47 protein-coding genes, 1 tRNA gene and 1 pseudogene (1 of these 49 running past the window's edge) are annotated in these 57,671 nt (G+C 71.5%); 18 read left to right on the top strand and 31 right to left on the bottom strand.

Annotation, left to right across the window (positions count from 1 at the left end):
• The 5 genes in view from ACR68M_RS18645 to ACR68M_RS18625 are tightly spaced (at most 19 nt apart) and all read right to left on the bottom strand, a layout consistent with a single transcriptional unit that may run on beyond the window.
• A protein-coding gene (locus tag ACR68M_RS18645) for a hypothetical protein (protein ID WP_441245226.1) crosses the window boundary here: on the bottom strand, nucleotides 1–191 show its start. The gene continues 625 nt to the left of window position 1, outside the view; 191 of the gene's 816 nt are visible here — the first part of the coding sequence; its start codon is at nucleotides 189–191; its stop codon lies beyond the left edge, outside the window.
• A 19-nt stretch (nucleotides 192–210) separates the two neighbouring features.
• Nucleotides 211–1,026, bottom strand: coding sequence for a hypothetical protein (locus tag ACR68M_RS18640; protein WP_441245225.1), 816 nt, complete (start codon nucleotides 1,024–1,026; stop codon nucleotides 211–213).
• Between the two features lie 19 nt (nucleotides 1,027–1,045).
• Nucleotides 1,046–1,942 carry an aldo/keto reductase gene (locus tag ACR68M_RS18635; protein WP_441245224.1) on the bottom strand — a complete coding sequence of 299 codons (897 nt, stop codon included), beginning with the start codon at nucleotides 1,940–1,942 and terminating at the stop codon, nucleotides 1,046–1,048.
• Entirely contained in the window at nucleotides 1,939–3,126 is a 1,188-nt protein-coding gene (locus tag ACR68M_RS18630; protein ID WP_441245223.1) for a cupin domain-containing protein, read from the bottom strand. Before ACR68M_RS18630 ends, ACR68M_RS18635 begins: the two co-directional genes overlap by 4 nt.
• A 9-nt stretch (nucleotides 3,127–3,135) precedes the next feature.
• Nucleotides 3,136–3,267 carry a hypothetical protein gene (locus tag ACR68M_RS18625; RefSeq protein WP_441245222.1) on the bottom strand — a complete coding sequence of 44 codons (132 nt, stop codon included), beginning with the start codon at nucleotides 3,265–3,267 and terminating at the stop codon, nucleotides 3,136–3,138.
• Between the two features lie 142 nt (nucleotides 3,268–3,409).
• On the opposite strand from ACR68M_RS18625, the gene ACR68M_RS18620 reads away from it, so the two are divergent.
• Nucleotides 3,410–4,831 carry a helix-turn-helix transcriptional regulator gene (locus tag ACR68M_RS18620; RefSeq protein WP_441245221.1) on the top strand — a complete coding sequence of 474 codons (1,422 nt, stop codon included), beginning with the start codon at nucleotides 3,410–3,412 and terminating at the stop codon, nucleotides 4,829–4,831.
• A 40-nt stretch (nucleotides 4,832–4,871) separates the two neighbouring features.
• Nucleotides 4,872–5,555, top strand: coding sequence for a RibD family protein (locus tag ACR68M_RS18615; protein ID WP_441245220.1), 684 nt, complete (start codon nucleotides 4,872–4,874; stop codon nucleotides 5,553–5,555).
• Between the two features lie 92 nt (nucleotides 5,556–5,647).
• Here the strand turns inward: ACR68M_RS18615 and ACR68M_RS18610 are convergent, their stop codons facing one another.
• Nucleotides 5,648–6,373, bottom strand: a complete 726-nt coding sequence (locus tag ACR68M_RS18610) for a 5-formyltetrahydrofolate cyclo-ligase (RefSeq protein WP_441245219.1) — start codon at nucleotides 6,371–6,373, stop codon at nucleotides 5,648–5,650.
• Between the two features lie 20 nt (nucleotides 6,374–6,393).
• A complete protein-coding gene (locus ACR68M_RS18605; protein ID WP_441245218.1) occupies nucleotides 6,394–7,530 on the bottom strand; it encodes a helix-turn-helix transcriptional regulator in 1,137 nt (378 codons plus the stop codon).
• Nucleotides 7,531–7,916: 386 nt separating this feature from the next.
• Between ACR68M_RS18605 and ACR68M_RS18600 the strand changes: the two genes are divergently transcribed.
• The 12 genes from ACR68M_RS18600 (at nucleotide 7,917) to ACR68M_RS18545 (ending at nucleotide 23,486) form a co-directional block, all read left to right on the top strand.
• Nucleotides 7,917–8,900 (top strand): hypothetical protein, encoded by a 984-nt coding sequence (locus ACR68M_RS18600; RefSeq protein WP_441245217.1) that lies wholly within the window; start codon nucleotides 7,917–7,919, stop codon nucleotides 8,898–8,900.
• A 70-nt stretch (nucleotides 8,901–8,970) separates the two neighbouring features.
• On the top strand, nucleotides 8,971–10,464 hold the full coding sequence (locus ACR68M_RS18595; RefSeq protein WP_441245216.1) for an amino acid permease: 1,494 nt from the start codon (nucleotides 8,971–8,973) through the stop codon (nucleotides 10,462–10,464).
• A complete protein-coding gene (locus tag ACR68M_RS18590) occupies nucleotides 10,461–11,873 on the top strand; it encodes a glutamine synthetase family protein (protein WP_441245215.1) in 1,413 nt (470 codons plus the stop codon). The genes ACR68M_RS18595 and ACR68M_RS18590 overlap by 4 nt, the downstream gene beginning before the upstream one ends.
• Before the next feature lie 87 nt (nucleotides 11,874–11,960).
• The gene (locus ACR68M_RS18585) at nucleotides 11,961–13,493 is read left to right on the top strand and encodes a Mur ligase domain-containing protein (RefSeq protein WP_441245214.1); all 1,533 of its coding nucleotides are present in this window, start codon (nucleotides 11,961–11,963) and stop codon (nucleotides 13,491–13,493) included.
• Nucleotides 13,494–13,525: 32 nt separating this feature from the next.
• Nucleotides 13,526–14,044: a hypothetical protein gene (locus ACR68M_RS18580; protein WP_441245213.1), complete on the top strand. Its 519-nt coding sequence runs from the start codon at nucleotides 13,526–13,528 to the stop codon at nucleotides 14,042–14,044.
• Nucleotides 14,041–14,283, top strand: coding sequence for a hypothetical protein (locus tag ACR68M_RS18575; protein WP_441245212.1), 243 nt, complete (start codon nucleotides 14,041–14,043; stop codon nucleotides 14,281–14,283). The genes ACR68M_RS18580 and ACR68M_RS18575 overlap by 4 nt, the downstream gene beginning before the upstream one ends.
• A gap of 70 nt (nucleotides 14,284–14,353) precedes the next feature.
• Complete coding sequence (locus ACR68M_RS18570; protein ID WP_441245211.1) at nucleotides 14,354–14,902, top strand: hypothetical protein; 549 nt, start codon at nucleotides 14,354–14,356, stop codon at nucleotides 14,900–14,902.
• 32 nt (nucleotides 14,903–14,934) lie between these two features.
• Nucleotides 14,935–16,827 carry a glycoside hydrolase family 15 protein gene (locus tag ACR68M_RS18565; protein ID WP_441245210.1) on the top strand — a complete coding sequence of 631 codons (1,893 nt, stop codon included), beginning with the start codon at nucleotides 14,935–14,937 and terminating at the stop codon, nucleotides 16,825–16,827.
• Between the two features lie 14 nt (nucleotides 16,828–16,841).
• The gene (locus tag ACR68M_RS18560) at nucleotides 16,842–18,953 is read left to right on the top strand and encodes a hypothetical protein (RefSeq protein WP_441245209.1); all 2,112 of its coding nucleotides are present in this window, start codon (nucleotides 16,842–16,844) and stop codon (nucleotides 18,951–18,953) included.
• 173 nt (nucleotides 18,954–19,126) lie between these two features.
• Nucleotides 19,127–20,743: an NUDIX hydrolase gene (locus ACR68M_RS18555; protein ID WP_441245208.1), complete on the top strand. Its 1,617-nt coding sequence runs from the start codon at nucleotides 19,127–19,129 to the stop codon at nucleotides 20,741–20,743.
• 17 nt (nucleotides 20,744–20,760) lie between these two features.
• A complete protein-coding gene (locus ACR68M_RS18550; protein WP_441245207.1) occupies nucleotides 20,761–21,312 on the top strand; it encodes an NUDIX domain-containing protein in 552 nt (183 codons plus the stop codon).
• On the top strand, nucleotides 21,309–23,486 hold the full coding sequence (locus ACR68M_RS18545; RefSeq protein ID WP_441245206.1) for an ABC transporter ATP-binding protein: 2,178 nt from the start codon (nucleotides 21,309–21,311) through the stop codon (nucleotides 23,484–23,486). The genes ACR68M_RS18550 and ACR68M_RS18545 overlap by 4 nt, the downstream gene beginning before the upstream one ends.
• Nucleotides 23,487–23,555: 69 nt before the next feature.
• Here the strand turns inward: ACR68M_RS18545 and ACR68M_RS18540 are convergent, their stop codons facing one another.
• A complete protein-coding gene (locus ACR68M_RS18540; RefSeq protein ID WP_441245205.1) occupies nucleotides 23,556–23,831 on the bottom strand; it encodes a hypothetical protein in 276 nt (91 codons plus the stop codon).
• Nucleotides 23,832–23,923: 92 nt separating this feature from the next.
• Here ACR68M_RS18540 and ACR68M_RS18535 point away from each other — a divergent pair, with 92 nt between their 5' ends.
• Complete coding sequence (locus ACR68M_RS18535) at nucleotides 23,924–24,568, top strand: helix-turn-helix domain-containing protein (protein WP_441245204.1); 645 nt, start codon at nucleotides 23,924–23,926, stop codon at nucleotides 24,566–24,568.
• 9 nt (nucleotides 24,569–24,577) lie between these two features.
• On the top strand, nucleotides 24,578–26,188 hold the full coding sequence (locus ACR68M_RS18530; protein WP_441245203.1) for a tyrosine-type recombinase/integrase: 1,611 nt from the start codon (nucleotides 24,578–24,580) through the stop codon (nucleotides 26,186–26,188).
• Between the two features lie 198 nt (nucleotides 26,189–26,386).
• On the opposite strand, the gene ACR68M_RS18525 is transcribed toward ACR68M_RS18530, so the two are convergent.
• The 16 genes from ACR68M_RS18525 to ACR68M_RS18450 form a co-directional block, all read right to left on the bottom strand.
• The gene (locus ACR68M_RS18525) at nucleotides 26,387–27,922 is read right to left on the bottom strand and encodes a hypothetical protein (RefSeq protein ID WP_441245202.1); all 1,536 of its coding nucleotides are present in this window, start codon (nucleotides 27,920–27,922) and stop codon (nucleotides 26,387–26,389) included.
• Nucleotides 27,919–28,320 carry an RNA polymerase sigma factor gene (locus ACR68M_RS18520; protein ID WP_441245201.1) on the bottom strand — a complete coding sequence of 134 codons (402 nt, stop codon included), beginning with the start codon at nucleotides 28,318–28,320 and terminating at the stop codon, nucleotides 27,919–27,921. Before ACR68M_RS18520 ends, ACR68M_RS18525 begins: the two co-directional genes overlap by 4 nt.
• A 752-nt stretch (nucleotides 28,321–29,072) precedes the next feature.
• Nucleotides 29,073–29,146, bottom strand: a tRNA-Thr gene (locus ACR68M_RS18515).
• A 95-nt stretch (nucleotides 29,147–29,241) separates the two neighbouring features.
• Nucleotides 29,242–29,892 carry a leucine efflux protein LeuE gene (leuE, locus tag ACR68M_RS18510; RefSeq protein WP_441245200.1) on the bottom strand — a complete coding sequence of 217 codons (651 nt, stop codon included), beginning with the start codon at nucleotides 29,890–29,892 and terminating at the stop codon, nucleotides 29,242–29,244.
• Between the two features lie 93 nt (nucleotides 29,893–29,985).
• The gene (locus ACR68M_RS18505) at nucleotides 29,986–31,572 is read right to left on the bottom strand and encodes an alpha/beta hydrolase (protein WP_441245199.1); all 1,587 of its coding nucleotides are present in this window, start codon (nucleotides 31,570–31,572) and stop codon (nucleotides 29,986–29,988) included.
• A 112-nt stretch (nucleotides 31,573–31,684) separates the two neighbouring features.
• A complete protein-coding gene (locus tag ACR68M_RS18500) occupies nucleotides 31,685–32,785 on the bottom strand; it encodes a hypothetical protein (RefSeq protein WP_441245198.1) in 1,101 nt (366 codons plus the stop codon).
• 109 nt (nucleotides 32,786–32,894) lie between these two features.
• Nucleotides 32,895–34,094 (bottom strand): DNA polymerase III subunit delta', encoded by a 1,200-nt coding sequence (locus ACR68M_RS18495; RefSeq protein WP_441245197.1) that lies wholly within the window; start codon nucleotides 34,092–34,094, stop codon nucleotides 32,895–32,897.
• Nucleotides 34,095–34,133: 39 nt separating this feature from the next.
• Nucleotides 34,134–35,297, bottom strand: a complete 1,164-nt coding sequence (locus ACR68M_RS18490) for an acyltransferase family protein (protein ID WP_441245196.1) — start codon at nucleotides 35,295–35,297, stop codon at nucleotides 34,134–34,136.
• 55 nt (nucleotides 35,298–35,352) lie between these two features.
• Nucleotides 35,353–38,622, bottom strand: a complete 3,270-nt coding sequence (tmk, locus tag ACR68M_RS18485) for a dTMP kinase (RefSeq protein ID WP_441245195.1) — start codon at nucleotides 38,620–38,622, stop codon at nucleotides 35,353–35,355.
• 134 nt (nucleotides 38,623–38,756) lie between these two features.
• On the bottom strand, nucleotides 38,757–41,636 hold the full coding sequence (gene topA / locus ACR68M_RS18480; protein ID WP_441245194.1) for a type I DNA topoisomerase: 2,880 nt from the start codon (nucleotides 41,634–41,636) through the stop codon (nucleotides 38,757–38,759).
• A 487-nt stretch (nucleotides 41,637–42,123) separates the two neighbouring features.
• Nucleotides 42,124–42,603, bottom strand: coding sequence for a hypothetical protein (locus tag ACR68M_RS18475; RefSeq protein WP_441245193.1), 480 nt, complete (start codon nucleotides 42,601–42,603; stop codon nucleotides 42,124–42,126).
• A gap of 435 nt (nucleotides 42,604–43,038) precedes the next feature.
• Nucleotides 43,039–44,586, bottom strand: a complete 1,548-nt coding sequence (locus ACR68M_RS18470; RefSeq protein WP_441245192.1) for a DUF7059 domain-containing protein — start codon at nucleotides 44,584–44,586, stop codon at nucleotides 43,039–43,041.
• A gap of 128 nt (nucleotides 44,587–44,714) precedes the next feature.
• Nucleotides 44,715–45,443, bottom strand: a complete 729-nt coding sequence (locus tag ACR68M_RS18465) for a small secreted protein (RefSeq protein WP_441245191.1) — start codon at nucleotides 45,441–45,443, stop codon at nucleotides 44,715–44,717.
• Between the two features lie 174 nt (nucleotides 45,444–45,617).
• Entirely contained in the window at nucleotides 45,618–45,986 is a 369-nt protein-coding gene (locus ACR68M_RS18460) for a cyclophilin-like fold protein (protein WP_441245190.1), read from the bottom strand.
• 196 nt (nucleotides 45,987–46,182) lie between these two features.
• Nucleotides 46,183–46,602 (bottom strand): ATP-binding protein, encoded by a 420-nt coding sequence (locus tag ACR68M_RS18455; protein ID WP_441245189.1) that lies wholly within the window; start codon nucleotides 46,600–46,602, stop codon nucleotides 46,183–46,185.
• Nucleotides 46,603–46,933: 331 nt separating this feature from the next.
• Nucleotides 46,934–47,275 carry an STAS domain-containing protein gene (locus tag ACR68M_RS18450; protein WP_441245188.1) on the bottom strand — a complete coding sequence of 114 codons (342 nt, stop codon included), beginning with the start codon at nucleotides 47,273–47,275 and terminating at the stop codon, nucleotides 46,934–46,936.
• Nucleotides 47,276–47,494: 219 nt separating this feature from the next.
• Between ACR68M_RS18450 and ACR68M_RS18445 the strand changes: the two genes are divergently transcribed.
• Entirely contained in the window at nucleotides 47,495–49,921 is a 2,427-nt protein-coding gene (locus ACR68M_RS18445) for a DEAD/DEAH box helicase (protein WP_441245187.1), read from the top strand.
• 111 nt (nucleotides 49,922–50,032) lie between these two features.
• On the opposite strand, the pseudogene ACR68M_RS18440 reads toward ACR68M_RS18445, so the two are convergent.
• From ACR68M_RS18440 to ssd, 7 genes and pseudogenes are all read right to left on the bottom strand, one after another.
• Nucleotides 50,033–50,266 (bottom strand): annotated as a pseudogene (locus ACR68M_RS18440) (Rv3654c family TadE-like protein); the annotation flags it as partial.
• 65 nt (nucleotides 50,267–50,331) lie between these two features.
• A complete protein-coding gene (locus tag ACR68M_RS18435) occupies nucleotides 50,332–50,757 on the bottom strand; it encodes a TadE family type IV pilus minor pilin (protein ID WP_441245186.1) in 426 nt (141 codons plus the stop codon).
• Nucleotides 50,747–51,070, bottom strand: coding sequence for a DUF4244 domain-containing protein (locus tag ACR68M_RS18430; RefSeq protein ID WP_441245185.1), 324 nt, complete (start codon nucleotides 51,068–51,070; stop codon nucleotides 50,747–50,749). The genes ACR68M_RS18435 and ACR68M_RS18430 overlap by 11 nt, the downstream gene beginning before the upstream one ends.
• Nucleotides 51,071–51,195: 125 nt before the next feature.
• On the bottom strand, nucleotides 51,196–51,789 hold the full coding sequence (locus ACR68M_RS18425; protein WP_441245184.1) for a type II secretion system F family protein: 594 nt from the start codon (nucleotides 51,787–51,789) through the stop codon (nucleotides 51,196–51,198).
• A gap of 302 nt (nucleotides 51,790–52,091) precedes the next feature.
• Nucleotides 52,092–53,081, bottom strand: a complete 990-nt coding sequence (locus ACR68M_RS18420) for a type II secretion system F family protein (protein WP_441245183.1) — start codon at nucleotides 53,079–53,081, stop codon at nucleotides 52,092–52,094.
• A 139-nt stretch (nucleotides 53,082–53,220) separates the two neighbouring features.
• On the bottom strand, nucleotides 53,221–54,390 hold the full coding sequence (locus ACR68M_RS18415; RefSeq protein ID WP_441251647.1) for a TadA family conjugal transfer-associated ATPase: 1,170 nt from the start codon (nucleotides 54,388–54,390) through the stop codon (nucleotides 53,221–53,223).
• A 221-nt stretch (nucleotides 54,391–54,611) separates the two neighbouring features.
• The gene (gene ssd / locus ACR68M_RS18410) at nucleotides 54,612–55,730 is read right to left on the bottom strand and encodes a septum site-determining protein Ssd (RefSeq protein ID WP_441245182.1); all 1,119 of its coding nucleotides are present in this window, start codon (nucleotides 55,728–55,730) and stop codon (nucleotides 54,612–54,614) included.
• A gap of 789 nt (nucleotides 55,731–56,519) precedes the next feature.
• On the opposite strand from ssd, the gene ACR68M_RS18405 reads away from it, so the two are divergent.
• Complete coding sequence (locus ACR68M_RS18405; protein WP_441251646.1) at nucleotides 56,520–57,362, top strand: HAD family hydrolase; 843 nt, start codon at nucleotides 56,520–56,522, stop codon at nucleotides 57,360–57,362.
• Nucleotides 57,363–57,671: the final 309 nt, after the last annotated feature.

Below are 57,671 nucleotides of genomic sequence, written 5' to 3'. Positions count from 1 at the left end.
TTGGGAACGAGGCCGTCGGCGCCAGTAATACCGTGGCCTCGCGTGCGAGTGCTGCTCGGGGAGGTGGAGGCGACACGCAGCCAGAACGCGCCGGCGCGGCGGCCGATGGTCTTTCCGCCGAAGCCCCAGGTGGAGCGTCCGGTGCAGGTCACTCCCAGGTGCGCGGCTGCGGTGGCGTGCGCGTCTTCCATGCGGATACGCGTGGGTTCGTCAGGCAACTGCATGGGTTGTGCTCCTGAGCTTTGCCAGATGCTCGCGGAGGGGCTTCTCCAGGTCGAGGTGGTCTCCGCGGGTGGTGGACTGTAGCAATTCGGTGATCACCACGAGCTGAGCGAAGCGGCCACTTTCCGAGTCCAGCGTGCGGCTGAAGCGGTGGCGGATCTCGGCGGCCGTTCCGGGTACCAGCAGGCTGTATGCGTGGAGGAGAGCGACGTCGTAGCCGGCGGGCGCGATACCCCAGCCTTCCCAATCGAGGATGGCGAGCGTAGGGGAGGTGAGATTGGCCCAGTGCAGATCGCCGTGGGCGGTGCTCCAGGCCGGGACTCTGGTGTCGACCGGGAATCCGAGGAACTGCGGCATCGCCCGGTCCAGGTACTGCTGGCGAACCGCGACGCGATCGGTCGAGACCTCGGAGATGGAGTCGAGCGCTGCACCGAGTTCCTCCCACCACTCGCCGCCAAGGTCGGGTTCCCTCCGCAGCACCGGCTCAGACGGCGCGATGACAGGAGCGTCGACACGTTCGTACAGCTCGGCGAGGTAGCCGTGGCCGCCGTCCGTCCAGGTTCGTCGCTCGCGCAGCCGCGGGCGAGGAACCGCCGAGGGCATGCTCCGCTCTGCCTCCAGCGGGCCCTCCCAGAGCTTGCCGCCGGCCTTGCCCTCCGGGGCCGCCGCCAGACGCAGCCACGCGTCGCCAGCGGCAGAGATCACCGGACGGCTGAGGGTGCGGCCTTGCCAACCCCACGCCTCGCGGCACTCGGCCATTGCCACGTTCAGCATCGTGGCAGCAGCCGAGTGCATCTCGCGCATCCGGTCAGCGACGGCGGGCTCAGGTTCCGAGTACATCGACGACCTTTCGCAGAACATCCGGCGACAGCGGCGGCCTGCCGACGGCGGCGGCGGCCTGTGCCCAGTGTTCCGTGTTGTTGGTCGACAGCAGTACTCGGTTCACTCCTGGGGCGGACGCGGCGACTGCCAGCGCGGCCTGGGCCGGGCCGCCGCCGGGCCTGATCAGGGCGGCCAGTTCCGGGTGGATCATGTCTAGGACCTCACCGCCGTGGAGCGGAGCGGAGGCGAACACCTGGATTCCCGCGTCCTGGGCGTCAACCAGGGCCCCGTACCCGTCGAGTGCTTGCGCGATCGGTGCGAGGTGGACCACTGACACGGGCAGTTGCACCGCTCGAAAGCGGTGCTGCAGGCCGCCGGCCCTGGTAGCGGTTTCGAGCAACAGGGGCAGGTCGAAGGTCTTCCTGGTGAACCCCGTCCACGTGGCGAGCCCGTAGCCGGGGATGCCGTGTTGATCGCATGCCGCTTCGAGGGCGGCGAACGCCTGGTAGAGCCGATCGCCGGTGTCTGCATCCGCGAGGCCGTGCTCGGGATTGTGGAGGAAGACCAGGTCGGGGGCGCGCCCGAGCGCGTGCTGGCTACGGGCGACCTGCCAAGCGATGTAGGCCGAGGAGAGGGAGTGCCCGCGTTCGGCTTCGGCGGCGGACAGGGCTCCCGCGCGGACGCCGTCGTGCTTGGCGCCCGCCGGGATGTAGCCGACCTTCGTGGAGACCTTGAGGGCAGGCCACTCAGAGAGGGCGGTGGAGAGCAGCGCCTCCGCACGGCCAGCCGCGTAGTTCGGGGCGGTGTCCACCCAGGCTGCACCCTGTGCCGCAGCCATTCGTACGGCAGCGGCAACATCGGGGCACCGATAGGTTCCGAGCGCCAGTTCGACAGTCATGCCGTGCTCCCGATCGCTGCGGCCTGGCCGTCGACGAGCTCGGCCACGACGCTGGCAGCCTGCTCGATGCTGATCTCGGCGGCGTGGGCGAGATCGCCGAGCCTATGCCGAGAACGGTCGGCGAGCAGCGCGAGCATCGGCTGGGCTCGCGACGAGAAGGTCCAGTCCTCGCCGCCTGCGGTCAGCCGCGTTCCTCCGTCGGGTGCGGTGGACAGTACGTGGCGCGTGGTCACCAGGTGCACGTGGAGATCGGGGTCCGCAGGCACAGCGGTGACATGCGGCAGTGACGGTGCGAGCCTCGCGCGCTCGTTGGCGTCCCGCGCCTCGGTGAATCGTGCGAGCAGATCGTCGCTCTCGAGCTCCGTCGCGATGAGCTTGCCGATGCTGCCGAGGAACGCACGCTGCTCGTCGGGCGTGCCGAAGCGCGGCACGTCTGCCCGGACCGCTTCGTCGGCCCGAAGGATCTCTGACAGCCAGGAGATCAGGTCAGCGCCCGTGGTGCTCTGAAGTCCGCATGTGACGTGGAGTGAATGCTGGCCCTCTGAAGCTGCGACGGCGTGCCACCAGCCGCGGGGCAGGTACAGCAGGTCGCCGGCGGTGAGCACCAGGTCCGCAATCGGCTCTTCTGCCGGCGGTTGCGGGACGTCGACATCCCGGTGCATCGGTGCGGCCCTGGTCGGTCCATAGATGCGCCAGCGCTTCGCGCCATCGAGCTGGACGACCACGACGTCGTGGTCGTCCCAGTGGACTCCAAACCCCTCGGTGCCGGTCCAGGACGCGTACAGGTTGGTCTGAACGCCCGTGCGCAACCATTCTTCGAGCTGGCCAGCCAGGCTGCCTACACCCGGGTGCAACTCATCGACGGCGTCGAGAACGAGAGTGGCACCCTCGGCGAGTCGCTTGTGCAGTTCGGTCGGCTGTAGCTGATGCCAGACGGTGCTGCGGCGGGTGACGATGGGGCGGGAGTAGGTGTGGGCGGGCAGCTGCTCGCCGTTGGCTGCGAGGCGGAAGCGCGGGGCTTCCAGGCGGTGGTGGGTCAGGATGCCGTTGAGGTCGTCCCAGCTCATCAGTCCTGCGAATGACGCGGCGTCGCCGCGTACGACCTTGAAGCTGCGGCCGAGCGTCTGGGCGAGGAAGTGCTCCCCGCCCAGACGCTCCGCCACCGAGAGGATGTCGGTGGCCATGGTCAGCCGTCAGTCGTTGGTGTCGGTACGGCCGGTGGAGCCGCCGTCGGACGGCTGCTCGTCGCGCGAGCGCGCCGCAGCGACCTTCGTCCGGGAGACGAGCAGGCCGTCTTCCTCGACGGCCATCATGGTCTTCTCCATGTGTTGGGCCTTTCATCCTCGTACACCGGGCTTTCCGGCAAGCACCAGAGAACCGCTGCGCGCCGCGCACGAACAGAGCAGAATTGGTGCACTGATGGGGCATCTGTGCGGCAAACCCGCCGCTGACAAGGCAACTTGACGGATGAGATTTCGGCGCATCGAGGGGTGGGTGATGGTGGTGCGGCGTGAGCGGTTCATCGCGCTTCGCGTGAAGTCGGGCTTCACCCAGGAGTCCTTGGCTGAGGCCATGGGCGTCGATCGCTCGACTATTGGCCGATGGGAGCGGGGTGGAACCTCGCCGCAGCCGTGGCAAATGGCGAAACTGGGCCGGCTGCTGGGCGTCGGGCGGGACGAACTCTCCACTGCCCTGGGGACCTCGTCGGCCACTCCGTTAACTGGCGCGGCTCCGACCGAAGGCAGCCGAGCCGACCGGAATCAGCGCCCCAAAGGCGACACGCTGCACCCAGGATCCGCAGGCGCGACGGTCGGGGACGCCGCGATGCCGCGTATGGACGGAGGGGTTCGGGTCGGCTGCCGGACAGCCGACGGGAGGATCATCTTCGTGACTATGCCGCGCCAGGCCCTGGCGCAGGGCGTATCCGCCATCTCCGGAGTGACCCGCCTGTCAGGGCTCGCAGTACCCGAGGTCCAGGCGCAGCCGCCGACGCCCACGCTGGAGCTTCACCCCGTCGAAAGTCTGCGCTCGCTCCGTAGGTCTCTAGTCGAGTGCGACAACGTCCTCGGGCCGCGTGAGGTCGTCGCCACGGCGCAGGAGCACATCCAGCTCATTCAGCAGCTCCGGCGGGGCGCCGCCGGCCACGATAGGCAGGCTCTGCTGCAGGTCCTCGCGGAGTACGCGGAGTTCTGCAGTTGGCTGCATCAGGATGGGGGCGATCACCGTGCCGCCCAGTACTGGGCCGGCCGCGCAACGGACTGGGCGAGCGCCTGCGGCGACCACGACCTGACCGCCTACATCACCGCTAGGAAGGCTCAACTGGCGGGCGACATGAAGGAGTCGGTCGATGCCGTCGACCTCGCCGACTACGCACAGCGCCTGGCCCGCCCCGGCAGCCGCCTGAGCGCCATGGGCGCGGTCTACGGCGCACACGGGCACGCGCTCCTCGGTGATGAGCTGACCGCCCAGCACACCTTCGACCGTGCTCTCGCGCTGATCGCCGAGCCTTCCGCGGCACCGGTCGGTCGCGGCAGATGGCTCGATGCCGCGTACGTGGAAGCCCAGCGCGCCCGATCGCTGTCGCTGCTCGGGCGCCATCACGAGGCAGTTGCAGGCTTCGAGCAAGCGATCCGCTCCCTGCCACCCAACTTCCGCCGCGACCGCGGCGTCTACCTCGCCCGCTCTGCCATCTCCCAGGTCGTCGCCAGCGGCCCCGAACAGGCAGCCGCGACGGGCGAGGCGGCGCTCGCCGTCGCTGTCACAACCGGCTCCGCCAGGATCTTCACCGAACTGGTCACCCTCGACGGCCTGCTGCAGCGATGCCGGGGCGTCACCGAGGTCGACCGGTTCCGCGATGCCCTCGACAGCCGTCTCCTCCATGAAGTCTGATCACCAAATGCGCCCAGCACCACCGAGAGAACGGACCACGATGGCCACCCGCCCCTTCGTCCTGCTTAGCGTCGCCACCTCCGTCGACGGCCACATCGACGACGCCACGCCTGACCGTCTCCTGCTGTCGAACCCGGCCGACTTCGACCGCGTCGACCAGGTTCGGGCCGACTCCGACGCCATCCTCATCGGAGGCAACACCCTGCGCAGCGACAATCCCCGGCTGCTCGTGAACAGCGAGGAGCGCCGCGTCGCCCGCGTCGCCGCCGGAAAGCCCGAGTACCCGCTCAAGGTGACGATCAGCGCCAGCGGTGACCTGAGCCGCGACCTCAAGTTCTGGCACTTCGGCGGCGAGAAGGTTGTGTACACCACCGACTCCGCCGCTGCCAAGCTCCGCAAGGAACTCGACGGCCTGGCCGATGTCGTCAGCACCGGCAGCAGCGTCGACTTCGGAGCGCTGCTCGACGACCTCGCTACCCGCGGCGTCGAACGCCTCATGGTTGAGGGTGGCGGCCAGATTCACACCCAGTTCCTCTCTCAGGGCCTGGCTGACGAGATCCAACTTGCCATCGCGCCGCTCGTCGTCGGCGACGCTGCCGCACCCCGTTTCCTCCACCCCGCGAGCTACCCCGGTGGAAGCACCCGCCGGATGCGCCTGCTCGGCACGGAGGCGGTCGGCGATGTGGTTCTCCTGCGCTACGCCCCCAAGGAGGAGTCGGCCTGAGTAGGCCGGGCCGGTGGTCAGCAGTTGCCGCTGCTGCCCACCGGCCCGAGGGCTCCGATCACCTTGGCGCTCGCTCAGCCACGGCGCGCAGTTCAGCTGCGTTCCGCTCGGCGCTTGGCGAGGGCCGGAATCGCAGCGATCTTCTCCTCCGGGAGGTCCTCCCACCGGATCCGGGCGGGAGTGCGCGGCCCGGGGCATGTGATGACCTCTTCGGGTGTCACGATCATGTCGACTCTGACGTCGTGAGCCTGCGTAGGCACCGCGTCCACCACTTGGAGGCGGTGCACGGTGGTGACGATCACCGTCTTCTCACTGATCAGCCCGGCCTCGGTCAGGAGGGCGGCCTCGATGTCCGAGTATCCGGCGCCTTTGCCGATCCGGGCTCCGGTCGGGTCGACAGCCACGCTCCCCAGAACCACGATGTCGACCGGTGCCAGCTCGTCGACGTCCACGGCGCTGGTGAGGGTCGGCACCTTCTTGCGGTTCGCGGCCACTGCGGGGGGAACAGTGAGGCGTGCGGGGTCCAGGACGTAGAACGGCGCCTCTGCCGCCAGTCGGGGGACGGCCATGTAGACCACCTTCCCCTGCTCCAGGGCGAGGGCACGGACGGGCTCCTGCGCGGTGTCCGGCACTACCTTGACGATCTTGGCTGAGCGCCAGGCCGGCAGGTCGGCGAGGCGGCGGGCCGCTGCCTCGGCACCGTGAAAGGCCGGGATCTTGCCGTGCGCCGTGTCGTCCTCGACCGCCGACTCGGCGTCCAGTGCTGCCCAGACGCGCTCGCGCAGTTCGGCCTTGTCTTGCTCCCGGCTCAACGTCACGGGTGCATCGTCTCCTTCGGTCAGGGCGCCGCCATCAAGGACAGCAGCCGGTCCTGGAGGTCCAGGACCTGGACCTCCCGTCGCCAGGGTTTCAGCTCCCGGGCAGCGGCGAACACCAGGTTCATTCCTCCGCCGCCCCGAGTCTGTTCGAGTTCGTCGACGGCTTGGTCTAGAACCTCGAGAGCGCCGTCGACCTGCCGCTGTCGGATAAGGGAGAGGGCCAGATTTCCCAGCACGATCGTCCGTGACTTCTGGCGGCTACCCAGGCTCCTGGCGACGGCCTCCAGCTCGTCCTGTGCGCGGCGGAGCTGGCCGAGTTCGAGGTAGCACGAGCCGGCGAGGCGACCGACCTGGTCCGGCGAGACGAGATCGGTGGGGGGACCAGCATCGAGGTGCGCTAGTTGGTCTTGGGCGAGGCCGATGCTCCGCTCGCATTCAGCTCGGTCGCCCAGCATGGCGTGCGCCTCGCCGGCATGCAGGAGCGCCAGGCTCGCCAGTGCTGGGCTGACCGGTGCTGCTCGCCTCGCTGCCGCCTCGGCGAGCGCGAGACCGGTCGATGCGTCCTTGGTGCCGTACAGGTCGACATAGCTCGACCGTAGGAGAGCATGGCTCTCCAAGGCTGGGTCCTGCAAGCGTCGGGCAATGGCGGCGGCCTGGGAGTAGTACTTCCGGGCGCCGCCGTGGTCGCGTCGCTGCGAGGCGTCCCACACCAGTTTCCCCATCAGGGTGCTCGTCTCGGCCTGGAGCGTCAGTACGTCCCGCTGCTGGGGGCCGGCGCGGAACTGGCGGGCCAACTGATCAAGACGGGCGAAGTGCTGACCGGCTTCGGCAAGCAGGGTGGTTGAGGGGACTCGGTCGTACCGCCGTTCAAGGTCCAGGTAGACGATGCGCAGTTCATCGGACGATGACCCAGCTGGGCTGCTGCCCTGGATCACCGGCCGGTGGTCGTTTAGTCGCCCGTCGAACAGGTCTTCGAGCTCCGAAGCAGTGCGTCCGACCGTCCTGGCAAGCAGCGGCATCTGCCACGGTTGCGGGGTCGTCTTGCCCGCCTCCCACCGATGCACGGTCGAGCGGTCGACGCCGAGCCGCTCGGCCAGTTTGTCCTGGGTGTAGCCCGCCGCCCTGCGCCACTGAGCAAGCAGCCCGACCCGTTTCATCGTGCTCTCCCGAACTTTGAGTTGCAGAAAGGCCGCAGCTCACGGCCGGAGTTTCCGCATGGATGCCACCCAGTGCAACAAATCTGCCCTGTTGCACCGCTGTTGTCTGCTGTTCCGTATGACCTGCACGCAACATTGCCATCCCGGCTCGCCCCCGGGCGACGTGCAGGGGGCGATCGAACACGCCCGCAGCCTCCCTCTCCCCCGACAGCACTGACAACCGCACAGTGTCCGGGCTAGGGGGCAACCACGCCCACCAACCTGAGTTCCGTACACCTCTGAGGCGTCCGGGCCTGGAAACGCGGACGCGGCGCTGGCCATCGTCAGCTGCCATCGTCCGCAGCGGGGAAAACGGCACTCGACAAACCACGAAGGGGGAAGCGGTCATGGCATCAGCACCTACTGCTGGTTCGGATCAGCTCGTGCAGCACCCCGCCGGGCACGACGGTGAACTTCGTTCGGCGGTCGAGGAGTTGCGGCAAGGGCAGTGGTGGTCGACACGCACACTTCTCACCCGCTCCTGGGGCGACCCCAGTTTGTGGGCGTCGCGCACCCAGGTCCTCGGCGCGGTGGCCGGCCACAACGACGTCCTGCGCCACTGGGGCACCGAGGAACCCACCGCGTTCGGCCTGACGACGCTGCACACCCGGGTTGCCGTCGACCGGGCGCTGCTGGCCGGCCAACGGCAGCCGGGCTCTCGGGACGCCGTGGCGCTCGAAGTCGTTGCCCGGCAGTGGTGCTGGCTGGCAGCTTCGGTGCTCGGGGGCGATCCCGTGCCGTGGCTCGGACTGCTCACCCTCGCTCAGCTCGACCTCGAACAAGCGCGGCCCGAACACAAGGTTCCGCCTCCGGACGAGATGCTCCCGCCCGGTCCGTGGGCGCTGTTCGACCAGGCCCGCCGGACCGACCCGTGGGGCCGGGAAGCGTTCCACCGGATGCTCCGCTTCTGGCTGGCCCGTGGCGAGAGCGGCCCGGCCGCCAACTTCCTGGCCACCTACGTGCCCAGCGCGCCGGAGGGCTCTGCTCTCCATGCGCTGCCGCTGTACCTGTACGTCGACCGCTACCGCCGCGCCGAACGCAAGGACGCGGTCCAGCTGCAGTGGACGGACGACGAGAGGGTCCGCGACACGGTGCTGCGTGCCTTCGGGCACTGGCGGGCAGCGCTCGGACAGGGCACCCGGTGGCCGGTGACGGACGAGAGCCACCTCGCCCACGCCCTCTGGGCGAGCCGCCAACGCCGGGAGGCCGCCGAGGTCTTCGCCGCGATGGCCCCGTTCATCTCCTTGCAGCCCTGGCAGAGCCTGGCGGACCAGCCGGGTGACCTGCTGCGGCAGGCGATGGCCCAGTCCTACGCCGTCGCCGCCGGCTGACCGCCACCCACCAGTCTTCCGCCCGGTGCCGCGCCGGGCCCGATACCCGACTTCCCCTGGAGGTTTCGCCATGTCCTGGCCCCAGCGCACCGCGTCCGGCCCCGAGGACCAGCATCTTCGCTCCCTCGGCTACGAGCCCGAACTCGTCCGCCGGATGGGCGGCTTCGGGAACTTCGCCGTCAGCTTCTCTGTGATCAGCGTCTTGTCCGGGTGTATGACCCTTTTCGGCCTCGGCCTCGTGACGGGCGGCCCGGCGGTGATGATGTGGGGCTGGGTCGCCGTCGGCCTGGCCGTGCTGCTGGTCGGCGCGGCGCTCGCCGAGGTCACCAGCGCCTACCCCACCTCCGGCGGCCTCTACTACATGGCACAGCGGCTCGGCGGCCCGCGCTGGGGCTGGACGACCGGCTGGCTGAACCTGCTCGGGTTGTTGGGCGGGATCGCTGGCATCGACTACGGCGCGGCCAGCTTCATAGCCGCGTTCGCCGGACTGCAGTGGGGAGTCGCCCCGACGCCGGGCCTGATCCTGGCGATCTTCGCGGGCGTGCTGGTGCTGCACGCGCTGCTGAACACCTTCGCGGTGAACGTGATCAGCGTGCTCAACTCGGTCTCGGTGTGGTGGCACCTGCTCGGCGTCGCCCTGATCGTCGGCGTGCTCACCGTGGTCCCCTCCCACCACCAGTCCCTGTCCTGGGTGTTCACGCACTTCGAGAACGGCACCGGCTGGACGAGCCCCATCTATGTCTCGGCGATCGGTCTGCTGCTGGGCGGCTATACCTTCTGCGGCTACGACGCCTCCGCGCACCTTTCCGAGGAGACCAAGGACGCCCGGATCGCGGCGCCGCGCGGCATCGTCCGCTCGATCTGGGTCTCCCTGCTGGCGGGCACCGTGCTGCTGGCCGGCCTGCTGTTCGCCGTCCAGGACTACGCCGGCACCGCCGGGGCGGCCGTCCCGCCCGCGCAGATCTTCCAGGACGCGGTCGGGACGACCGGCGCGAAGCTGCTGCTGCTGATCGTGATCGGGGCCCAGCTGTTCTGCGGCAGTGCGGAGACCACCGCCGCGTCGCGGATGATCTACGCGTTCTCGCGGGATGGTGCGCTGCCCGGCTCGGCGACGTGGCGCCGGGTCTCGGCCAACGGCGTTCCGGTGCCCGCCGTGTGGCTGGCGGTCTCGGTCGCCTTCCTCCTGGCTGTCCCGTCGCTCTGGTCTCCGGTCGCGTACGGCGCGGTGACGGCGGTGAACGTGATCGGGATGAGCCCTTCCTACATCATCCCCGTCTACCTGCGGCTGCGGAAGGGCGAGGACTTCGTCCCTGGCCCGTGGAACCTGGGCCGGTGGAGCAGGCCGATCGGGATCGCCGCCGTGGTGTGGGTGGTGGTCCTGACGGTGCTGGTGTGCCTTCCGCAGCGTGCCCCCGTGACCGTCGAGACGTTCAACTACGCGCCCGTCACCTTGGCTGCGGTCCTCGTGTTCGCGTGGGCGTGGTGGAAGCTGGCCGGCAACAAGTTCTCCGTGCCGGTGGTGGAGGACCCGCATCTGGCCCGGGTCGAGGCGCAGATCGTATGAGGGCGACGATGCGGGCCGCGCGCTCCCGCGCGGCCAAGACCCCGACGGCGACGGTCTCGCCGACCGGGCCGCTGGAGCAGCTGGTGTCCGCCTTCGGAGTCGACACGGTGCTGCTGGCGACGCTGGACGCGCAGGGCCGGCGCAAGGGCAAGGAGTACGACGCTGCCCAGCTGGTGGAGCGGCTGCGGTCGGGGGCGCTGTCCCCGGAGATGTGCGGGTACGTGCTCGGCACCGACCTGGGCATGACCCCGGCGGTCAGCGGGCCGTTCTCCTGGCAGTCCGGGTTCGGCGACGTCGCCCTGCTGCCCGACACCCGGCGGGCCCGGCTGCTGCCGTGGCTGCCGGGCACTGCGATGGTGTTCGCCGAGCCGGTCAGCGGCGGGTGGCCGCACCCGCTGGCTCCGGGCACGGTGCTGGCCGAGCAGCTGCACCGGCTCGCCGGGCTCGGCGTGGTGCCGGCGGTGGGGATCGAGACGGAGTTCGTGCTCTACGAGGGCACTGCCCGGGACGCGGCGGCCTCTGGCTGGCGGAGCCTCCGGCCCGCAGCCTGGGAGAACCGTGACTACGCGCTCGACCAGCCGCCCGTGGTGCGGGAGTTCGGCCGTAGGCTCCGCCAGGTCCTGGCCGCCGCCGGTCTGCCGGTCGAAGCCGTCAAGGGCGAAGGCGCCCCCGGTCAGATCGAGGTGACCTTCCCGTACGGGCAGGCGGTGGCCGCGTGCGAGCAACACGTGCTGTTCAAGCACGCCGCCCGGACGGTCGCGGACGAAGCCGGTCTGACGGCGTCGTTCATGGCGGCCCCGGCCACCGGGGTCGGCAGCGGCCTGCACCTGCACGTGTCGCTGGCCGACTTCGACGACCGGCCGATGCTGGCCGCCGACCCGCAGGACGGGACCGAGCTGTCGGAGCTGGGCGGGCAGGCGGTGGCCGGTCTGCTGGCCGTGCTGCCGGAGGTCGCCCCGCTCTGGGCGCCGTACATGAACAGCTACAAGCGCCTGCAGCCGCACTCCTTCGCACCGGCCCGGCTCACGTGGGGCCGGGACAACCGGACGTGCGCGGTGCGGGTGGTCGGCCACGGCCGCAGCCTGCGGCTGGAGGTGCGCCTGCCGGGCGCGGACGCCAATCCGCTGCTCGCCCTGGCGGCGGTGTTCGCTGGCATACGGCACGGCATCGAGGCCGGCCTCAAGCCCCCGCCCATCACCGGAGGCGACGCCTACGAGCAGCGCGATGCGCCGCTGGTGCCGCAGTCGCTGGAGGAGGCCGTCGGCGCGTTCGAGGCCAGCACGCTGGCCGGTGAGCTGCTGGAGGAACGGGTGGTCGCGCACCTGGCCCGTATCGCCCGCATGGACCTGGACCACCACGCCCGTGTGGTCACCGCCGCCGAGGTCGAGCGCGGTCTCGTCCAGGCATGAGCCCCGGGCCGGTCGCGGGTCGAATCCCCCTCCCCGCGCCCGGCCCGGACCCAACCCCCACATCCCGCTTCCCCGTTGGAGAACACCATGGACACCACCACCCGACTCGAGTCCGCCGTCGGCACCAACTGGCATCCGCCCGTGCCCGGCCTGCTGGCGGCCGTCCACCTGGTCGACGTCGCCTCCCCCGGTATGGAGGGCCTGGCCCGGTGGCTCGCCGAGGCCGGGGCCGACGTCACCGGCAGCATCCCCGAGGCTGCCCGGAACAGCCCCGTCGTCGCCGCTCTCGAAGCGGCTGGCGTCCAGGTGCATGTCGGCTTCGACGCCGGGCACGTGCGCACCGACCGCACGGCGGTGGTCTGGTCGGGTGTCGTCACCAAGCCGCACCCCGAGCTGGACCGCGCGCAGGTGCTGCGGCTGCCGATCCTCGGACGGGTCCTGGCGCTCAAGGCCCTCTCCGTCCAGGCCGGGGGTGCCGGGGCGGTGGCCGTGGCGGGCAGCCACAGCACCGCGACCGCGGCAGCCGCCCTCGCGCACGTCCTCGACGACGGGCAGACGGGCTGGGTCCTGACCGCCCCGGCCCGCGACGGTGCCGCCGGGCACGCGGGCGACGGCGGCCGGATCGTCGTGGACCTGTGCCCGGACGCCGGCACCCACGAGGCCGCTCCGCCCGGAGCCTGGCAGCACCGCCCCGCCCCGCACTTCCTGCACAGCGAGCCGAAGTTCACCGCCGCGCTGATCCTCGCCACCAGTGCCAACGCCCCGCACTTCGAGGACAACATCGCCGGGCTCGACACCGCCGAGAGGCTCGCCCGCAACGCGGCCGTGGTCATCCTGCCGACCTGGGACACCAGCGTGGCGAACCTGCGCGAACGCCTCGGCGACCGTCCCGTGCCCGGCCAGAAGGTGGTCACCGTCGGCACCGACCCCGCCTCCACCGTCTGGATCATGACCCCGCGCTGGACCGGCGAGGACTTCCGCGTCGTCCTTCGCTACGAGGAGACGGACCACGCCTTCGTCCTCCCGGTGGCCGGCCGCCACCACGCGCTGGCGGTCTGCGCGGCCATCGCCACCGCCTTGGTGCTCGGCGAGGACCCGCAGTCCGTCGCCGAGCGCGCCGCCTCCTTCCGCGGGGTCGAGCGCTCGCTCGCCACGGTCGGCTCCCACCGCCACGTCACGGTGGTCGACTCCCGGGCCCGGCATCCGCGCGAGGTCGCCCAGGACGTGGAGGCCGCCCGGATGCTCACCGACGGCTCCCTGCTCGTCGTCCTGGAGCCGGACGGCATCGCCCGCACCAGCGAGCACGCGGCCGAACTCGGCGCCGCCCTCGAAGGCGTGGACCACGTCCTGCTGCTGCCCGTCAGCACGCCGCTGGTCCACCACACCGCACCCGACCCGCTGGACGCCGTCGAGCAGGCCGCCCGTCAGAGCCTCCGCGACGGCAAGGTCCAGCGTGCCCGCTCCGGCCCGTGCGAGCCCGGCCCCGAGCAGCGCATCGGCGAGCTGGCCGCCGAGGGGGACCTGGTCCTGGTCGTCGGCACCGGGCAGTCCGAGCGGCTCGGTGCCCGTCTGCTGTTCCACCTGGCGGCGCCGACCGCGCCGATCCCGCAGCACCTGTGACCCGTCCGAACCACTCTGCTGGAGATGCCGCTGTGCCCACCGCGCCCTTGCCCGCCCTCGCCGCCGCCGAGCTCCGGCTGATCACCCTGGCCTCCGCCGGAGCCAGCTTCGAGCAGATCGCCGCCGACCCCGAGACACGGCTACGACTGGACGACGTCCGCAGCGCGATCGAGGCGGTCCTCGTCACGACCGGCACCCGCACCGTGCCCCAGCTCGCGGGCTGGGCCACCGCCCACAGGATCGTCACCCAGCCCGTCCACCCCAGCGGTGCCCTGACCATCAAGCCCTCCCTTCCCCCACGGCTGACGCAGATCCTTCGCGGCTGGGCGAGCGGGCGCAACACCCCGGAGCTGACCGCCGACTTCGGCATCTCCTCGGCGACCATGCGCACCTACACCAAGACGCTCCTCGCGACGGTGAACGTCGACTCCCAGCCCCAGGCGGTCGTCGTCGGGGTGCTCGCTGGCCTCGTGCTGCTGAGCGACATCGACCCCTCGTGGCCGACCGAGCCGCTCGCCCGCACCGCCGCAACGCGGAGCGCGGCGCCGTGAGGGCCCGGCCGAGCCCCGGGCGGATCGCGCTCGCCGTGCTGTGCTTCCTGCTCGGCATGGTCGTCGGCGGCTGCACCGTCTACCTGCTGACGCACTTCTCCACTCTCGGCCAGCCGGTCTACCTCGGCATCTTCGCCGCAGCTGCCCTGACGACCCTCGGCGTCGCCGACCGCCTGGTCAACCACCGCACGCCGCCCCCGCACAACCCCGGCCGCGCCGGCACCCGCCGGTCCGGCTGAGCAGCACCACCCGCACCACCCATGGCGGCCGTCCGGGTCAGGGCCGCACCCCTTCGAGCACAGAGACAAGATGACCACGCCACCCATCCACCATGCCGTCGTCCCCGGGCATGCTCCCGGACGCCGCGACGGCGAACCGCGACGACTGCGCTACATCGAAGCGCCGGCCCCGTACGAGCCGGACGGCCTGCCGTCGGTGTTCCTCGCCGGGGCGACCGTCGGCTGCCCGGACTGGCAGTCCGAGGCGGTCGACCTTCTGGCGAGCGCCGGCTTCGAGGGCGCCGTCCTCAACCCGCGTCCCTCCCGCAACCCGGCCACCGACCCCTACGCGGCGTGGGCCCCGTTCGGCTGGCAGGACACCAACATCCGCCGCACCGCCCTGGTCCTGTTCTGGAATCCGCTCGGCCACGTCCGCGTGCACGACTGCTACGAGGCCGGCCTGTTCACGCCGTACGGCGGGGCGGTGGTCGTCGGCTCGGACCCGGCCGACCCCGTCCAGCGGGCCAACCGGGTGCTGCTCGGCCACCTCATGCCGTGGCTGCCCGTCGCGGACAGCCTCGCTGGCACCGTCACCGCAGCCCTTGCCGTGCTCGCCACCCCGCCCGCCGTCTGCGGCTGACCACCACTTCTCCCGCCCACGTCAGGACGACCATGCTCCGCGCCCCCGCCCCGTTCCGGATCGAGGACCTCGCCCTCCTCGGCAACACGCGCTCCACCGCCCTGGTCCGCCCGGACGGCGCCATCAACTTCGCCTGCCTGCCCGACTTCGACTCCCCGGCCGTCTTCGCCTCGATGCTCGGCGGCGACGAGCACGGCTTCTGGCGCGTCGGCCCGGCCATCTACGACGGCTCGCCGCCTCCGGCCGCCGACCGCCGCCAGTACCTGGGCGACACCATGGTTCTGCGCCAGGAGTGGGATACCGACACCGGCACCCTCGCGGTCACCGACTTCATGCCCGGACCCGACGTCGACGACAACGCCGAACCGCAGATCATCCGGATCGTCGAGTGCGTCAGCGGCGTGGTGCGCGTCGCCTCCGTCTTCCGGCCCCGCACCGACTACGGCGCCACGCTGCCGACCATCCAGCGCTTTAACCACGGCACCCCGCGCCTGTCGGCGACCACCTACCCGCACGCGTACTGGCTCGACGGCCCCTCTCACACCGTCAACCGCGACGGGGTGTGCCGGGCCGACCTCTCCCTCCACGCCCGCCAGAGCGTCGCGTTCTCGCTCACCTGGAAGGTCTCCTTCAGGCCCGCGCCCATCCCGCCGGACGCTTTCGCCGAGCTGGACGCGACCGTGGAGTCCTGGGAGCAGTGGGCACGGGGGTGCACCTATCGCGGCCCCGACCGCGAGGCCGTGGTGCGCTCCGCCCTCACCCTCAAGGCCATGTGCCACCCGGGCGGAGGCGTGATCGCCGCGCCCACCACCTCCCTGCCCGAGCAGCTCGGCGGCGAACGCCAGTGGGACTACCGGTTCGTGTGGCTGCGCGACAGCGCGCTGACCATCGCCGCCCTGATCCGGCTCGGACAGCTGGAGGAGGCCCGACGCTGGCGGCGCTGGCTCATCGACACGGTCACCCCCGAACGCGTCCAGCCGATCTACCGCATCAACGGCGACACCGACCTGGACGAGCAGATCCTGGGCCACCTGCCCGGGTACGAGGAGTCCCGGCCCGTGCGAATCGGCAACGGCGCCGCCAACCAGCTCCAGCTCGACGTGTTCGGAGAACTCGCGGACACGCTGCTGCTCGCCGAGGACGCGGGCCTGCCGCCCTCGCCGCAGGTCGACGTCCTGCTCCTCGCGCTCGTCGCCCAGGTGGAGCTGCGCTGGCGGGAGCCGGACGAGGGCATCTGGGAAATCCGTGGCGAGGCACGCCACTTCACCCACTCCAAGGTCATGTGCTGGGTCGCCGTGGACCGGACCCTGCGGATGCTGGAGCGACGCACCACCACCGACCCCGCCGTCCTGGTCCGCCTCGCCGAGCTGCGCGAGGAGATCCACCGCGACGCGTGCACCCACGGCGTCGACGAGCATGGCGTGTTCACCCAGTACTACGGAGGCCGGGCCCTCGACGCCTCCCTGCTGCTGATCCCCCAGGCCGGCTTCCTGCCCGCCGATGACAAGCGCGTCATCGCCACGATCGAGGCCGTCCAGCGCGAACTCACCGAGTACGGTCTGGTGCTGCGCTACGCCACCCACGAGGCACCCGGCGCCAACGTCGACGGGCTCGCCGGCCACGAGGGCGCCTTCCTCGCCTGCTCGTTCTGGCTCACCGATGGCCTCACCGCCATCGGCCGCCACACCGAAGCCCGTCAGCTGTTCGACCAGCTCCTCGCCCTGCGAAGCGACCTCGGCCTGCTCGCCGAGGAGTACGACCCTCTCGCGCAACGCCAACTCGGGAACTACCCACAGGCGTTCTCGCACTGGAGCTTGGTCGACGCCGCCGTCCGCATCGCCCCCAAGACCCGCTCCCGGCGAGCCGCACCGCCCCGCCCACGGGCATCCGTCGAGCAGGCGGCACCGGCCGCCGTCGTCGCGTAGTGGGCGGGGACGAGGTGAACAACACCGTCGGCACGTCCTCGGTCGCCACCGCTGTCCAGGCCGGGAGCATCACCGGCGGCGTGCACCTCCACCCGGGCCCGCCCTCGCTGCCGATACCGGTGCCGCGACAACTCGCCCCCATACCTGCTGTGTTCACCGACCGGGAAGAGGCCCTCCTGTCCCTGGAGGCCGCCCTCGGCCGCACGCCCGCGGACGGGACCGCCCCTGTGGTGGTAATCACCGGCCCGGACGGAGTCGGCAAGCGGGCCCTCGCCACGAAGCTGGGCCACCAGATCCAAGACCGTTACCCGGACGGCCAGTTGGTGGCCCGGCTTCGCGCGGACGCCCCGGGCGGCCCCGCCACGGCCGCAGAGGTCGCGCGGTCGCTGCTGCGCGCACTCGGCCTCGGTGAACACTCCCCGCTTCCCTGGGCCGAACAGGACCTGATCGGCCTGTGGCGCAGTGAGACCGCCCGTCGGCGTCTGCTGGTGGTGCTGGAGGACGCCGCCGACGCCGGGCAGGTGCTGCCGCTGATCCCGGCGACCCCGGGCTGCCTGCTCGTAGTCACCAGCCGCGACCCGCTGCCGGCGCTGCTGGCCCACGGCGCCCTCCACCGCCGCCTCAACCCTCTCGCGGCCGAGCACGGCCTTCGGCTGCTGTCGCGGATCGTCGGTGAAGAGCGCACCGGGCGCGACCCGGACGGGGCGGCGGCCCTCGTCGGGTTCCACGGCGGGATGCCGCTAGCCATCGCGCTCGCCGCCGCCGACCTCGTCCTCCAGCCAGACCTGCCACTGCGCGCTGGCCTACCCGCGCCAGCCCCGTCAGGGGCGAACCGATCGGAGAGCCCCGTGCGCGACGCCGTGGACACCGCCCTCGCCCACCTGTCTCCACAGGAGGCCGGCTTCCTGCGGCGGCTCGCCCTGGCCCCGGCCCCGGACCTCGACCTCGCCTCCAGCGCCGCCGCGACCGGAACCACCCGCGACCAGGCCCGGGGGCTCCTCGCCGAACTGGTCGCCCGGGGCCTGCTCGACACCGCCCGCCGTGCCGCCGTCCGCGGCGACCTCTACACGCTCCGCCCTGCCGTCCGCACCGCCGCCATCGGCGTCGGAGCACCGACCCGGCTGGCCGCCCACGAAGCCAGCACCGGCTACCTCACCCACCTGCTCCAGACCGCCCGCGCGTGCGCCCAGCTCCTCACCCCGCACCACCGCGTCCTGCCCCGTCCGCCGCTGGGCAGGCCGGTCGAGCCGGTGCGCTTCACCAACCGGAACGAGGCCCTCGCCTGGCTGGAGGCCATCGCACCCGCCGTCGGCCCGGCCATGATCGCCGCCGTCGACTGCGGCGACCCGGCGATTGCGTGCGCGCTCGCCTCCGACCTCTGGCCTCTCTTCCACTACTACCGCGACGTCCCGATGTGGATCCTCGTGTACGAGGCCGGCCTTCGCGCCGCGCTCCGCTGGGGCGACCCGATGGTGATCCGCGAGATGTCCTCCACCCTCGCGCTCGGGCTGGTCGCCGCCGGACGCCTCAAGGAGGCCGCCACCCACTACTCCCGGGCTGCCGCCCTCGCCCAGTCGGCTGGCGACCGCGCCGGAGTCGCCCAGTACACCTCCGGCATCGGCGCCGCCCTCCACGACGCCGGGTTCAACGACGAGGCCCAGTCCTTCCTCGGGGAAGCCCACAGCCTCTACACCGACCTGGACGACCGCCGGGGCGCCGGGCTCGCCGGGCTGCTCCTCGGATCCGCCGCCGCCCGCCAGGGCCACGTCGACTTCGCCCTCCCCGTCCTGCGTATGGCCCGCGCCGACCTCACCGGTCTCCAGACGCCCGACCCGCTCAACGCCGCAAGAGCACTGGCCTACCTCGGTGAGGGCTACTCCTTCGCCGGCCAGCACGATCTCGCCGTCGCAGCCCTCGTCGAAGCCCGGCGCGAGTTCGCCGACGTCGGCCACCGCCCCTGGGTCGCCCGCAGCACCGAGTTCCTCGGGCAGGCAGCCGAACGCTCCGGGCAGCCGGGCGTCGCCCTCGGCTGGTACACGGCCAGCCTCGACCAGTACACGGGCCTCACCAGCACCAGGGACGTCAAGCGTCTCAACGATCGCATTGCGGCGGTGTCCCTCGCGTGACCACTCTCGCCACTATCAGCCCCGCTGCTCTCGCCCCGCATCTGGCCGCCCCAGGTGCCGACGCGCGAGCCGCAGCTCGCGGCGGGGCGGGGGCTACCGATCAACGGCGATGTCAGGGTTTCGTGTCCTAGGCCACCGATCTCGCCGTCCCCTGGTTTCCGAAGGAGTCCCGCTTGCCGCCGTCCGCCGACGCCATCGCCGCCGTCACCCGCGCCTACCTGTCCCGCCACCCCTCCGAGCGAGCCAAACTCGAACCGCTGCTCGCCATACTGGCCATCACACCGGAGCCGACCAGCCGCACGACCCTTCCCGCACACGTCACGTGCAGCGCTGTCGTCATCAACCGCGACCGCAAGGTCCTGCACATCCACCACAAAGCCACCGGGATGACGCTCTGCCCCGGCGGCCACGGAGAACAGGCCGACACCAGCCTGCTGGCCACCGCGCTGCGGGAGGTCGCCGAGGAAGCCGGCATCCAGCCCGGCGCGCTGTGCCTGGTCCCGGAGGTCCTCGACCGGCCCGTCGACATCGACGTCAACGACATCGACCCCAACCGCGACAAGGGCGAAGATGCCCACCAGCGCTACGACTTCCGGTTCGCCTTCTACCTCGCCGACCCGGCGACACCCGAGAGCACGCTGCAAGCGGAGGAGGTCCCCGGCTGCGAGTGGCGCCCCTTCGACCAGGTCGCCTCCCCATCGCTGCGCGGCAAGCTGCACTCGCTGGATCTGGACGGCCGGCCGGAACCGGTGAACGCCTCCGTGCTGATCCACGACGGTGCCGGCCGCTACCTCCTTCACCTGCGCGACAACTTCGACCACATCTGGGCCCCGGGCGAGTTCAGCCTGCTCGGCGGCGGCGCGGAACCCGGCGACGGCAGCCTGGAAGCGACGCTGCGCCGCGAACTCGCCGAGGAGGCACCAGGGTTGCGCCTCGGCGAGGTGGAGCCGCTGACCGTCGAGTGGACGACCGGCGTCGACGGTCTGGCCGTCCCGATCCAGATCTTCACGGCCCGCTGGCAGGGTGACCCGCAGACGGCTGACCTCCGCGAGGGCGTGCTGCTGCACTGGTTCCGCCCTGAGGACCTGCACCGGCTGCAGCTGCGCGGCTCCACCCTCCGGCTCATCAACGACTACCACGCCGCCCTGCTCTCCTGCGCGTGGCCGAGCGTCGCGGAACCCGCAGGCTCGCTCCCCGCCCCGGCCGGAGGCGGCGTGATCGAGGGCTGGACCACGCTGTCAACGGCCATCGAGTTCACGGGCGTGCGCGTGGTCGTGCGTCGCGACTCGGTGCGGCGCGCGGACCAGAGCTTGGGGACGTACGAGTACACCGAGGCTGTCGACGGGGTGCGCGTCCTGGCCCTCGACGACCGGGGCCGGATCGCCTTGGTGGAGGAGAACGTCTACGTCTGCGGACTGCGGCTGCTGATGTGCCCCGGCGGCGGCTGCGAGCCCGGGGAGGAGCCACTCGTGGCGGCGCGGCGGGAGCTGGCCGAGGAAGCCGGCATCCGAGCCGCAGCGGTCGAACCGCTCACCACGATGTGGCGGATGCCCGCCGGCGCGCGCACCCGCGAACACCTTTACCTCGCCACTGGCCTGACCGTCGGCGAACACCAGCGGGACGCGAGCGAGGCCGACATGGACCTGCGCTGGGTGCCCCTGGAGGAGGCGGTGGCGATGTGCGGCGACGGCCGGATCACCGAGGCCGGCACCCTGGCGGCCGTCCTGCTGACCGCCCAGCGCACCTGGCCGCCAGCCCCCGCAGCCGACGCCGACGAAACGACCGCTTGAGAATGGGAGAGCACCCGATGAACGAGACGAACAGGTTCGCAGCCAGCGTCATCGTCCACGACCTGGCCACCGACCGGATCGCCGCCCTCCACTACGCCCAGCGCAGTTGGAGCCCCGGACCGGCGTGGACCGTCCCAGGTGGGAAGGTCGACCCGGGCGAGGAGATCCACATCGCCGCCGCGAGGGAATTGCTGGAGGAGACCGGCCTCGTCGTCGCGCCCGCCGACCTGTGCCTGGTCCACACGGTGCAGGTGAAGGAGGGCTGGGACGGCCAGGGCGGGTTCCTGATGTTCGTGTTCGCAGCCTCCGCCTTCACCGGCGAGCTGGTCAACACCGAACCCACCAAGCACCTGGAGGTCCGCTGGGCACCGGCGACCGCGATGCCCGGCCCGATGTTCCCGACGTCGAAGACCGCGCTGGAGGCGTACCTGGCCGGCGGCCCGGCGTTCGCCACCTACGGGTTCGACGACAACCCGGACACTGGCTGGTGGAGGCGTGATCGGCGCCGCCTCCTCGGCCACGCAGCCGGATCCGAATCCGGCGCGGAGGCGGCTCGACGGAGGACTTGAGCGATGCGGGTCCGTGGGATGCCGACTACCGCGACGGCGCCCGCTTCCGGACGGTCACCGACCAGGAGGCCGACCTGCTCGTCCAGCACCTCCACCGCCCGATCACCAGGGCACCGCGTACCTCGAATCCTGACGAACTGGCGGGCCATCGCCCCGCCGCCTCGACGAAAGGCACCTACGTGACCAGTGGACCCTCGACCCCGGATGAGCCGGTGTCGAACAGCGAGCAGCTGCTGTTCGGCGGCCCGATGCGCTACGACTACGGCTGGGCCAAGCATGAGATGGCCAGCGGGGAGGTCACGTTCTGGGCGGTGGCCCGCCAGATGCCCCGCTTCCTTCGCCTCGCCGGGCGGATGGCGTGGCAGGCCGACCGCCGGGCCCTGATCGCGCTGGTCGGCGCCGAAGTACTGCGGGGTCTGGCGGCGGCTGCCGCGCTGATCGCGACCAACCGCGCCCTGTCCGCGATCCTGGCGCCCGGCGAGGTCGGGCAAGTTCTGCGCGCCGCGCTCCCGGCGGTCATCACCGTCGGTGTCCTGGCGGCACTCTCCTCGGTCCTGTCGGCGGTCTCCGCTTGGGCGGGCGGGCGGCTGGAGCCTGCGGTCTTCCGCCGGGCCACCGTCGAGTTCCTCGGCATCGTCAGCCGCTCCGAGTTGGAGGCCATTGAGGACCCCGAGTTCCTCGCCGAGGTCGACAGCGCCCGCTGGGGCGCGATGTCGCTGCAGAACATCATCGGCCAGGCCACCTCCGTCCTCACATCCAGCCTCTCCCTCGTCTCCGCCGCCGGCGTGCTGTCCGTCCTCCACCCGGCACTGCTGCCGATGCTGGTACTGATCACCGCACCGCGCGGCTGGGGCGCCGTGCTCACCGCCCGCCGCCAGTACGCCTCCACTCGCGCCTGGCTCCAGCACTCCCGCGCCAGCAGCGCGTTGGCGGACATGATGATCCGCCCCTACTCGGCAGCCGAGCAGCGCGTCCACGCCAGCGGCCCCTTCCTGCTCCACCACTACGAGCAGATGGCCGCCTCCGCCGAACGGGAACAGGCCCGCCTCGCTGGCGCCCGCGCCCGAACCGACCTGCTCACCGCAACCCTCGCCGGCCTCGCCACCACCGGAGCCTTTGCCCTGCTCGGCTGGCTCGTCCTGGGCGGCTCGATCCCGCTTGCCGCCGCCGGCACCGCCGTCGTCGCGATCCGGACCGGATCGGCCAGCATCGGCGGCCTCGTCTCCCAGGTCAACCGCCTCTACGAAGAGTCCCTCTTCGTGCGCGACCTCGACCAGCTGCGCCGGGACGGCCACCGGCGGGCCATCCCCACCGGCGGGACGCCCCTGCCGGATCGCCCGGAGACCATCACTGTCGAGGAGGTGACGTTCAGCTACCCCGGCCGAGAGGTCCCGGCGTTGGACAAGGTCAGCCTGACCATTCCGCGGGGTAAGGTCATCGCTCTGGTCGGCTCGAACGGCTCGGGCAAGTCCACACTGGCCAACGTCCTGTGCGGTGTCTACCAGCCCCACCAGGGCAGGGTGCTGTGGGACGGCGTCGACACCGCCACGGCTGATCGCCACCAGCAGTTCCGCTCGGTGGCCCTGCTCGCGCAGAACTTCCAGCGGTGGATCTTCACTCTGCGGGCCAACCTGATGCTGGGCCGCCCCGAGGTCCCCCTCGGCCAGGAGCGCCTGGACGCCGCCGCCGACTACGCCGGCCTCCAGCCGGTGCTCGACGAGCTGCCCCGCGGGTGGAACACCCTGCTGGCCAAGGGCTTCGAGGGAGGGGTCCAGCTGTCCGGCGGCCAGTGGCAAGGGGTCGCCCTCGCCCGTACCCGCCTGCGCCTGACCACCCCCGACCAGGACGGTCGGCTGCCGGCGCTGGTCGTCGTCGACGAGCCCACCTCCGCCCTCGACCCTCAGGCCGAAGTCGCAGCATTTGAGCAGATCCGCCACCTCACCGACCTCGGCGTCACCGTCGTTCTGATCACCCACCGCCTCGGCGCCACGGCGAAGGCGGACCACATCTTCGTCCTCGACCACGGACGGCTCGTCGAGGAAGGCACTCACGCCGACCTCATGACCCGCCGACCCGCGACGCACTACCGCGAGGCGTACCTGCTGCAGGCCCAACAATACGACACCGCCGTACCCGGCCAGACCCGCGACCGGGACAGCGCTGATACCCACTGACCCAGCCGGGGTGCCATGCGAACCGGCGCTCCATGTCCACCCCTGTCGCATGTCGCACCTAGTCCGTCCTCACGCGCAGAGCCCGTGCTCCTTCGCAGCTCCAGTCGTCAGCGGGACCGAACCCATTCGGCGTTCCACGCCGAGCAGCTTCAGCAGGTCGGAGGTCACCACCCTGTAGGCGTTGCCCAATCGCAGAACCGTGACTGGGTACTGTCCGGCTTTCGCCAGCCCGTATCCGGTGGAGCGACCGATGCAGAGCGCCCGGTTCGCCGTGTCGAGGTCGATGGCCACCGGCAGGGCGAGCAGCTCGTCGGCGGTCATACCGCCAGAGGAAGGTGCAGTCATGATGCTCTCCTGGTTGTGATTCGTGCCTTGGTGACGCGAATCGTTGTATCACGGAGTTGCGGCAGCACTTTTCTGGATCGTAAAGTGCACCCATGACCTCAGACTCTTGGTCGACACGGTTCACCGCCCAGGTCGTACGCTCCATGCGCCAGGCACGCATGGACGCCCGCCTCACGATGCCGGCCGTCGCCGAACGCTGTGCCCAACGCGGCCTACCAGAGATCACCGACCAGACGATCAAGAACCTGGAATCGGGACGCCGGACGAGCATCACGCTTACCGACTTCCTCGCCCTTGCCGACTCGCTCGGTGTGCCGCCAGTGGCCCTCCTCTTCCCCCTCGGCACTGCCGAGACGGTGGAGGTACTCCCCGACCGAGAGGTCTCGACGTGGGATGCACTCGCGTGGTTCACCGGGGAGACACCGATCGCGGAACCGGCCCCGCCTGGCAGCCCCCGGGACGTCCTGGACACCTTCCGGGAGCACGGCGACCTCGTAGCGGCAGCCAGAGCATCTGCCGCCTTGGCCACCGACCGCCGCCGAGCCGCAAACACCACACCGGCTCCTGATCGCAGAGCCGCCCTGCTGGAGCTGGCCACCGGATATGAGGAGTACGCGGAAGCGGACCGCAAGGAGCTTGCATCCTTCCGGACGCGGATGCGTGAGCGGGGTCTCGTCCCGCCCGCACTCCCCGACGGTCTCACCGCCGTTGACCAGACCGAGGACACAACACCGTAAGGACCGCACGTGAAGAACGGAACCGTCTCCCGACGGTGCGCATGCCGGAACCCCGAGACTGGCAAGCCGTACGGCGCGAAGTGCCCGAAGTCGTCCAGCTCCCGCCACGGCATCTGGTACGCCATCCAGGAGCTGGTGCCGCGCCAGGACAACAGCCGACGGCGCTTCCGCCGGGGCGGGTTCACCACCGCCGCCGACGCGAAGGAGGAGCTAGCGAAGGTCATCGCCCTGATGGCCATACCGGAGAAGGACGACCCGACCGGCCAGCTGGCGATCAGCGACCTGCTGGAAGCCTGCGCGGCGGCCAAGGAGCCGCTCCCGGACTACGAGGAGACCCTCCGCCGGTTCAAGACCGGGCAGACCCTCAACTCGAAGATAACCGTGGGCGAGTGGCTCGACCGCTGGCTCGCCGGGCGCAAGCGCCTTCGAGTCACCGGATACAAGCGCTACGAGTGCGACGTCCGAGTCCACCTGAAGCCGCACTTGGGCGACCTCCGGCTCGACAAGCTACGGGTCCACCACGTGGACACGATGTTCGACTCGATCAACGAAGCCAACATCCTGATTCAAGAGCAGAACGCTCAGCGCCGGGCCGTTCAGACCGAGCTGAAGTCCATCCCGAACCGCGGCGCCGAGAACCGCGCGCGCCGGAAGTGGCTGCGGTCACAGCTCGACCAGCTGCCGCCCTTCCGCCGGATCACCGGTCTCAACACCCAGCCCCACATCAAGGCGACGGGCCGCGCGGCTCTCAACGTCGCCATCGCTCAGCAGGTGCTGAGCCCGTTCAATCCGTTCGAGCACGTCGAGCTGTTGCCCGGGACAAAGCCGAAAGCCCTCATCTGGACCGATGAGCGAATCGCTCGATGGCGGGAAACCGGGCGCAAGCCCAGCCCCGTCATGGTCTGGACTCCGGAGCAGACCGCCGTCTTCCTCAACTTCGTGTCCGAGGACCGCCTGTACATGTTCTGGCGGATCGTCGCGTTCCGGGGCACACGTCGAGGCGAGACGTGCGGAGCCCGCTGGGAGGATCTCTCCGCCGCGCAGCGCTCCCTGACCATCGCCACCCAGCTCGTCCAGGACGGCTGGGAGGTCCTCGAAGGAGCGCCCAAGACCGATTCGGGCATCCGCCTGCTGGCGCTCGACAACGAGACCTTCGACGGTCTCCAGGCCCACAAGCTCCGCCAGGAGCGCGAACGCGCGGAGTGGGGCGACGCTTGGCAGGACACTGGCCGGATCTTCACCCAGGAGGACGGCTCCCTCCTCCACCCGGGCAAGGTCAGCGACCTCTTTGAGCGCCTCGTGGAGGCCGCCGGCCTGCCGCCGATCCGCCTTCACGACCTTCGGCACGTCGCCGCGACCCTCATGCTCGCGGCCGGGGTGGACATCAAGGTCGTCTCCGACACCCTCGGCCACTCCGACACCCGGATCACCCGGGACATCTACCAGTCGGTCCTGGACGATCTCGCCCGCGACGCGGCGGAGAAGGTCGCCCAGCTCGTCCCGCACGCACGGCCTCAACTCTCCGCCGTCCCGGACGACTCCGAGGCCAAGGCGCGGACCATCCCGCAGATGCGACCCCCCACCCGGCCGACGGACGATCCGGAGCAGAAGTCCGCCTGACTTCCTAGGCATCGAGCGGCTCCGAGGCAGCGACCCTGCTACCTCGGAGCCGCTGCCATTCGGCCCTCGGCGCGGCCGGGACCTCTATCGGAACAGTCCGCAACGCCGGGCCAGCCAGAAGGAATGTGGGTCACAGGATCGACCAACGCGAGAGATCCGAGTTGGCCCCGCCTGGCTCCTCGCATCATTTGGCCCACATCAATCGCTCGGTTCCTGTAGGTCGCTCGTTTGGCCATGGCGACCTTCCTCCCTACGAGCCAGAGCTGCTCTGACAACCTGCGCCACCACAGGGCAATGCTGATCGAGGTCAGCCAACCACCCAGCTGTGACGAGAGCTGGCCGCGTAGCCACCAGCTCACTTGCTGCTGCGGCCAGCATTTCCTCCACATGAGCCGAGGCATCGCTGCGGAGGAAGCGCCGGTCAACTGAAAGGTCTAGGTCGGGCATTGCGGGCAGATTGACTACGACGCCACGCAATGTCCCGTAGCCACTGCCTTCGAGGATTCTGCTGTTGGCGTCAGGTTCGACGAGCAAGCCGTCCAGAAGCAAAGCTCCGCCGTCCTCGCACCAAACGACCTGGCCTTCGAGACAGGGAGCTGTCCACCCAGCGGCTCGGACCCCTTTGGAGTGGCGAGCAAGGCTCTGGCTTGGTCGAAGCTCACCGGGCCTCCAGACCTGCCTGGCCTCCTCGCTGATGAAGAACGTCGGGAACTCGGCGACGCCTAGCACCCGCTCTAGCGCCTGCGCGAGATCGGGCCAGCTCCGGCCAGCGCGATGCTCCGGATCACGAAGCAGCAACCTGACCTTCGTTCCCGGCTGCTTGCCGCGCTCTCGGACCTCGGCGATGCGATACGGACTGCCGACACCATCAATACCAAGCCGCAGCACTGGTCCACTTCGTCCGAATTGGTCCATGCGGCACGTCGTGACCTCGATCTGGTCAGCCAACATGAAGTAGCTGAGCACTCCGATTCCGAACCGGCTGTTGGGCACTAGCCCCACGGGCGGGTCACACGCCTGCCAGGCTGCCTCCTCCGCACGGTAGCCCTGCGACTCGACGAACCTCGCGCCGGCCCGCGAGAACAGCTCACGGATGACCTCGCCGTCCATGCCAACCCCGTTGTCCACACAGTCGAGGTAGTCCCGCCCGAGCTCGTCTCGCCCCTGCCGGAAGATGATCTCAGGCTCGTATGACCAGTCGTCTCCGCTGGTCCGCGAGAGGAACTCGTGCCGCGCAGCCCGGTAGCGGCAGGCGTCGAGGGCGTTCTGGTACAGCTCCCTCACTGCGATGCCTGCGTCGTCGTAGAGCTGCACGCCCATCAGCAGCTCCGCGACCCGCGACTTTCCCAGGCCGAACGATCCAAGAGACACTTCGCGCGGCTCGTCGCTAACGAGCTTCAGGTGCCGCTCCGGCCCGTCGTCCACGTCCTGATCGCGAAGTCCGTCGAAGACCTGGAGCCCGTAGAGATCGGCGGCCCGCTCGGCTTGAATCGCTGCGGGGTTCATTCGGCCGACCAGCCGACGCACTGCATCGAAGTCATCGGTTCCGGTGCGCTCCAGCACCTGTTCGAAGGCGTGATGTTCCCCGCGGCCACGCGCGACCCCCGAACCAAGGATCGCAGCCATCATCTCCGCCAGTCTCTCGTCGGAGACCAGAGCCTTGTCCATGCGCTTGGCGGTCTGACGAATCCAGCCCTTGAAGTCGGCCGCATCGGACAGCTCGGACTCGCTCATCGGGTCCCGACCTCCTTGTTCTCTGCTTCCAGCAGCCGCTTGAGCTGCGCATGGGCATGGCGCAGGTTGGATCTGACCGTAATGTCCTTCATGCCCGTGATCCTCGCGATATCCGCAGCCTTGTAGCCGTCGAACTCCCAGGCCATCACCAGGCGCTGCACCGGCGGAAGGGCCCGAAGGAGTCGGAGCACCACCTCGATCTCGTACCGACTCTCCGCCTCTGCCGTGGCTGGCACCAGCGACTCAACCTCCAGCCGAGCCGCTGCCACCACCTGGGCTTCTCGAAGCCGGCGCTCTGACCGCACAACGGCAGCGGCCTTGCGAACCGCTACCAGGCGAACCCAGGCTCGTGGGTCTCGAATCGACTCACCGTCCCAGACCCGAAGCAGCTCGATCATCGCCTCCTGAGCGGAATCCTCTGCAACGTGCTGGTCGAACCCTGCCCTACACAGGTGTCCGACCAGCCCCGGGAGCTGGTCTTCACAGAAGGCTACAAAGCCCGCGGGTTGGGTGGTGCCGGACAAGGCGTCAGGTCTCCGATCCGATGGCGGTTCTTGATCGAGTCAGTCGTAGTGCCGCTACCGGCCACGCGCGATCCACCACCCACCTAACGCTGCCGCCACGGCCAGGGTGGCGATCGTCAGCGGAACAGACTGGCTGGCTCCGAAAACCGCGATCGACGCCGCTGGCACCGCATTGAAGACTGCCACCAGTTCAGCCACCCCCCGGCCCTGGCTGCTGGCCCGACGACCATCGGCGTCCGTAGGGCGGGCCGACACGGCCCTTTCCTCGTCTCCGACAGGCTCCGGCTGCGGGCTCAGCGATTCACTCATACCCTTCAGTGCTTGATGATCTTGAAATGGTGCAATGCCCACCCCACGGTCTTCGGCGAACACTCGGCCGGACACGCTCCCCCCGCGCGGCGGCCCCATGGCCCTGCATCTTGTAGGGACACCACAGTTACGGTCGGGCGAGCACCGATTGCAGATCAACTTCTCGGCCACACCCGTGCAGTACAATTGCACTGATGGCCGCACTTTGGCCGCACCCAGCCCCGTACGACCCAGGGCGGCACGGGAGCGCTCAACCTCGCAGGTAAAGGGCAAGCAAAAACCCCAGGTCACGGCGAGTGAGTCCTGGGGTTTCGCTGAGCCGCCTATGGGATTCGAACCCATGACCTACGCATTACGAGTGCGTTGCTCTGGCCAACTGAGCTAAGGCGGCACCGTCACCGTGCGGCACCCACCCCGAGGGGTTGGTGATCCGTCCTGGCAACGCGGGCAAGTCTACACACGTTTCGGGGGTGATCCGTACCGGGTTCAGGCCGAGGAGGCAGCGAGCTTCACGGCGAAGCCGGCGAAGAGCATGGCGACGGCGCTGGTCAGGCCTGCGGAGAGGCGCTTGCGGCGGCTGAAGGCGGCGGAGAGGGCGGTGCCGGTGAAGATCAGGGTGGTCAGGTAGAGGACGCTGAAGGCCTGGAGGATGCCGCCCAGCAGGGCGAAGGAGAGCACCGGCTGCCCGTACGAGGGATCGACGAACTGGGTGAAGAAGGACAGCAGGAAGAGGATCGCCTTCGGGTTGAGCAGGCTGATCATCAGCGCCCGCCGGAAGGGCCGCTCGGCCCCGGCGGCCGGGGCGGCGGCCGCCTCGTCGCCGGTGGCCTTGCGCTCGCGCCAGAGCTGGCGGGCCGCCCGCAGCATGCCGATGCCTATCCAGATCAGGTAGGCCGCGCCACCGAACTTCACCACCGCGAAGACCGCCGGGTTGGCCTTGAGCAGCGAGGTCGCGCCGAGGGCGGTCAGGCTGATCAGCGTGAAGTCCCCGACGAAGACCCCGGCGGCGGCCCGGAAGGCCGTCCGGACGCCCTTGCGGGCGGCCACCGAGAGCACGTACAGCGAGTTCGGGCCGGGCAGCAGGACGATCACCAGGGCGCCGATGACATACGTCGCCAGGTCGTTGACTCCGAACACGGTGCGACTCCTCGATGCACTCCGAATGGGCGCATCATCGTACCTTCGCACCGGTCGTCTGTTGAAAATCCAACCAACCTGACCAACCGTCAGTCACTTCGCGCAGCGCGTGCCCGTCGCCGGGGCGTCCCCGCCCAGCAGGTAGCGGTTGACCGCGCCGTCGACGCACGCGTTGTGCCGCCCGTACGCGGTGTGCCCGTCGCCGTCGTACGTCAGCAGGCGGCCCGCCTCCAGCTGGGTGGCCAGCGACTGCGCCCAGGCGTACGGCGTGGCCGGGTCACGGGTGGTGCCGACCACCACGATCGGCGCCGAGCCGGCCGCCCGGACGGTGTGTGCCGCGCCGGTCGGCTTGACCGGCCAGTACGCGCAGGCCAGCGCCATCCAGGCCATGTCCCGCCCGAAGTGCGGCGAGGCGCTCTCGAACGCGGGCACCGCCTGCCGGGCCTCCTCCGGCCCGCTGAACGGCGCGGGCAGGTCGAGGCAGTTCACGGCCATGTTGGCGAACATCAGATTCGGGTACGTGCCGTCCGCCGCGCGCTCGTAGTAGCTGTCGGAGAGCCGGAGCAGCGCCGAGCCCTCACCGCCCTTCGCGCTCGCCAGCGCCGCCCGCAGCTGCGGCCAGAGGAACTCCGCGTACATCGCCTGGATCACGCCCGTGGTGGCCTGCGACTCCGTCAGCTTCCGCGCGGAGTCGGTCGGCAGCGGGTGCGCGTCGAGCTGCTTGAACAGCGCGTCCAGCTGCTGGCCGGCCTGCTGCTCGGTGCTGCCCAGCGGGCAGTCGTCACGGCTGACGCAGTCCTTGGCGAAGGCCGACCAGGCGGTCTCGAAGCCCCCGGCCTGCGCCTTGTTCCCGGCGGTCGAGTCGAGCGCCGGGTCCATAGCCCCGTCCAGCACCATCCGCCCGACCCGGCCCGGGAAGAGCCCGGCGTACGTCGCGCCCAGGAAGGTCCCGTACGACTTGCCCAGGTAGTGCAGCTTGTCGTCGCCCAGCAGCGCCCGCAGCACGTCCATGTCGCGGGCCGACTCGACCGTGCTGACGTGCCCGAGGAACGCACCGGACTTCTGCTGGCAGGCGGCCGCGAACTCCTTGTCCGCCGCGACCAGCGCATCCGTCTCGGCCTGGTCGTCGGGGGTGATGTCGACGGCCGTGTACGCGTCCATCCGGTCGCTGCCGAGGCAGGTCACCGGGCTGCTCCGGCCGACGCCGCGCGGGTCCACCCCGACCAGGTCGTAGGCCGCGAGGACGCCGGAGTCGTAGCCCTTGGCGACGGCCTCCAGGTACTCGACCGCCGACCCGCCCGGCCCGCCGGGGTTGAGCAGCAGCGAGCCCAGCCGGGGCGCCGTGCCGGAGGCGGGCTTGCGGGCCGCCGTGAGCGAGAGGTCGCCGGAGCCGGGGTGGTCGTAGTCGAGCGGCACCTTGAAGGTCGCGCACTCGAAGCCGTCGTCGCACGGCTGCCAGCCGAGCTTCTGCCCGTAGTAGGCGGCCAGCGCCGCCGGGGTCTCGGCCGGCAGCGGGGCCAGCGGAGTCACCCCGGCCCGCAGGCCGTCCGAGGAGGAGGACGAGGAGGACGGCGCGGGTGCGGTGGCGCCGCCCGAGGAGCTGCACCCAGAGAGCACCAGCCCCGCCACGGCCAGCGCGGCGGACAGCCGAAGAAGCCGGGTCGGCCGGGCAGCTCGCATGACGGTTCTCTCCTCGGGAGCTTCGGAAGCCGGCCACCGACCGGCAGGAGCTGAGCGTAACGGTGCGGCGGCGGATCAATACCCCAGGGCCGGGCCCGTCACGGCAGGCACGTCAGGACGGGTGGGCGAGGCTCTCCGCCAGGTACTGCACCGCGATCCGGACCAGCCGCAGCCGCTCCCGCTCGGGCGAGTAGTCCTGCACCACGTCCGAGATCCTCACCTCGGCCTGCGCGGCCCGGCCCTTGCCGCCGCGCAGCGTGGTCTGGAGCGTGCGGGCGGCGGCCAGGCCGTCGCTGTCCTGCTTGGCGGCCGCGAGCAGCAGCCGCGCGGCGGAGGTGCCCGGGGCCGCCGCACCGGTCTGGGCGAGCGCCGCCGTGTCGTAGCGGCCGGAGACGGCGGCCGCCGCGCCGTAGAGGTCGGGCCGGGCCAGTACGGCGGCGGCCGCGCACGGCGCACCGCCCTCGATCCCGAGCACGCCCCAGCCTCCGGGCCCGGCGGGCAGCGTCCGGAAGGCGGCGCCGACGGCGGTGCGCAGCGCGGTGTCGTCGGCGACGGCCTGCGGGGCGGCGGCGACCAGGTCACAGGGGTGGGCGGTGCCGGTCGGGGATTCGGGGGCGACGACCACGAAGGGCCGGGCCCGGCCGAGCTTCACGGCGGAGGCGATGCCGTCGAAGACGTCCGGCAGCTCGGCGTCGGCGGTCGTCCGGGCGCCCCCGGCGTGCAGCACGATCACGGGGAAGCGGGCGCTCTGGTCCTCCCGGTACTGCGCGGGCACCCAGACCCGGACGGCCCGGGGCCGGCCGTCCGGCCCGGCGACCGAGCCCTCCAACAGCTCCCCCTCCGCCGGGTGCCCGATGACGCGGAACTGCGTCGCGACCGGGGTGGGCCCGCCCTCCGGCGGCGCCCCGTGCTTCGTGTCACCGGAGGGCGCTGCCGCCACGGCCGACGCGGCCGGCGCGGCCGCGACGGCGCGGGCCTGCTCGACCCCACGGGCACCCCGCCCGTCGAAGGTCACGGCGACCGTCAACGCGGTGATGCACATCCCGCACAGCACCGCCGCGCCGGCCCGCACCAGCAGCGGCCGTTGTTCGGCCACCAGCTCGTACGTCTGCGCGGCTTTCAGGTCCCGCCAGCGGACCAGCACGGCCCTCGCGAGCCAGATCCCGGCAACGGCGAAGACCACCAGCGGTACGACAAGGAGCGGACGTGGCATTCCCACAGCGTGCAAGACAACCGGCCCCGCACCCGGCAAGGCTCCCGGGCACCCCCGCGACCTTCACTCGAACGAGCGAGCACCCGGCCCAAGCACCTCGCGGCGCGGCTCACCCCGCCCGGAGCGCGACGGTCATCACCTCGACGGCCAGCAGCGGGTCCACGTTCCGGTCCAGCGCCCGGCGGCAGGCCAGTACCGCCTCGATCCGCCGCAGGGTGTTCTCCGGCGCGCCCGACCCGGCGATCCGGTCCAGCGCAGCGCGCTGGTCCTCGTTCGCCAGAGTGCCCGTCGACCCGAGCTGCAGCGCCAGCACGTCACGGTAGAAGCCGAGCAGGTCCAGCAGCGCGACCCCGAGCGTCTCCCGACGGGTCCGGGTCGCCCGGCTCTTCTGCCGCTTCTCCAGCTCCTTGGCCGCCCCCGCCAGCCCGCGTGGCGCCCGGCTCCCCTCGACCGCGCCGTACGCGGCCCGCAGGTCGTCGGTCTCCTTGGCATCCTGCGTCTGGGCCAGCGCCTCCGCGTCGGCCTTGGCGGTGTCGACCAGCCGCTGCGCGGCAGCCAGGCACCCGCCGATGTCGGCGACCTCCAGCGGAATCCGCAGCACGTCGAGCCGCCTGGTCCGGGCCTGCTCGTCGACGGCCAGCCGCCGCGAACGCTCGACGTCACCCTGCCCGGCCAACGCCGCCATCCGGGCCGTCGCCGGCTCGGCGCCGTCCCGCTGCACCAGCATGTCGGCCACCGCGTCGGCGGCGGGCGTGCGCAGCACCAGCAGGCGGCAGCGCGAGCGGATCGTCGGCAGGACATCCTGCACGGACGGTGCGCAGAGCATCCAGACCGTCCGGGGCGAGGGCTCCTCGACGCCCTTGAGCAGGGCGTTCGCCGCCGCCTCGGTGAGCCGGTGGGCCGCGTCGACCAGGATCACCGACCACTTGCCACCCGTCGGGTAGCTGGCGGCCCGCAGCACGAGGGCCCGCATGTCGCCGACACCGATCGACAGGCCGTCCGTGCGGACGTACTTCACGTCGGCGTGGCTGCCGGAGAGCACGGTGTGGCAGCCGTCGCAGAAGCCGCAGCCGGGCACCCCGCCGAGTTCGAGATCGGGGCTGGTGCACTGGAGCGCGGCGGCGAAGGCCCGCGCCGCCGTGGTCTGCCCGGCGCCGGGCGGGCCGGTGAAGAGCCAGGCGTGCGTCATCAGCGAGGCGTTGGCATCGGCCTCCGTCGTCCCCTTCACGGTCGCCCGAGCGGCCCGCGCGGCGGCCGTCAGCTGCTCGACCACCCGATCCTGTCCGACCAGGTCGTCCCACACACTCACGCCGTACTCCCACCGATCAGCCCACGTCCCCGCCCGAGCCTAACGCCGCACACCGACACCCTCCGCCTGCCGGCCTGCCCGCTCCTCCGCCTGCCGGTCCGGCTGCCGGTCCGCCTGCTCCTCCGGCAGAGCCCCCTTGGCGAGGGCTGCCCGCAGCCGCCCCTTCATCCACCGCCCGACCGGCCGCTCGACGTATCGCTGCACCAGCCAGGAGACCGCAGTCAGCACCACCACCAGCCCGACCGCCAGCACCCACGGCGCCACCCGCCCCCGGAACGCCACGATCACCTCCCACCCGATGTACTGGTGCAGCAGGTACAGCGGGTACGTCACCGCCCCGGCCGCCGTGAGCCAACGCCCGCGGACCCGCCGGAACCAGCCGAGCGCGACCCCGGCCATCAGCAGGTAGCAGACCGCGAGCAACACCACCACGCCCCACTCGGGCAGCGGCGCCTCGGCGTGGGCGGCGGCGAACCGGTACGTCGGCCGCACGCCCCGGCACCCCGCCAGGAAGCTGAACCCGACCAGCAGCCAGAGCAGCAGATCCGGCCCGGACCGCCACATCAGGTGGAACGCCAGCCCGCCGACGAAGAACCAGCAGTGCTCGGGCATCGCCACGAGCTGCAACCACGCCACCCCCGGCAGCGCCGTCGCGACGACCCCCGCCACCGACCAGAGCAGGCAGAAGGCCAGCACCCGCCGGTACGAGACCCCGAGCCAGACCACCACCGCGAACAGCAGGTAGAACCTGGCCTCCACCCAGAGGCTCCAGTACACCCCGTCGACGTACGGCGCCCCGAGCGGGTACTCCAGCATCGTGAGGTTGGTCAGCACGTCCTGCCAACGCCGTGGCCCGGTACCGCCCGGCACCGCCGCCACCACCGCCGTGGTCGCCGCCACTCCGAACCAGTACGCGGGGAACAGCCGCACCACCCGCGAGGTGAAGAACTCCGACAGCGACCGCCCCCAGCAGCTGAGGCAGATCACGAAGCCGCTGATCAGGAAGAACAGCGGCACCCCCAGCCACCCGTACGCAGCCGGCCGGTACAGCCCCGGGAACGCCTCGCCCCGGGGCACGCCCCACTCCGACCCGAACGCCACGTAGTGGTACGCGACCACCATCAGCACGGCCAGGAGCCGAAGCCCGTCCAACACGACGAGCCGGGCGGGCCCGTGCCCGTCACCGACGCCGCCATCCTCCACCGCCCGTGCTACCGCCGTCTCCGGGAGGTACTGCCCGAGCCCGACCCGGCCTGTCCTACTTCTGGCCGCCGCGTCGCTTCCGGCCCTTGGCGTCGTCGGCGGGCGGCTCGTCGTCCTGCCACTGCGCCCACTGCTCGCGGGAGCCGAGCAGGGTGTCCGTCAGGCTCGGGAGGTCGTCCATCGGGGTCTCCTCGGCCCAGTCCGGCCGGGGCCGGGGCTCGACCAGGGGCATCTCCCGGGTCTCGTCGACCTTCGCCGCCTTCGCCGCCCCAGTCTCCTGCTCGTCCCGCTGCTCGTCCCGCCAGAGGCCGCGCGGCACCCTGTCCTCCGCCGACAGTGGCACCCTGGGCAGCACGGCGGTCTCGTCCGCCGCCTTCGCGCCTGCAGCCTTGGCGCCAGTGGTCTTCGCATCCGCGGGCTTCACGTCAGCGACCGTCGGCAGTACCGCCGTCTCCTCCGCTGCGGGCACCCGGGGCATTACGGCGGTCTCGTCCGCCGCAGGCACCCGCGGCAGCACCGAGGTCTCGTCGGCACGCGACGCGGCGGCCAGCGCCTCGGCCGCGCGGACGGCGGCCAGCCGGTCCTCCTCCGAGATCTCCTCGGTGACCTGCTCCACCCCACCGATCTTCGTCAGCTCGACCGTCGTGGTGGCGGTCGACGCCGCCGCAGCCGCAGCTGCGGCGGCCGCTGCTGCCAGCCGGGCCTCCTCGGCGCGCTGCAGCGCCTCCTCCGCCCGGCGCCGCTGCTCGGCCCGCTGGAGGTCGCGCTGGCGCTGGAGCTCGGCCTGCGCGGCGGCCTCCGCCGCCAGCCGCTCCTGCTCGGCAGCCGCCACCGCGAGCCTGGCCTCCTCCGCCGCCCGCCGGGCGGCCTCCTCCTCGGCGCGCTTCTTGGCCTCGGCCTCAGCCGCGATCCTGGCTGCCTCGGCCTCCTGCCGGGCCCGCTCCTCGGCGGCCTTGCGGGCCTCCTCGGCGGCGAGCCGGTCCTTCTCCGCCTGCTCGGCGCGCAGCTCCTCCAGGAGGGCGAGCCGCTTGCGCTCGGCCGCCGCCGCCTCCTCCGCGAGCCTGGCCTCCTCGGCGGCGCGGCGAGCGGCCTCCTCGCGGGCCAGCCGCTCCTGCTCGATCTGGGCGGCCTTCTCCTGGGCGGAGAGCGGCAGCTCGCGGTCGAGCCGGTGACGGAGGGCGGTGGTCACGAAGGCGGGCTGCTGACTGCCGTCCACGACCAGGTAGCGGGCTGGGTCGGCGGCCGCCAGCGCCAGGAAGCCGGAGCGCACCCGCGAGTGGAACTCGGTCGGCTCGGACTCCAGCCGGTCCAGCGCCTCGGTGAACCGCTCGCGCGCCGCGTTCGGGTCGACGTCGAGCACGATCGTCAGGTCCGGCACCAGGCCGCCGGTGGCCCAGCGCGAGATCCGCGCGACCTCCGTCGCCGCCAGGTCGCGCCCGGCGCCCTGGTAGGCGATCGAGGAGTCCATGTACCGGTCGGTGATCACCACCGCGCCGCGCTCCAGCGCGGGGCGGATGACGTTCTCGACGTGCTCGGCGCGGTCGGCGGCGTAGATCAGTGCCTCGGCCCGGTGCGAGAGCCCGGTGTTGCCGACGTCCAGCACGAGCGCGCGCAGCCGCTGCCCGATCGGGCTGCCGCCGGGCTCACGGGTGAGCACCACCTCGTGGCCCTTGCTCCGGATCCACTCGGCGAGTGCGTTGGCCTGGGTCGACTTCCCGGCGCCGTCGCCGCCCTCCAGGGCGATGAAGAAGCCGGTGCCGGTCGTCCGGTGCGGTGCGAGCCGAGCGCCGCCGCGCAGCGAACGCACCAGCTCACGCCCGAGCGGGACGGTGCCACGCTGGTCGTCGGTCTTCAGCAGCACGACAGCGGCCAACGCCAGCGTCAGCAGCCCGGCGGTGGCGACGGCGAGCGCGGCACCGCCGTGCACGAAGGTGAAGCCACCTGGCTTGATCTCGCCGTACTGCACCTCGCCGTACGCGGCGGCGATCAGCGGCATCCCCACCAGCGAGGCGCCGACCACGACCCGCAGCACCGCGTACAGGTGCTCGGTGACCTTGGGCAGCCGCAGCTCCTCGACCTCCTGGGCGAGCAGCGTACGGCCGGTGGCGATGACGATCCCGGCCGCCAGCCCGGCCAGCGCCGTGAGCAGCAGGACGAGGACGAAGTCGAGCACCAGCCCGGCGAGGATCAGCGCCACCCCGGCCGTGAGCAGCGCGAGCGCGAGCAGGCGGCGGCGGGAGAGGGCGGGCAGCGTGGCCCGGGTGATCCGGATGCCGAGCGCGGGGGTCGCGGTCGCGGCGAGCACCAGCAGCGCGAAGCCGATCGGCCCGGCCCGGTGGTCGACGGCGGTCAGCAGGCCGAGCGCGGTGACGCCCGCCATCGAGGCGTAGGCGGCGGCCACGGAGAAGGTGAAGTAGGGGGCGGAGCCGGTCCGGCCCTTGGTGAGGGCCGGCCCAGGGGTCGCGTCGGTGGGCGCGCGCAGGCCCTGGAGGGGGGAGCGCGGCGCCGCGCTCGCCTCGGACGGCAGCTCCTGCAGGAAGATCAAGACGGCCGAGACCGCGAACAGCACGGCTGCACCGAGCCCGGCAACGGTGGTCTGGTTGGCCCGCAGCCAGTGCGAGCCAAGGGCCGCAGCGGTGTTGTTGACCAGCGTCAGCACCATCAGCGCCACTGCGGCGAGCGGCAGGGTCGCCCAGCCGGTGCGCAGGTCCAGCGTGCGGACGGTCTCCAGGTTCGACGCGGACGGGCGCTGCGCGGCGGCGGGCGCGTATGGGTCGGCGGCGGGGAGCAGGCCGGGCACGACGGCGTCCTTGGCTACCGACCAGACCCGCTCGGCGGCACCGATCAGGAAGGCGGTGCCGAGCAGCAGCCAGGTGGCAGTGCCGTGCGTCCAGGTGAGCCACCAGGGCGCCAGCGCGATCAGGACGGCCCGGAAGGCGTCGGCGCCGAGCAGCGTCCACCGCCGGTCGAGCCGGCGGGCGACGAGTGCGTGCACCGGGCCCAGCAGCGCAGCGCCGAAGAGCAGGGTGGCGAGCAGTCGCGCGCCGAGGACGGCCGCCACCGCGAACGCCTCCGCCCGGTAGCCGTGCCCGAACGGGCCGCCCGAGAAGGAGGCCGCCCAGGTCAACCCGACGAGCACCAGCATGCCGAGCCGGTCGGCGGTGCCGCCGACCAGCTGCGTCGTCCACAGTCGTCGATAGGGGCGCTGCCTGAGCAGGGCCCGACTGCGCTCCCCGGGAGTCCCGGCGGGGGCGACCTCGGGCTGCGCGGGTGCACCGGCGCTCGTGGGGGTGGGCTGCGGGGTGGGCTGCTCCTCGCTCGTCATACCAGTCAGAGTAGCGGTCGGCGCCTGTCGCAAAAGGAGATGAGCCGCTCCGGTACCGCTCTCATGACACGGTTGTGACGCACTGCGGGCCCGCACTCGTGAGTACGGGCCCGCAACCGGTGTTGAACCACCGCTCAGCTCTCGTCGGACGCGGCCGCCTTGTCGGCTGTCGCCTTGGCTGCCGTCTTCTTCGCGACGGTCTTCTTGGCCACGGTCTTCTTCGCGACGGTCTTCTTCGCCGCTGCCGCCTTGGGGGCCGTCTCCTTGGTCGCTGCCGTCTTGGTCGCCGTCGCCTTCTTGGCGGGGGCCTTCTTCGCCGGAGCCTTCTTCGCAGTCTTCTTCACCGGCCCGCGCGCCCGCTTCTCGGCGAGCAGCTCGTAGCCGCGCTCCGGCGTGATGGTCTCGACGTCGTCGTCCTTGCGGAGCGTCGCGTTCGTCTCCCCGTCGGTGACGTACGGGCCGAACCGGCCGTCCTTGACGACCACCGGGCGCTCGCTGACCGGGTCGTTGCCCAGCTCCTTGAGCGGCGGTGCGGCGGCGGCCCGGCCGCGCTGCTTGGGCTGCGCGTAGATCGCCAGGGCCTCTTCGAGGGTGACCGTGAACATCTGCTCCTCGTCCGCGAGCGAACGGGAGTCGGTGCCCTTCTTGAGGTACGGGCCGTACCGGCCGTTCTGCGCGGTGATCTCGACGCCCTCGGCGTCGACGCCGACCACCCGGGGCAGCGAGAGCAGCCGCAGCGCGTCCTCCAGCGTGACGGTGTCCAGCGACATCGTCTTGAGCAGGGAGGCGGTGCGCGGCTTGACGGCGTTCTTGCCCGTCTTCGGCGTGCCCTCGGGGAGGATCTCCGTGACGTACGGGCCGTACCGGCCGTCCTTGGCGACCAGCGGGTTGCCGCTGACCGGGTCGGTGCCCAGCTCGAAGTCGCCGCTCGGCTTGGCCAGCAGCTCCTCGGCGAGCTCGACGGTCAGCTCGTCCGGCGGCATCTCGTCGGGGACGTCGGCGCGCTGGCCGGGCTCGCCCTCGACGGTGGCGGCCTTCTCCACGTACGGGCCGTAGCGCCCGACCCGCAGGGTGATCTCGTCGTTGAGTGGGAAGGAGCTGATCTCGCGGGCGTCGATCGCCCCGAGGTCGGTGACGAGCTCCTTGAGGCCGCCCAGGTGGTCGCCGTCGCCGTTGCCCGCGTCGGCCGCGCCGCCGACGGCGGCCGTGCTGCCCGCCGCCTCACCGAAGTAGAAGCGCTTCAGCCACGGCACGGACTGCGCCTCACCTGCGGCGATCCGGTCGAGGTCGTCCTCCATCCGGGCGGTGAAGTCGTAGTCGACCAGGCGGCCGAAGTGCTTCTCCAGGAGGTTCACGACGGCGAAGGAGAGGAAGGAGGGGACGAGCGCCGTCCCCTTCTTGAAGACGTACTTCCGGTTGATGATCGTGTCGATGATCGACGCGTACGTCGACGGACGGCCGATCTCCCGGTCCTCCAGCTCCTTGACCAGCGAGGCCTCGGTGTAGCGGGCCGGCGGCTTGGTGGAGTGGCCCTCGGGGGTGAGCTGCTCGGCGGCGAGCGGGTCGCCCTCGGTGACCTGCGGCAGGCGGCGCTCGCGGTCGTCCAGCTCGGCGTTCGGGTCGTCCGCGCCCTCGACGTAGGCCTTGAGGAAGCCGTGGAAGGTGATGATCTTGCCGGAGGCGGAGAACTCCACCGCCCGGCCGTCCGAGGAGGTGCCGCCGACCTTGACGGTGACGGACTGCCCGACGGCGTCCTTCATCTGCGAGGCGACGGTCCGCATCCAGATCAGCTCGTACAGCCGGAACTCGTCGCTGCTCAGGCCGGTCTCGGCGGGCGTGCGGAAGCGGTCGCCGGAGGGGCGGATCGCCTCGTGCGCCTCCTGCGCGTTCTTGACCTTGCTGGCGTAGGTGCGCGGGGCGTCGGGGAGGTACGAGGCCCCGTAGAGCTGGGTGACCTGCGCACGGGCCGCGGTGATCGCGGTCTCCGAGAGCGTGGTCGAGTCGGTACGCATGTAGGTGATGAAGCCGTTCTCGTACAGCTTCTGGGCCACCTGCATGGTCCGCTTCGCGCCGAAGCCCAGCTTGCGGCTGGCCTCCTGCTGGAGCGTGGTGGTGCGGAACGGCGCGTACGGCGAGCGGCGGTACGGCTTCGACTCGACGCTGCGGACGCTGAACGCGGTCTGCCCCAGGGCGGCCGCCAGCGCACGGGCGGCCTGCTCGTCCAGGTGCAGGGTGTTGGCGGTCTTGATCTTGCCGTCCGAGCCGAAGTCGCGGCCGGAGGCGACGCGCTTGCCGTCGACGGTGCTCAGCCGGGCCCCGAAGGTCTCCGGGTTCGCGGCGTCGGCGGGCGTCCGGCCGGTGCCGAAGGTACCGGTCAGGTCCCAGTACGAGGCGGTGCGGAAGGCGATCCGCTCACGCTCACGCTCGACCACCAGCCGGGTCGCGACGGACTGGACGCGGCCGGCCGAGAGCTTCGGCATGACCTTCTTCCAGAGCACCGGCGAGACCTCGTAGCCGTAGAGGCGGTCGAGGATGCGGCGGGTCTCCTGGGCGTCGACCAGGCGCTGGTTCAGCTCGCGCGGGTTGGCGACGGCCTCCTGGATGGCGGCCTTGGTGATCTCGTGGAAGACCATCCGCTTGACCGGCACCTTGGGCTTGAGCACCTCCTGGAGGTGCCAGGCGATGGCCTCCCCCTCGCGGTCCTCATCGGTGGCGAGGAAGAGCTCGTCGGACTCCTTGAGGAGCGCCTTGAGCTTGGAGACCTGCGACTTCTTGTCGGCGTTCACCACATAGATGGGTGCGAAGTCGTGGTCGACGTCGACCCCGAGCCGACGCACCTCGCCGGTGTACTGATCCGGGACCTCGGCGGCCGTGCCGGGCAGGTCGCGGATGTGCCCGACGCTGGCCTCGACGACGTAACCGGGGCCGAGGTAGCCCTTGATCGTCTTGGCCTTGGCCGGCGACTCGACAATGACGAGTCGCTGGCCGTGCGCGGTCTCGCTGCTCGGGGACACCTTCGCTCTTCTCTCCCGGTCGTAACGTCTGCACGTCTGTTGGCGGCGCGGCCGGCTGGGGAGGCGTTCCGCCCGACCCACCGCCGACCGGGGCTGCCGCTCTGCGACGGCCCCACCAGCGGAGTGTGACCGTACCCTGGCCACCCTTGTCAAACGGACTGATCCCGCAATTTCACCGGCAAGGCCGACCCATGCCACTCGAACGGTAACCCGATGCCGCGCCTTTTCGCTGCGCAGACGGGGCTGCAGCACGCCACGGAGGCAGCACACCGAGCCCCGATGGGCGGGTTTCAGCCGGATCGCGGGGGCATCGCGGGGCACGCGGGAGGTGGCGGGTGAGGGCGGGTGAGGGCGGGTGAGGGCGGGTGAGGGCGGGAGGTGGCTGGGGGAGGCCGACAAGGCCGGGCGGCGATGCGCGGCGGTGCGCAGCCGGAGAGGTCGGAGCCAGGTACCCGAGCGGTCAGGAACCGACCGATCAGGAAGCGAGTCAGGAAGCGAAGAAGGTTGCGACCAGGCTCAGACCGCCGGCGAGGGCGCTGGTACCGAGAAGTGCCCAGAAGATGTCACTGGGGAGAGCCGAGATGGTCTCGCCGGCGGCGAGGACCACCCGGCTCGGACGGCGGGCGTCGTACGAGACCTGGACTATCGCCCCGGGCGCGAGCACCGACGGCCGACGCAGCGGGGTGATCCCCCGGGGCCGGGCCAGCACCGACTCGCTCCGACCGGACGCGAGGCCCACCGACGGCAGGGTGAAGTAGCTGAGCAGCGGCGCGCTGTCGAGCTCCCCGTACGGGTCACCGTAGGGCTCGCCGTACGGATCGCCGTCGGCGACCACCCGCGCAGCGACGGAGACTCCGTGGCGGCGCAGATGGTGGCGAAGGCGCAGTTCGAAGGCGCACCAGAGCAGCAGAGCGCTGCCGAAGAGGGCGAGAACGACTCCCGCTCCCATTGCCGTCGGCGTCTCCACCGTTCGTCTCCCTCGATCGCCCGCCCGGCCCGGCAATCGCCGGGCCGTCCACAGCCTTGTGGACGGAGCGTGACAGCCTGTGGACAACCAGGGACTGACGTTCGACGTACGCCGGACATCGCGCGAGGGGACGACAGGTGAACAGGGCCGCCCCGCACTCCCGGCGTCCCGCCGGGGCCGGCATGCGCTCCGGTCTCACTCAGCGGACGGCGCCACGCGGGGAGCGCGCCGTGTCACGCCCGGCTCGTGGGGGCGCACCCGGGCGCCGGGGAAGACAGAAGGCGCTGTTCGACTTTCAGCCACGGGGAGTTGAGCCCCCTGCCGAGCGGGCGGGGGCGAGTGGGGCGGGTGGGGCGACACCGGGGTGCGCTCGGCGGCTGCCGCGGGCGGCTGGTGTCTCACTGTGCGAGACACCAGCCGCCCGCTCGGGCCAGGTCACGCGACCGGCGTCACGAACCCCTGCTCGGTGAGCATCCGGAGCGACTCGGGCACCCGGTCACGCAGCACCACCCTGTCCTCGCCCAGCAGCTGAGCGATCGCGTCGACGATCTCCCCGGCCGAGAGCGTCCCGTCACAGACCCCGACGAAACCCGCTCCGACGGTGTCCACCTTCGTCGCCCGCCGCATGCCCCGGTTGTGACGGAGGATCACATGCTCAGGGTCCTCCGCACCTGGCGCCCCGACCTGCTCCTGCACGACCTCGTCGGCGAGCACGTAACGGGCCGCCAGGAGTGCGGCGTCGTCGTGCGAACGGAGGAAGTCCTGCCGCTCGAACCAGCTCTCGATGTGCGGGCCGAGCGGCTGCTCGACGGAGTGCGGCCACTCCTCGACCGTGACGCTCGGCTGGGCCGCGCCACCGGCTCGCAACGTGATCCAGCCGAATCCGATCCCCTCCACCCGCGCGGCCTCGAAGGCGTCCAGCCACTCGTCGTAGCGGGCCTGGTAGTCGGCACCGGGGCCCCGGTGGTCGCCACCGTCCCGCAGCCACAGCTCCGCGTACTGCGTGACGTCCTGGACGTCGCGTTGGACCACCCAGGCGTCCAGCCCGGTGCCGGCCACCCATCCGGCCAGCCGCTCGTGCCAGTCCTCGCCCTTGACGTGCTGCCAGTTGGCCAGCAGGTGGCAGTAACCGCCCGGCTCCAGGTGGGCGGCGGCGCCACGGACCAGACTGCGGGAGAGGTCGTCACCCGCCATCCCGCCGTCCCGGTACACGAACCGGCTGCCGGGCGAGATCACGAACGGCGGGTTGGAGACGATCAGGTCGAACTTCCGGTCCGCCACCGGCTCGAAGAGGCTCCCTTCGGCGAAGTCGGCATTCTCGAAGCCCGAGAGCGCCAGCGTCAGGCGGGTGAAGTGCAGGGCGCGGGGGTTGAGGTCGGTCGCCGTGACCTGCTGGGCGTGACGGGCGGCGTGCAGCGCCTGCACCCCGGAGCCCGAACCGAGGTCCAGCACCGCCCGCACGGGCCGCCGAACGGCGAGGTTGGCGAGCGTGGTCGACGCGCCGCCGACCCCGAGCACCAAATCTTTCCGGGCTACGCCCTCGGCCGTCTCACCCGAGCCGATGCCACCGGCGCCACCGACTGCGCACCCGAGGTCGGAGACGACCCACGCCTCCGCACTGGGCAGCCCGGCGACCTCGTTGGCGTACGGGCGGATGTCGACGGTCGCCCGCACCTCGTCGGCTGCAGCGCTCCCACCTCCCTTCGTCAGCCAGCCGTCCGCAAGGCAGTCGTCGACCGGGAGAGCAACGGCAGCGGCGGCGTACGGCACCGGCTGCTGGAGCAGGAACAGGCGCACCAACGTCTCCAGCGGGCTGCCACCCCGGGTCGCCCGGAGGGCCGGGACCGCCTCGCTGCGGGCGAGCGCGGCGTAGGCGGTGGGCCCGAGCAGGTCGAGGCAGCCGTCGGCGGTGTACGAGGCGGCGAGCAGCGCCTCACGGAGCTTTGCGACGTGGGCGGGGTCAAGTACAGGGCTACTGGTCACTGCCCCATTGTCCCGCTTGCGCCCCGCTCACCCGACGCCCGACGCTCGGCCCGGCTTGAACGCTCGGCCCAGCTGTGAGCCCGGTTGTGAGCCCGGTCCAGCTGGACACCCGGTCTCGCGGCAGGTGCTCAGCTATGGGACGGCGTGGCGCCGGGCGAGGTGGGTATGAGCGGCGCCGAGGCTGCGGGGGTGGATGCGCCGGATGCGCCGGGGGCGGCGGGCGTGGCGGGCGAGGCGGGCGAGGCCGCCGGGTTGGTGGCGGCGCCGGCGGAGGCGGAAGGTGACGTGCCAGCGGGCGCGCTCGGCGAACCGGTCGCAGGGGTTGCCTTGCAGCCGGGCTGCTTCGCCATCGCCGTCGCCAGATCGCCGCTCTGAAGCTTGCTCAGGGCGTCCGTGGACTGCTGGGCAAGGCGCTGCACCTGGTCGCCGATGCTCCGCAGGCCGTCGGCGAACCGCGCCTGATCGTTGCTCGGCAGGGCCGTGAGCTTCTTCTGCACGTCCAGGTATCCCTGGGCAGTCTGCTTGAGCTCGCTCACCGCGTCCTGCTGGAGCTTCGCGCCCTGGTCGACCTTCGGCGCGCCCGCCTTGTCGATGGAGTCGGCCAGCTTCTGGTCCGTGTCGGCCAGTATCCCCAGGTCGGTCGCGAGCCGCTTCTGCAGGTCGGCCGGGCCCTCGCCCTGCTTGACGGCGCCGGTGTCGGCCAGCGCTGTCTGCGACTTCGCGATCGGGCCCTGCGCCGTCTCGCAGACGGTCGTCGCCCAGGTGTTCAGCTGGGCGGTGTTGTCGTTGCCGCACGCGACAGCACCGAATGCCAGCAGCGCGCCCAGCGCGGGTACGGTCAGCAGTCGCTTGTTCACCGGCGAGCCCTCTCGGTTTCGGTCATCGGCGGCCGTCAGCTCCGGCCCTCGATCAGCGAACCTACACGCCCGGCCCACCACTCCACAGCCGTGCCAGCACGAGAGTGCTGGCACCACCCCTCGACACCCCGCCCCTCCGTCCACGCAGGGCCTCGCGTCGCCCCGCGGGGCGTCTCAGGCCCGTTCGACCGTGATGGGGTCACCGCTGCGGGCCGTACGAAGCACCTGTGCATCGCCGTCCAGAACTCCGAGGATGTTGCACGGGCTGGCCAGGCGGCACTCGCCGCCGCGCGAGATCGGGGTGGGACCGAAGGGCAACGCGAGGCTGTCGCCATCCGTCCAGAAGGCCACCGTGCCCGGCTCGACGACCTGCTGGGCGTCGTCCTCGCGCTCCACGCTGACGGGGGTCTCGAAGTAGACCTCGTCACCCCAGGTGCTCACGGAGGAGCGGAGCGGCAGTGCACGCCACAACTCCTCGGCCGTGGGCGTGGCTCGAAGCGTGGCAGTCGCCTGCCCGGCCGGCCACAGGATACGTATCCGCATGGGGGTGTCCCTCTCTCGAAGCGAATCTCGAACCGAATCGATCGCGCCCGAGAGCAGAGAACCGCCACCTTCAACATTTTGTCAACCATCGGACTCCGCCGAGCGACCCCATCGGACCCGGCACACAACGAGATCTGGCGCCCCACCCGTGGGTGGGACGCCAGATCTCAAGCCGATTAGTCGGTCAGTCGGCCGGTCAGCCAGCCTCGACGTCGGGCGACAGCGGCCAGCTCATCCGGATCAGGCCGCCCTCGGCACCACTGGTGACCTCGACATCCTCGACGAGCCCGGTGATCACCGCGAGGCCGAGCGCGTCCTCGTCGGCGTCGTCACCGTCGGCCTGCCCCTTGGCGGGGATCCCGACCGAGCCTGCCTCGTCCTCGACCTCGATGAGGAAACGCTTCTCCTGATCGGTCAGCGCAACGCGCACCGCGCCGTCCACGCCGACCCGCTGATGCAGGCTCACCGCCCGCGAACACGCCTCGCCGACTGCGAGCCGCACCTCGTCGAGCACCGACTCGTCCACTCCGGCGCGCCGCGCCACCGCCGCAGCCACGAGCCGCGCCGTGCGAACGTGCTCGGGAAGTGCACTGAATCGAAGTTCGACGGTTGCCATGTCTCCCCCTCCGGGGTAACTCCCCCACGCCTCGCGACCTCGCGCAGATGCTGGGGCGATGCCGTGGCTTCACGGACCGGCGAGACCGGACGGCCCCACCGGTGCACCGAAGTCGGCGCATTGAAGGCATACAGAAATCGGTCTGATAATCGGATGGTCGCCGCAGGTCAGATCACCGGCTGCCGCCGACCACCGCCGGGCCGAGGCCCAGCTGTCGCCCGAACGGCGCGGCCGACCGAGCCGCGACCCACCGGGCCCGTAAGCCCGGTGGGGCTGCTCATCCGCCGCAGCCGACCCTCCGGTGTGAACCGGAGATCAGTCGGTCGCCAGATCAGTCGGTCGCCGAGACGGCGTCCTCCACCGAAGTGTGGATCGGGAAGACCTTGGTCAGACCCGTGATTCGGAAGATCTTGAGGATGCGCTCCTGGTTGCACACCAGACGCAGCGACCCCTCGTGTGCACGGACCCGCTTGAGCCCGCCCACCAGGACCCCAAGACCCGTCGAGTCGAGGAAGTCCACGCCCTCCATGTCCACGATCAGGTGGTAGTTACCGTCGTTGACGAGCTCGACCAGCTGCTCGCGCAGCTTGGGGGCGGTGTACACATCGATCTCGCCACCGACCTCGACAACCGTGCGGTCACCGATGTTGTGGGTCGACAGGGACAGGTCCACGGAACCTCCAGCACCTTGCCTTGCTACGTCATTGCGATCCTGGCCGGATGGCCGTCACCGCTGGGTCGCAGGCGGGGCGCGCCACAACGCTGCGTGGTGAGCCTCGACGTTGCGACCCTCGGCCATGCGGCCGTCACGGCTTCATTCAACCACCTGCGACCATGCCCGCACGATGGCTTGGAGCGATTCTCCGTCACTCCGGTGACACACTGGGTCCTCATGCCGCCCCGCCAACGCCCGCCCGAGGCCCTGCTCGCCGCGATCTCCGCCGGCCGGGCCCGTTCCGACCGGCTCACTCATACGGAGCATCTTCCGGCCCGCGAGGCACGGCACGCCCCCTGGCCTGCCGGTATCCGGCCCGAGGTGGTCAGCGCCGCGCGTGAACTGGGCGTCGAGCAGCCCTGGGCGCACCAGTCCGAAGCCATGGAACTGGCCAAAAATGGTCAAACTGTGGTGATTGCCACAGGCACCGCCTCGGGCAAGTCGCTCGGCTACCTCGCACCGGTGCTCAGCGACCTCCTGACCGGCACCGAGGCGCCCAACGGCCGTGGCGCGACAGCTCTCTACCTGGCACCGACCAAGGCCCTGGCCGCCGACCAGCGCCGCCGCGCCGCCGAACTCGCACCCGGCCGCGTCCGCGCCGCCCTCTACGACGGCGACACCCCGCCCGAGGAACGCGAATGGGTCCGCCAGTACGCCTCCTACGTGCTCACCAACCCGGACATGCTGCACCGGGGCATCCTGCCTGCTCACCCTCGCTGGGCCTCCTTCCTCAAGGCGCTCCGGTACGTCGTCGTGGACGAGTGCCACAGCTACCGGGGGGTGTTCGGCTCGCACGTCGCGCAGGTGCTCCGACGGCTGCGCCGACTCTGCCTCAGATACGGCTCGGAACCGACCTTCCTGCTCGCCTCGGCGACCACGGCCGCCCCGGCGACCACCGCGCAGCGGCTGACGGGGCTACCCGCCGTGGCCGTGACGGAGGACGCCTCGCCGCGCGGCCCGCTGGTCTTCGCCCTGTGGGAACCACCGCTCACCGAGAACATCGGCGAACAGGGCGCCCCGGTACGCCGCACCGCCACTGCCGAAGCGGGGTACCTGCTCACCGAACTGGTACGGGGCAACACCCGCACCGTCGTCTTCGTCCGCTCCCGGCGCGCGGCCGAACTCGTCGCCCTACAAGCCCAGGAGCAGCTCGGCTCACCACTCGCTGCCCGAGTGGCCGCGTACCGGGGCGGCTATCTCGCCGAGGAGCGCCGCTCGATCGAACGTGACCTGCACTCCGGACGGCTGCTCGGGCTGGCCTCCACCTCCGCTCTGGAACTCGGGGTCGACGTATCCGGCCTGGACGCCGTCCTGATGGCCGGTTATCCCGGTACGCGTGCCTCGCTCTGGCAGCAGGCGGGGCGAGCAGGCCGAGAGGCTCAGGGCGCCCTGGCCGTACTGATCGCCCGCGACGACCCGCTGGACACCTATCTGGTGCACCACCCCGAGGCGCTCTTCGCGACACCCGTCGAGGCCACTGTGCTCGACCCCGACAACCCCCACGTCCTGGCTCCGCACCTGTGCGCGGCAGCCGCCGAACTCCCGCTCACCGATGCCGACCTGACACTGTTCGGGCCGTCCGCCGAACAGTTGCTGCCCGTCCTCGAACGGCGCGGGCTGCTCCGCCGGCGGAGCGACGGCTCCTGGTACTGGACCCGGCGGGAGCGGGCCGTCGATGCGGTGGATCTCCGAGGCAGTGGCGGGAGCCCCGTGCAGATCGTCGAGGCGCCCACCGGGCGGCTGCTCGGCACCGTCGACGCCGCAGCCGCGCACACCACCGTGCACAACGGGGCCGTCCACCTTCATCAGGGACGGACCTACCTCGTCCAGGACCTGGACCTGGACACCTCCGTCGCCCTGGTCGAGCAGGCCGATCCGCCCTACACCACGGCAGCCCGGGACATCACCTCGATCTCGGTACTGGCAACGGACTCGACCGTCGAGTGGGGCGAGGCTCGGTTGAGTTTCGGGTCGGTGGAGGTGGTCAACCAAGTCGTCGGTTACCTGCGGAAGCGGATCGCCACGGGCGAGATCATGGGCGAGAGCAAGCTCGACCTGCCACCCCGGACGCTGCGCACCCGGGCGGTCTGGTGGTCCGTCACCGAGGACCAGCTGCTCGACGCGGAGATCCCGTTCGACCAGCTCCCGGGTGCCGCCCATGCAGCTGAGCACGCCTCGATTGGGCTGCTCCCGCTCTTCGCCACCTGCGACCGCTGGGACATCGGTGGTGTGTCGGTGCCGCTGCACCCCGACACCCAGTTGCCGACGGTCTTCGTCTACGACGGCCACCCGGGCGGCGCAGGGTTCGCCGAGCGGGGGTTCGAGCGCGCGAGGCAGTGGTTGACGGCTACCCGGGACGCGATCGTGGCCTGTGAGTGCGGGCGGGGGTGCCCGTCCTGCGTCCAGTCTCCGAAGTGCGGGAACGGCAACGACCCCTTGGACAAGGCCGCTGCCGTGCGGCTGCTGGACGTCCTCCTCGCCGGAGCGCCGGCAGCTCCGGTCACTCTGGCTGCCCCGCCCACTCCCAGCGCTAGCGGGGCCAGCGGGGCCAGCGGGGCCAGCGGGGCCAGCGGGGCCAGCGGCAGGGTCGCGCCGGACGGATGAGGCCGCCGATGCCGGCTCGTCGACGCCGTCCTCGGGGCCCCAGGCCCACACGGGCCCGGCCCGCGCTCGTGCGCGAGCCGGGCCCGTCGGGACGATCAGGCCCGCGACCGGCACCTCCGTCACCACCTCGACTGCATCGGCGCTCCCGTCCACCTCGCAGGAGACCATGGTGGCCCGGTGCTCGGCCGCGATCCGGGCCGCCCGGCCGCAGCCGCCGTCCGGATCGAGCAGCAAGTGGTCGGCGGCGGCCAGCGCCGCGAGGTCTGCGGCCGACTCGGCCCGGTGGCGCGCCGCCACCACCGCCGCAACGGCGAGGCTCACCGCGAAGACCGCACAGCCGAGCATGGCCAGCGAGACCAGCCAGATCGTTGCCGACCCCGCGTCACGAGACCTCTTCGCACCGACCTCCATCACGGCGCCTCTCCCCGAGGGACACCTTGCCGAAGGGCAACAGCGCCTGCCATGTCCGTACCGATCAGGTCCTCACGCCCGGCAACCGCAGTGGCACTGAGCCGGATGGACAACATCGCCCCGAGCCGCCCCGGCCCCGGGCACGGGGCCTCCACCGTCACCCGCACGGTCTCCCCCTCCTCCGTCACCTCGACCACCGCCCCGGCAGGCGCGGCCTGCTGCGCCACCGACACCGGGTCGGCGTCGCCCCGGGCTGCGGCGCGGGCCCCGACCCGGGCTGCGTCCACACAGCGGATCTGTCCGGCGGCCACGACCACTCCCCAGATCAGCAATGCGGCCAACAGGACCAGGGCGGGCAGTGCCACCGCCGTCTCGGCCGTGACGAACCCGGCATCCGGGGCGCGCCGACGGGGCTCAGACCGCATGGAGAGCACGGTCGAGCAGCTCGGCCACGGCGCCTGACACCGTGCCACTCGTCACGACCTTGTAGAGGATCGCGGCGAAGGCACACGCTGCCACCGTCCCGATCGCGTACTCGGCGGTCGCCATTCCGGCGTCGCTGCGACTGCCTTGCTGGTTGGCGATCCTGACGCGCAGCCAGTTCACACGTCGACGACACACCGTACGGAGCGGGCGGAGGTCACCCCCCGCCACCCCGTTGGCCTCGGTCACCGTGTCGATCTCGGCGGTCCTGCTCGTCACGGTCGTCATGCTGGTCATGGTCGTCAAAGCCGTCATGGTGAGACTCCTTCTGGTTGTTCAGTTGTTGGCGGCCCGGCACGGACGTACCGGGAGGTGGATCGTTCGGATTCGGGTTGGCCAGGTGCGGGTCGGTCAGACCCAGACCCAGACCCAACACCCCCTCAAATCCGGCGTGCGAACAGGGTGGTCAGGCCCATCGCCACCGGAAGCACGCCGATGAGGACGAACGCGGGGAGGAAGCAGACCCCCAGCGGAGCGGTGGCGAGCACTCCGGCCCGCCGTACCCGGGCGTGTGCAGCTCGGCTCGCGGTGGCTCGCTGTGCGTGCGCCAGCCCGGTCAGCGGCGCTGCGGGCGGGGCGCCGCTGATGGTCGTGCGGACGAGACAGCGGGCCAGCGGGGCGAGCGGCGGCGAGGCTTCGCCAAGCCGGCCCCAGCAGAGCTCCGGGGGCGCGCCCAACGCCAGCTCCGTCGCCACGGCGGCGAGACGTTCGTTCATCGGGGAGGGCACACTCCCGGCCACTGCGGCGGCCGCGACCGCCGGCGAGGAACAGGAGCCCAGGCAGGCCGCCAGCAAGTCAGCAGCAAGAGGTAGCTGACCGACAAGCAGCTCCTGTTCACGCTCCCTACGGCGGACCTCGGGCGATCTCGGCGTCGGCAGCCACCGTCTGGCGGCCCAAGCCACAGCAGCGCCAGCAACCAGACCGACCGCACCGCCCAACAGCACCGTCGTGCCAAGCCCTGCAGCCAGCGGCATCAACCATTCAGCTCCCGGCAGCTGCTGCCGTCCACGCCGCCCGGCCTGGAGGGAAGCCCTCCGGAGGGGGCTGCCCTTCCTCCGGCCAGGCGGGCGACGCCCCGCGCGGCTCCGCCCCCCATCACCGACCGACCCACCGCCCGGCCCACCGACCCGCCCGACGGCCATGCCACCAGGGCTGCCGCCGCTGAGCGCAGCCAGTCCGAGGTTCCTGAGCCGCCGTCGGCTGCGCCGCCGCCGTACGAGACCGAGCAGCTCGGTCCCTGCCCCCTCCAAAGCCATCTCCACGAGCACTTCCGGACTCATCCGGCCACCTCCGCCCTGCCGTGCCTGATCCGCGAAAGACCGCAGCCGCGCGCCTCCCAGCCCCTCGGGGCCTCGCCACCCGGGGCCGCAGCAGCCGAGCGGATGATCCGACCGGTCCACAGCAGTCCCGCCGCTTCCAGCAGCACGCCCAGTGCCAGGCAGGCCAGCCCGGCGGGTGTGTGCAGCAGCACGTGGACGGGCTTCGCCCCGAGCGCGGCGCCGAGCAGCAGCCCGACCGCCGGCAGTGCGGCGAGGACGGCGATCGTCGTGCGGGGCGCGGCCAGTTCACCCGCGATCTCCTCCGACAGCGCCCGCTCCGCCCGGAGCGCGTCGGCCACCTGGTCGAGCCCGACGGCGAGCCCGGCGCCACTCTGGTTCGTGATGTGCCAGCAGGCGGCCACAGCGGCTGCGCCGCGCCCTCCAGGCAGCTCGGCGAGCCGGCGGAGGGCGGCCGCGATGTCAGCGCCGTAGCGCCCGGCCACCAGTCGGGCCAGGGGTTCGTCCCCGAGGCCGCTCCGCAACGAGCCGGCCCGGGTGGTCACCACGTGCAGGGCATGGCCCGGGGTCGCTCCGCTGCGCAGCTCGGCTGCGAGTGCCTCGCAGAGTTCGATCACCGCCGAGGCACGCCGTCGGGCCTCCGCGGCTGATCGTCGTCGCTGCCGCCAGCGGCGGAGCGGCACCACCGCGGCTGCCATGCCCACCAGCGGCACCGGTGATCGGGTGCCCCGGGACAGGACGACCCCGACCGGCAGGAGCAGCAGCTCGGCAACCAGCCAGGCCGGGCGGCGAACCCGGAGCCGCGCCGCCCAACGGCCGGGCGCGGTCTCCCGATCACGACGCTTCCGGCTCAGCACGCCACGGGCTCGTTCGGCCGCCCGCGTGCGCCGTCTCCGCCGGAGGCAGCCGGAGACACCGAGCCACAGCCCCGCGCCCAGCAAGCCGAACCCAACGGCCCAGAGGCTCCACAGCGCGTGCGAGGTCGTCATCACAGCCCCTTCCTCGCCGTGTGGAGCAACCGCCAGGCAGCGACGGCCGACCCGCACAGGACCAGCGTCCAGATACCTTCGACCTGCCACACCGTCAGTCCTGCCAGACCTGCCAGCCTTGCCAGCCCCGTGGACCTGGTCATCGCAGGCTCCTCGGCAGCTCGACGCCACGCAGCGCGCAGCGTTCCCGCAGACGGCCCCAGCCGGGGCCCGGCTCGCAGCCGCCGTGGGCGGCGAAGGTCACCGCCGGAACGGTCACCGCAAGGCCCTGGTCGTCGCCGCTGAGGACGTGTAGCTCGGCGACCCTGCGCAGGCCGGTGCCCGGCTCCCGGACGAGCTGGACGACGACGTCCAGTGCCGAACGCAGTTGGCTGTGCAGCGACAGCCGGTCCAGCCCGGCGAGCGCTCCGAGGGCTTCCAGCCGGGCGGGCACGTCCGAGGCGGTGTTCGCATGGACCGTCCCACAGCCTCCCTCGTGGCCCGTGTTGAGGGCCGAGAGCAGGTCACAGACCTCTGCCCCACGGACCTCTCCGACCACGAGGCGGTCGGGGCGCATCCGGAGTGCCTGGCGGACGAGGTCTCGGAGCGTCAACTCCCCGAGGCCCTCCTGGTTGGGCGGTCGGCTCTGGAGGCGCACCACGTGCGGATGGTCGGGGTGGAGTTCGGCGGAGTCCTCGGCGAGGATGATTCGCTCGTCCGGCCCGACCAGGCCGAGCAGGGCCGCGAGGAGGGTCGTCTTGCCGGTGCCGGTGCCTCCACTGATCAGCAGTGAGAGACGGGCTCGGAGCACACCGGTGAGCAGCTCGGCTCCGACCGGAGCGAGCGAGCCGGTGGTCACCAACTCGTCCAGGGTGAACGGGCGGGCGCGGCAGACCCGGAGCGAGATATGGGTGCACCCGGCGGCGATGGGCGGAAGTACGGCGTGCAGGCGGGTGCCGTCCGGCAGCCTGGCGTCGACCCAGGGACGGGCGTCGTCGAGCCGCCTTCCGGCGGCGGTGGCGAGGCGGTGGGCCAGGTGCCGTACGGCTTCGGCGTCGGGGAAGCGGACACCTGCGGCTCGTTCGAGACCGGCCCCGCGGTCGATCCACACCTCGTCAGGCCCGTTGACCAGCACGTCGGTGACGCCCGGAGTGGCGAGCAGCTCGTCGAGCGGGCCCGCGCCGACCAGCTCGGAGCGGAGCAGGCGTACCGCGTCGAGCACGTCGTCGCCACCGAGCGGCGGCCGGGCGGCTCTCAACGCGGCCGCGACCGAGCCGCTGGTGGGTGCCGCGCCGACCTCTGCAAGGCGCAGCCGTACCGCGTCGATCAGGGCGGCGGCGTGGGCGGCGGTCCGGTCCTCGGCCTGTTTGCGTGCCGGGGACGCTGCCTCCGGGCCAGGACCGTTGAGGAGTTGTTCGACCCCGGCGGGGGTGGGCTCGCCCGGGGTGGTCGGGCGCGGCCGGCGGCCGAGTGGGCGGCGGTGCGGCCCGGCGGGGCCCCTGGTCTCGGCCTCCCTGGCATCGGCTCGGCCACGTCCGCGCAGACGGTCCGTCACAGTGTGCCTCCTTCGGTGGCGGGGGCAGGGGCGGGCGGCATGGCCTCGTCGAGGAAGCTGCCGCAGAAGCGGGCGAGCGGGCCCTTGGCTCGGATGCCCGGCGGCGATCCGCTCTCGACGTCGAGCGCAAGGCCGGGCTCCTGAGGAAGCTCCCCGGCCAGGCGTAGCCCGAGGTTCCGGGAGATCTCGGCACCGGTGAGGCCGGTCGGCCCGGGTACTCGGACGACCACCCGCAGATCGGAGAGCCGCATCCGGGCGGCGGCCGTGACGCGGTCGGCGGCGGCCAGTGCCCGGAGTTCGGCCGGTACGACGAGCAGCCCGGTGTCGGCCTGTTCGAGTGCCTGTCCGGCGGCCGGGTCGAGATGCCGGGGCAGGTCGAGGACGACCAGCCCACCGCGGCGGCGGGCAGCAGCGAGCACACTGCGCATCGCCTCGGGCGGCACGGTGAGCGTGTCTCCCCTGTCCCACGACAGTGCCGTCAAATGGTGGAGCTCGGGCAGGGCCTTGGCGAGTTCGGCACCGCTGACCCGGCCGCGGGATCCGGCCAGGTCGGGCCAGCGCAGCCCGCCGGCGGCCTCGCCACCGAGCAGTACGTCGAGCCCGCCGCCCAACGGGTCGGCATCGATGAGCATGGTGCGGTGGCCCGAACGGGCAGCGGTGATGGCGAGCGCGCACGCCAGGGTCGACGCTCCGGCGCCGCCCCGGCCGCCCAGCACGGCCACGGTCAGCGCGGGCGGGCCGATGCCCTCGGCCGCGTCCGCGATCCGGTCGAGCAGCCAGGCCTGGGCGTCGGGGAGGAAGAGCACGTGCTCGGCGCCCAGCTGGACGGCGCGCACCCACACGTCGCAGTCGTCCAGGTCCAGCCCGAGCAGCAGGACTCCGGCCCGGCGGGTGAGGCCCGCACAGCGATCGGCCAGGTCGTCCCCGACCAGGACGAGCTGGGCGCTCTCCCACTCGGCGCGGGACGGTGGGGCGCCGAGCAGCTGCGGGTCGGCTCCGGCCGCTGCGCACAGGCGCAGCAGGTGTTCGGCGAGCGGGCCGTCCCCCGTGACGATCAGCGGGCCCGAGAGCCCGGCGCGATCGACGGGGCGGTGATCGGTGGTCGGTGTCGACATGGCTGTCTCCCCCGGTGAGGTGCTGTCCAGGCGGCGCCCGTCGTGCGGGCACCGCCTGCCGGTAGGACATCCGCCGCGTCTCCCAGAACGGATCACGCTCCGGACGGGATGACGGCGGTTGCCCGAGCACCACGGTGGGGGCTGACGTGGAATCCGTCAGCCCCCACCCGATTGCCTGTGGACAACTAGGGGGTGTGGATAACTTTGTTCACTCGACCGGGGGGAATTGTGCAAAGAATTTGACGCCAGTGACGACCCGACTACACCGGATCACCGAGTGGCAGGGTCACGAAGAGCCGCACGAGAGGCATGGCGGGACTCATGACGGCACTCATGGCGACTCATGGAGATCCATCCGAAGCCCCGAAGTCGATCTCGCGTGCAGCGAAAATGATCACCGAGAGTGACGAATCAGTCATCGGTTTCGCCCCGCCGAAGTGAGCCGATCAGGCGCGGCGCAGTGGCCTGCAGAGGCCCGGAGCAGGGCCGAAAACCCCGGAAAATGGCCCCGGACATGCGACGACCCCCGCCGGGGGGGAGAGCGGGGGTCGTCTATCCACGGTCCGACTCGGGGGGGAGGAGCCGGACCGGGTTAGCACGGTCGCGAACGATCCGTGACTTCCATGGTGTACCCGAGAGGCCAGAAACACAAACCCGCGCACCAAGGAGTACGCCGAATGGCGGGGTGTTCTGAGCAGCCCTCTATCCTCGGTTCCCGTGGACACCACCGAGAACGCCGACATCGCGGACCACGGCGGGAACTCCGCGCCCGGTTCAGCGTCGAACGACATCGCGCCTGCCCTCGCCGCATCGGGACGCCACCCGTTCGGAGTAGCGCGAACCGCCGCATTCTTCGATCTCGACAAGACGATCATCGCCAAGTCGAGCGCCCTGGCATTCAGTCGTCCGTTCTACCAGGGGGGCCTGATCAACCGTCGGGCCGTCCTCAAGAGCGCGTACGCGCAGTTCCTCTTCCTGGTCGGCGGCGCGGACCACGACCAGATGGAGAAGATGCGCGAGTACCTCTCCGCACTCACCCGGGGATGGAACGTCCAGCAGGTCCGCGAGATCGTGGCCGAGACCCTGCACGGCCTGATCGACCCGATCATCTACGACGAGGCCGCCTCGCTGATCGAACAGCACCACGCGGCCGGGCGCGACGTCGTCATCGTCAGCAGCTCGGGTTCGGAAGTGGTCGAGCCGATCGGCGCCCTGCTCGGCGCGGACCGCGTCATCGCGACCCGGCTGAAGATCGAGGAAGGCCGCTACACCGGCGAGATCGAGTACTACGCCTACGCCGAGAACAAGGCCGCCGCGATCCGCGAGCTGGCCGAGAGCGAGGGCTACGACCTCGCGGACTGCTACGCCTACAGCGACTCGGTCACCGACCTCCCGCTGCTGGAGGCCGTCGGGCACCCCTCGGCGGTCAACCCGGACCGCGCGCTCCGCAAGGAGGCCCTGGCGCGCGAATGGCCGGTCCTGGTGTTCGACCGCCCGGTCGAACTGCGTCGGCGACTCCCCGAGTTCACCGCGCCCAGCAGCTCCGTGCTGATGTCGGTGGCGGTCGGTACAGCCCTGCTGACGGCCGGAGCTCTCTGGTACGCGGCCCGACGGCGCCGGCCCATCGCCTGACGCGACGCCCGCTCGCGAGCGCACGGCGCGGCGCGGCGCTCGCCGACGGTCCAGCAATTCGGACAAAAGGTAAAGACTTCTCGTTTCGGGTTCCCCTTTCCCCCGAACCGCGATAGAACTGAGTTACGGCCCGCGAGACCCGGTCAGGACCTTAGAGGTCAAACCGACAACGCAGTTCAGGCCCCACGGACCGAGTACAGATAACTGAGCACCCACATGCAGCCGACCCGCTGTCGGGCCGCCGCACCAGGTGAACGGGCATGATCCCCACCTGATGGGCATTTCCGGTGCATGCTTGGTAACCCGGTA

Origin of the sequence: Kitasatospora sp. McL0602 (genome assembly GCF_052076145.1) — a bacterium.
Taxonomy (GTDB): Bacteria; Actinomycetota; Actinomycetes; order Streptomycetales; family Streptomycetaceae; genus Kitasatospora.
The sequence above is the reverse complement of the archived record's forward strand: the minus strand, read 5'-3'. Positions and strand labels throughout refer to the sequence as shown.

Excerpts from the sequence above, each read along its gene's own strand:
- ACR68M_RS18640 (WP_441245225.1), bottom strand. The coding sequence starts at position 1,026 with ATGCGCGAGATGCACTCGGCTGCTGCCACGATGCTGAACGTGGCAATG.
- ACR68M_RS18635 (WP_441245224.1), bottom strand. The coding sequence starts at position 1,942 with ATGACTGTCGAACTGGCGCTCGGAACCTATCGGTGCCCCGATGTTGCC.
- ACR68M_RS18630 (WP_441245223.1), bottom strand. The coding sequence starts at position 3,126 with ATGGCCACCGACATCCTCTCGGTGGCGGAGCGTCTGGGCGGGGAGCAC.
- ACR68M_RS18625 (WP_441245222.1), bottom strand. The coding sequence starts at position 3,267 with ATGGAGAAGACCATGATGGCCGTCGAGGAAGACGGCCTGCTCGTCTCC.
- ACR68M_RS18620 (WP_441245221.1), top strand. The coding sequence starts at position 3,410 with ATGAGATTTCGGCGCATCGAGGGGTGGGTGATGGTGGTGCGGCGTGAG.
- ACR68M_RS18615 (WP_441245220.1), top strand. The coding sequence starts at position 4,872 with ATGGCCACCCGCCCCTTCGTCCTGCTTAGCGTCGCCACCTCCGTCGAC.
- ACR68M_RS18605 (WP_441245218.1), bottom strand. The coding sequence starts at position 7,530 with ATGAAACGGGTCGGGCTGCTTGCTCAGTGGCGCAGGGCGGCGGGCTAC.
- ACR68M_RS18600 (WP_441245217.1), top strand. The coding sequence starts at position 7,917 with ATGGCATCAGCACCTACTGCTGGTTCGGATCAGCTCGTGCAGCACCCC.
- ACR68M_RS18595 (WP_441245216.1), top strand. The coding sequence starts at position 8,971 with ATGTCCTGGCCCCAGCGCACCGCGTCCGGCCCCGAGGACCAGCATCTT.
- ACR68M_RS18590 (WP_441245215.1), top strand. The coding sequence starts at position 10,461 with ATGAGGGCGACGATGCGGGCCGCGCGCTCCCGCGCGGCCAAGACCCCG.
- ACR68M_RS18585 (WP_441245214.1), top strand. The coding sequence starts at position 11,961 with ATGGACACCACCACCCGACTCGAGTCCGCCGTCGGCACCAACTGGCAT.
- ACR68M_RS18570 (WP_441245211.1), top strand. The coding sequence starts at position 14,354 with ATGACCACGCCACCCATCCACCATGCCGTCGTCCCCGGGCATGCTCCC.
- ACR68M_RS18565 (WP_441245210.1), top strand. The coding sequence starts at position 14,935 with ATGCTCCGCGCCCCCGCCCCGTTCCGGATCGAGGACCTCGCCCTCCTC.
- ACR68M_RS18550 (WP_441245207.1), top strand. The coding sequence starts at position 20,761 with ATGAACGAGACGAACAGGTTCGCAGCCAGCGTCATCGTCCACGACCTG.
- ACR68M_RS18540 (WP_441245205.1), bottom strand. The coding sequence starts at position 23,831 with ATGACTGCACCTTCCTCTGGCGGTATGACCGCCGACGAGCTGCTCGCC.
- ACR68M_RS18535 (WP_441245204.1), top strand. The coding sequence starts at position 23,924 with ATGACCTCAGACTCTTGGTCGACACGGTTCACCGCCCAGGTCGTACGC.
- ACR68M_RS18525 (WP_441245202.1), bottom strand. The coding sequence starts at position 27,922 with ATGAGCGAGTCCGAGCTGTCCGATGCGGCCGACTTCAAGGGCTGGATT.
- ACR68M_RS18520 (WP_441245201.1), bottom strand. The coding sequence starts at position 28,320 with ATGATCGAGCTGCTTCGGGTCTGGGACGGTGAGTCGATTCGAGACCCA.
- ACR68M_RS18505 (WP_441245199.1), bottom strand. The coding sequence starts at position 31,572 with ATGCGAGCTGCCCGGCCGACCCGGCTTCTTCGGCTGTCCGCCGCGCTG.
- ACR68M_RS18500 (WP_441245198.1), bottom strand. The coding sequence starts at position 32,785 with ATGCCACGTCCGCTCCTTGTCGTACCGCTGGTGGTCTTCGCCGTTGCC.
- tmk (WP_441245195.1), bottom strand. The coding sequence starts at position 38,622 with ATGACGAGCGAGGAGCAGCCCACCCCGCAGCCCACCCCCACGAGCGCC.
- ACR68M_RS18460 (WP_441245190.1), bottom strand. The coding sequence starts at position 45,986 with ATGCGGATACGTATCCTGTGGCCGGCCGGGCAGGCGACTGCCACGCTT.
- ACR68M_RS18455 (WP_441245189.1), bottom strand. The coding sequence starts at position 46,602 with ATGGCAACCGTCGAACTTCGATTCAGTGCACTTCCCGAGCACGTTCGC.
- ACR68M_RS18445 (WP_441245187.1), top strand. The coding sequence starts at position 47,495 with ATGCCGCCCCGCCAACGCCCGCCCGAGGCCCTGCTCGCCGCGATCTCC.
- ACR68M_RS18435 (WP_441245186.1), bottom strand. The coding sequence starts at position 50,757 with ATGCGGTCTGAGCCCCGTCGGCGCGCCCCGGATGCCGGGTTCGTCACG.
- ACR68M_RS18430 (WP_441245185.1), bottom strand. The coding sequence starts at position 51,070 with ATGACGGCTTTGACGACCATGACCAGCATGACGACCGTGACGAGCAGG.
- ACR68M_RS18425 (WP_441245184.1), bottom strand. The coding sequence starts at position 51,789 with ATGCCGCTGGCTGCAGGGCTTGGCACGACGGTGCTGTTGGGCGGTGCG.
- ACR68M_RS18420 (WP_441245183.1), bottom strand. The coding sequence starts at position 53,081 with ATGACGACCTCGCACGCGCTGTGGAGCCTCTGGGCCGTTGGGTTCGGC.
- ssd (WP_441245182.1), bottom strand. The coding sequence starts at position 55,730 with ATGTCGACACCGACCACCGATCACCGCCCCGTCGATCGCGCCGGGCTC.